Origin of the sequence: Agromyces intestinalis (assembly GCF_008365295.1) — a bacterium.
GTDB lineage: Bacteria > Actinomycetota > Actinomycetes > Actinomycetales > Microbacteriaceae > Agromyces > Agromyces intestinalis.
The window spans coordinates 1,135,016-1,192,260 of sequence record NZ_CP043505.1 but is presented as its reverse complement, the minus strand read 5'-3'; the positions used below and the strand labels follow the sequence as shown (position 1 = coordinate 1,192,260).

Annotated in this window: 53 protein-coding genes and 1 pseudogene (2 of these 54 running past the window's edge); 40 read left to right on the top strand and 14 right to left on the bottom strand. The window is 69.7% G+C overall.

Annotated features, from left to right (window positions below; translation table 11 throughout):
• From FLP10_RS05595 to FLP10_RS05555, 9 genes are all read left to right on the top strand, one after another.
• On the top strand, positions 1-454 hold the 3' end of the coding sequence (locus FLP10_RS05595; RefSeq protein ID WP_149159976.1) for a cystathionine gamma-synthase. Its footprint begins 719 nt before the window's first position; the window shows 454 of its 1,173 coding nt (coding positions 720-1,173); its start codon lies off the left edge, out of view; its stop codon occupies positions 452-454.
• A gap of 111 nt (positions 455-565) precedes the next feature.
• Positions 566-1,891, top strand: coding sequence for an APC family permease (locus FLP10_RS05590; RefSeq protein WP_149162103.1), 1,326 nt, complete (start codon positions 566-568; stop codon positions 1,889-1,891).
• Positions 1,888-2,820: a cyclase family protein gene (locus FLP10_RS05585; protein ID WP_149159975.1), complete on the top strand. Its 933-nt coding sequence runs from the start codon at positions 1,888-1,890 to the stop codon at positions 2,818-2,820. The genes FLP10_RS05590 and FLP10_RS05585 overlap by 4 nt, the downstream gene beginning before the upstream one ends.
• Positions 2,821-2,908: 88 nt before the next feature.
• Entirely contained in the window at positions 2,909-3,739 is an 831-nt protein-coding gene (locus FLP10_RS05580; RefSeq protein WP_149159974.1) for an aldo/keto reductase, read from the top strand.
• Positions 3,736-5,214, top strand: coding sequence for an MFS transporter (locus FLP10_RS05575; protein ID WP_246150210.1), 1,479 nt, complete (start codon positions 3,736-3,738; stop codon positions 5,212-5,214). The genes FLP10_RS05580 and FLP10_RS05575 overlap by 4 nt, the downstream gene beginning before the upstream one ends.
• A 162-nt stretch (positions 5,215-5,376) precedes the next feature.
• On the top strand, positions 5,377-6,372 hold the full coding sequence (locus tag FLP10_RS05570) for a LacI family DNA-binding transcriptional regulator (protein WP_149159973.1): 996 nt from the start codon (positions 5,377-5,379) through the stop codon (positions 6,370-6,372).
• A gap of 171 nt (positions 6,373-6,543) precedes the next feature.
• Entirely contained in the window at positions 6,544-8,064 is a 1,521-nt protein-coding gene (gene mmsA / locus FLP10_RS05565; protein WP_149162101.1) for a multiple monosaccharide ABC transporter ATP-binding protein, read from the top strand.
• Positions 8,061-9,419, top strand: a complete 1,359-nt coding sequence (gene mmsB / locus FLP10_RS05560; protein WP_149159972.1) for a multiple monosaccharide ABC transporter permease — start codon at positions 8,061-8,063, stop codon at positions 9,417-9,419. The genes mmsA (FLP10_RS05565) and mmsB (FLP10_RS05560) overlap by 4 nt, the downstream gene beginning before the upstream one ends.
• A 66-nt stretch (positions 9,420-9,485) precedes the next feature.
• The gene (locus FLP10_RS05555; RefSeq protein ID WP_149159971.1) at positions 9,486-10,604 is read left to right on the top strand and encodes a substrate-binding domain-containing protein; all 1,119 of its coding nucleotides are present in this window, start codon (positions 9,486-9,488) and stop codon (positions 10,602-10,604) included.
• Between the two features lie 108 nt (positions 10,605-10,712).
• On the opposite strand, the gene FLP10_RS05550 is transcribed toward FLP10_RS05555, so the two are convergent.
• Complete coding sequence (locus tag FLP10_RS05550; RefSeq protein WP_149159970.1) at positions 10,713-11,252, bottom strand: hypothetical protein; 540 nt, start codon at positions 11,250-11,252, stop codon at positions 10,713-10,715.
• 96 nt (positions 11,253-11,348) lie between these two features.
• Here FLP10_RS05550 and FLP10_RS05545 point away from each other — a divergent pair, with 96 nt between their 5' ends.
• The 8 genes from FLP10_RS05545 (at position 11,349) to FLP10_RS05510 (ending at position 21,964) form a co-directional block, all read left to right on the top strand.
• Positions 11,349-12,365: a LacI family DNA-binding transcriptional regulator gene (locus FLP10_RS05545; RefSeq protein ID WP_149159969.1), complete on the top strand. Its 1,017-nt coding sequence runs from the start codon at positions 11,349-11,351 to the stop codon at positions 12,363-12,365.
• A gap of 157 nt (positions 12,366-12,522) precedes the next feature.
• Entirely contained in the window at positions 12,523-13,245 is a 723-nt protein-coding gene (locus FLP10_RS05540; protein ID WP_149159968.1) for an L-ribulose-5-phosphate 4-epimerase, read from the top strand.
• 87 nt (positions 13,246-13,332) lie between these two features.
• Positions 13,333-14,481, top strand: a complete 1,149-nt coding sequence (gene chvE, locus FLP10_RS05535; protein WP_281286467.1) for a multiple monosaccharide ABC transporter substrate-binding protein — start codon at positions 13,333-13,335, stop codon at positions 14,479-14,481.
• Between the two features lie 89 nt (positions 14,482-14,570).
• Positions 14,571-16,100, top strand: a complete 1,530-nt coding sequence (gene mmsA, locus FLP10_RS05530) for a multiple monosaccharide ABC transporter ATP-binding protein (RefSeq protein ID WP_149159967.1) — start codon at positions 14,571-14,573, stop codon at positions 16,098-16,100.
• 24 nt (positions 16,101-16,124) lie between these two features.
• On the top strand, positions 16,125-17,381 hold the full coding sequence (gene mmsB / locus FLP10_RS05525; protein ID WP_149159966.1) for a multiple monosaccharide ABC transporter permease: 1,257 nt from the start codon (positions 16,125-16,127) through the stop codon (positions 17,379-17,381).
• A gap of 170 nt (positions 17,382-17,551) precedes the next feature.
• Positions 17,552-19,183, top strand: a complete 1,632-nt coding sequence (locus FLP10_RS05520; RefSeq protein ID WP_149159965.1) for a xylulokinase — start codon at positions 17,552-17,554, stop codon at positions 19,181-19,183.
• Between the two features lie 175 nt (positions 19,184-19,358).
• Positions 19,359-20,882 carry an L-arabinose isomerase gene (araA, locus tag FLP10_RS05515; RefSeq protein ID WP_149159964.1) on the top strand — a complete coding sequence of 508 codons (1,524 nt, stop codon included), beginning with the start codon at positions 19,359-19,361 and terminating at the stop codon, positions 20,880-20,882.
• Between the two features lie 35 nt (positions 20,883-20,917).
• Positions 20,918-21,964: a LacI family DNA-binding transcriptional regulator gene (locus FLP10_RS05510; RefSeq protein ID WP_149159963.1), complete on the top strand. Its 1,047-nt coding sequence runs from the start codon at positions 20,918-20,920 to the stop codon at positions 21,962-21,964.
• 18 nt (positions 21,965-21,982) lie between these two features.
• On the opposite strand, the pseudogene FLP10_RS05505 reads toward FLP10_RS05510, so the two are convergent.
• A pseudogene (locus tag FLP10_RS05505) lies at positions 21,983-22,358 on the bottom strand (glyoxalase superfamily protein).
• Positions 22,359-22,668: 310 nt separating this feature from the next.
• On the opposite strand from FLP10_RS05505, the gene FLP10_RS05500 reads away from it, so the two are divergent.
• The 10 genes from FLP10_RS05500 to FLP10_RS05455 all read left to right on the top strand — a co-directional run bounded on the left by FLP10_RS05500 (position 22,669) and on the right by FLP10_RS05455 (position 33,865).
• A complete protein-coding gene (locus tag FLP10_RS05500; RefSeq protein ID WP_210418482.1) occupies positions 22,669-23,664 on the top strand; it encodes an ABC transporter substrate-binding protein in 996 nt (331 codons plus the stop codon).
• Between the two features lie 152 nt (positions 23,665-23,816).
• Positions 23,817-25,466, top strand: coding sequence for a sugar ABC transporter ATP-binding protein (locus FLP10_RS05495; RefSeq protein WP_149159962.1), 1,650 nt, complete (start codon positions 23,817-23,819; stop codon positions 25,464-25,466).
• Positions 25,463-26,509: an ABC transporter permease gene (locus FLP10_RS05490; RefSeq protein ID WP_149159961.1), complete on the top strand. Its 1,047-nt coding sequence runs from the start codon at positions 25,463-25,465 to the stop codon at positions 26,507-26,509. The genes FLP10_RS05495 and FLP10_RS05490 overlap by 4 nt, the downstream gene beginning before the upstream one ends.
• Complete coding sequence (gene yjfF, locus FLP10_RS05485; RefSeq protein ID WP_149159960.1) at positions 26,506-27,588, top strand: galactofuranose ABC transporter, permease protein YjfF; 1,083 nt, start codon at positions 26,506-26,508, stop codon at positions 27,586-27,588. Before FLP10_RS05490 ends, yjfF begins: the two co-directional genes overlap by 4 nt.
• A gap of 99 nt (positions 27,589-27,687) precedes the next feature.
• Positions 27,688-28,794 carry a LacI family DNA-binding transcriptional regulator gene (locus FLP10_RS05480; protein WP_149159959.1) on the top strand — a complete coding sequence of 369 codons (1,107 nt, stop codon included), beginning with the start codon at positions 27,688-27,690 and terminating at the stop codon, positions 28,792-28,794.
• Positions 28,795-28,840: 46 nt separating this feature from the next.
• The gene (locus FLP10_RS05475) at positions 28,841-29,416 is read left to right on the top strand and encodes an HhH-GPD-type base excision DNA repair protein (protein WP_149159958.1); all 576 of its coding nucleotides are present in this window, start codon (positions 28,841-28,843) and stop codon (positions 29,414-29,416) included.
• Positions 29,417-29,537: 121 nt separating this feature from the next.
• On the top strand, positions 29,538-30,962 hold the full coding sequence (locus tag FLP10_RS05470) for a sensor histidine kinase (protein ID WP_149159957.1): 1,425 nt from the start codon (positions 29,538-29,540) through the stop codon (positions 30,960-30,962).
• Complete coding sequence (locus FLP10_RS05465; RefSeq protein ID WP_149159956.1) at positions 30,959-31,630, top strand: response regulator; 672 nt, start codon at positions 30,959-30,961, stop codon at positions 31,628-31,630. Before FLP10_RS05470 ends, FLP10_RS05465 begins: the two co-directional genes overlap by 4 nt.
• Before the next feature lie 241 nt (positions 31,631-31,871).
• Positions 31,872-33,260, top strand: coding sequence for an acyltransferase family protein (locus FLP10_RS05460; RefSeq protein ID WP_149159955.1), 1,389 nt, complete (start codon positions 31,872-31,874; stop codon positions 33,258-33,260).
• The gene (locus tag FLP10_RS05455; protein ID WP_149159954.1) at positions 33,257-33,865 is read left to right on the top strand and encodes a hypothetical protein; all 609 of its coding nucleotides are present in this window, start codon (positions 33,257-33,259) and stop codon (positions 33,863-33,865) included. The genes FLP10_RS05460 and FLP10_RS05455 overlap by 4 nt, the downstream gene beginning before the upstream one ends.
• On the opposite strand, the gene FLP10_RS05450 is transcribed toward FLP10_RS05455, so the two are convergent.
• The gene (locus FLP10_RS05450; protein WP_149159953.1) at positions 33,849-34,343 is read right to left on the bottom strand and encodes a hypothetical protein; all 495 of its coding nucleotides are present in this window, start codon (positions 34,341-34,343) and stop codon (positions 33,849-33,851) included. The two genes, FLP10_RS05455 and FLP10_RS05450, sit on opposite strands and share 17 nt — an antisense overlap.
• Before the next feature lie 30 nt (positions 34,344-34,373).
• Positions 34,374-35,195, bottom strand: a complete 822-nt coding sequence (locus FLP10_RS05445) for an alpha/beta fold hydrolase (protein ID WP_168209111.1) — start codon at positions 35,193-35,195, stop codon at positions 34,374-34,376.
• A 453-nt stretch (positions 35,196-35,648) separates the two neighbouring features.
• On the opposite strand from FLP10_RS05445, the gene nrdH reads away from it, so the two are divergent.
• The 5 genes from nrdH (at position 35,649) to FLP10_RS05420 (ending at position 40,608) form a co-directional block, all read left to right on the top strand.
• Positions 35,649-35,882, top strand: a complete 234-nt coding sequence (nrdH, locus tag FLP10_RS05440) for a glutaredoxin-like protein NrdH (protein ID WP_149159951.1) — start codon at positions 35,649-35,651, stop codon at positions 35,880-35,882.
• 91 nt (positions 35,883-35,973) lie between these two features.
• Complete coding sequence (gene nrdI, locus FLP10_RS05435) at positions 35,974-36,396, top strand: class Ib ribonucleoside-diphosphate reductase assembly flavoprotein NrdI (protein WP_149162098.1); 423 nt, start codon at positions 35,974-35,976, stop codon at positions 36,394-36,396.
• Between the two features lie 26 nt (positions 36,397-36,422).
• Positions 36,423-38,528, top strand: a complete 2,106-nt coding sequence (gene nrdE, locus FLP10_RS05430; RefSeq protein ID WP_149162097.1) for a class 1b ribonucleoside-diphosphate reductase subunit alpha — start codon at positions 36,423-36,425, stop codon at positions 38,526-38,528.
• 55 nt (positions 38,529-38,583) lie between these two features.
• Complete coding sequence (gene nrdF, locus FLP10_RS05425) at positions 38,584-39,606, top strand: class 1b ribonucleoside-diphosphate reductase subunit beta (protein WP_149159950.1); 1,023 nt, start codon at positions 38,584-38,586, stop codon at positions 39,604-39,606.
• A gap of 423 nt (positions 39,607-40,029) precedes the next feature.
• Entirely contained in the window at positions 40,030-40,608 is a 579-nt protein-coding gene (locus FLP10_RS05420; protein ID WP_246150209.1) for a DapH/DapD/GlmU-related protein, read from the top strand.
• A 178-nt stretch (positions 40,609-40,786) separates the two neighbouring features.
• Here the strand turns inward: FLP10_RS05420 and FLP10_RS05415 are convergent, their stop codons facing one another.
• The 6 genes from FLP10_RS05415 to FLP10_RS05390 form a co-directional block, all read right to left on the bottom strand.
• Complete coding sequence (locus FLP10_RS05415) at positions 40,787-41,368, bottom strand: dihydrofolate reductase family protein (protein WP_149159949.1); 582 nt, start codon at positions 41,366-41,368, stop codon at positions 40,787-40,789.
• A gap of 155 nt (positions 41,369-41,523) precedes the next feature.
• Positions 41,524-41,907: a RidA family protein gene (locus FLP10_RS05410; protein ID WP_149159948.1), complete on the bottom strand. Its 384-nt coding sequence runs from the start codon at positions 41,905-41,907 to the stop codon at positions 41,524-41,526.
• Between the two features lie 125 nt (positions 41,908-42,032).
• Positions 42,033-42,617, bottom strand: coding sequence for a GTP-binding protein (locus FLP10_RS05405; RefSeq protein ID WP_149159947.1), 585 nt, complete (start codon positions 42,615-42,617; stop codon positions 42,033-42,035).
• Between the two features lie 16 nt (positions 42,618-42,633).
• A complete protein-coding gene (locus tag FLP10_RS05400) occupies positions 42,634-42,987 on the bottom strand; it encodes a DUF742 domain-containing protein (RefSeq protein WP_212392677.1) in 354 nt (117 codons plus the stop codon).
• 25 nt (positions 42,988-43,012) lie between these two features.
• Entirely contained in the window at positions 43,013-43,420 is a 408-nt protein-coding gene (locus FLP10_RS05395; protein ID WP_210418481.1) for a roadblock/LC7 domain-containing protein, read from the bottom strand.
• The gene (locus tag FLP10_RS05390; protein WP_168209110.1) at positions 43,417-45,801 is read right to left on the bottom strand and encodes a sensor histidine kinase; all 2,385 of its coding nucleotides are present in this window, start codon (positions 45,799-45,801) and stop codon (positions 43,417-43,419) included. The genes FLP10_RS05395 and FLP10_RS05390 overlap by 4 nt, the downstream gene beginning before the upstream one ends.
• Positions 45,802-46,185: 384 nt before the next feature.
• On the opposite strand from FLP10_RS05390, the gene FLP10_RS05385 reads away from it, so the two are divergent.
• Complete coding sequence (locus FLP10_RS05385) at positions 46,186-46,542, top strand: hypothetical protein (protein WP_149159943.1); 357 nt, start codon at positions 46,186-46,188, stop codon at positions 46,540-46,542.
• Positions 46,543-46,604: 62 nt separating this feature from the next.
• Here FLP10_RS05385 and FLP10_RS05380 read toward each other — a convergent pair whose 3' ends face one another.
• The 4 genes from FLP10_RS05380 to FLP10_RS05365 all read right to left on the bottom strand — a co-directional run bounded on the left by FLP10_RS05380 (position 46,605) and on the right by FLP10_RS05365 (position 50,411).
• Positions 46,605-47,276: a response regulator gene (locus FLP10_RS05380; protein WP_149159942.1), complete on the bottom strand. Its 672-nt coding sequence runs from the start codon at positions 47,274-47,276 to the stop codon at positions 46,605-46,607.
• Positions 47,273-48,595, bottom strand: a complete 1,323-nt coding sequence (locus tag FLP10_RS05375) for a sensor histidine kinase (protein ID WP_149159941.1) — start codon at positions 48,593-48,595, stop codon at positions 47,273-47,275. The genes FLP10_RS05380 and FLP10_RS05375 overlap by 4 nt, the downstream gene beginning before the upstream one ends.
• Positions 48,596-48,663: 68 nt before the next feature.
• On the bottom strand, positions 48,664-49,488 hold the full coding sequence (locus FLP10_RS05370) for an ABC transporter permease subunit (RefSeq protein ID WP_149159940.1): 825 nt from the start codon (positions 49,486-49,488) through the stop codon (positions 48,664-48,666).
• Positions 49,485-50,411 carry an ABC transporter ATP-binding protein gene (locus tag FLP10_RS05365; protein WP_149159939.1) on the bottom strand — a complete coding sequence of 309 codons (927 nt, stop codon included), beginning with the start codon at positions 50,409-50,411 and terminating at the stop codon, positions 49,485-49,487. The genes FLP10_RS05370 and FLP10_RS05365 overlap by 4 nt, the downstream gene beginning before the upstream one ends.
• Positions 50,412-50,673: 262 nt before the next feature.
• On the opposite strand from FLP10_RS05365, the gene FLP10_RS05360 reads away from it, so the two are divergent.
• The 7 genes from FLP10_RS05360 to FLP10_RS05330 all read left to right on the top strand — a co-directional run.
• Positions 50,674-51,495, top strand: coding sequence for an alpha/beta fold hydrolase (locus FLP10_RS05360; protein ID WP_149159938.1), 822 nt, complete (start codon positions 50,674-50,676; stop codon positions 51,493-51,495).
• Positions 51,495-51,959: a RidA family protein gene (locus FLP10_RS05355; protein ID WP_149159937.1), complete on the top strand. Its 465-nt coding sequence runs from the start codon at positions 51,495-51,497 to the stop codon at positions 51,957-51,959. The genes FLP10_RS05360 and FLP10_RS05355 overlap by 1 nt, the downstream gene beginning before the upstream one ends.
• A gap of 28 nt (positions 51,960-51,987) precedes the next feature.
• Positions 51,988-52,707 (top strand): alpha/beta fold hydrolase, encoded by a 720-nt coding sequence (locus FLP10_RS05350; RefSeq protein ID WP_149159936.1) that lies wholly within the window; start codon positions 51,988-51,990, stop codon positions 52,705-52,707.
• 44 nt (positions 52,708-52,751) lie between these two features.
• Entirely contained in the window at positions 52,752-54,059 is a 1,308-nt protein-coding gene (locus tag FLP10_RS05345; protein ID WP_149159935.1) for a sensor histidine kinase, read from the top strand.
• On the top strand, positions 54,056-54,721 hold the full coding sequence (locus FLP10_RS05340; protein WP_149159934.1) for a response regulator: 666 nt from the start codon (positions 54,056-54,058) through the stop codon (positions 54,719-54,721). The genes FLP10_RS05345 and FLP10_RS05340 overlap by 4 nt, the downstream gene beginning before the upstream one ends.
• Positions 54,722-54,855: 134 nt before the next feature.
• A complete protein-coding gene (locus FLP10_RS05335; RefSeq protein WP_149159933.1) occupies positions 54,856-55,617 on the top strand; it encodes an ABC transporter ATP-binding protein in 762 nt (253 codons plus the stop codon).
• A 1-nt stretch (position 55,618) separates the two neighbouring features.
• Positions 55,619-57,245, top strand: the 5' portion of a protein-coding gene (locus tag FLP10_RS05330; RefSeq protein WP_149159932.1) for an ABC transporter permease. The gene runs 290 nt beyond the window's last position; the window shows 1,627 of its 1,917 coding nt (coding positions 1-1,627); the start codon lies at positions 55,619-55,621; its stop codon lies beyond the right edge, outside the window.

The following is a 57,245-nucleotide window of genomic DNA, read 5'->3' as shown; positions in this document are numbered from 1 at the left end:
CGCGGTCTCGGGGCCGTTCGACGCGTTCCTCACCTCGCGCGGGATCAAGACGCTCGGCATCCGGATGCAGCGGCACTCGTCGAACGCGCACGCCATCGCCGAGCGGCTCGTGGGGCACCCCGGCGTCGCGCGCGTGCTGTACCCCGGCCTGCCCACGCACCCGGGACACGAGCTGGCCGCCCGCCAGATGTCGGGCTTCGGCGGCATGATCTCGATCGAGCTCGCGGGCGGGGCGGCGGCCGCCCGCCGGTTCGCCGAGTCGACACGCGTGTTCCAGCTCGCGGAGTCGCTGGGCGGCGTCGAGTCGCTCGTCAACTACCCGTCGGAGATGACCCACGCGTCGGTGCGCGGCACCGAGGCCGAGGTGCCCGAGTCGATCGTGCGGCTCTCGGTCGGCATCGAGGACGTCGACGATCTGCTCGCCGACATCGACCAGGCGCTCGCCGCGCTGTAGCGCGCAGCGCTCGATGGGTGGCCGACGCGCTTGGCAGGATCTCACCGAAGGTGGGCGGCGCTGCCAGCACCGCGTGTCGGCGGGATGCCCCAGACTGAACCCGTGACCACGATGACGGATGCCCCGAGCACTGCGGCGACGCCGAATCACGGCACGCTCGGGCTGGGCCAGGGCACCGCCCTCTACGTCGCGAGCGTGCTCGGCACCGGCATTCTGGCGCTGCCCGGCCTCGCCGCTGCGGCGGCCGGTCCGGCTTCGGTCCTCGCCGTCGCGGCCGTGCTGGTGCTGTCGATCCCGCTCGCGGGCACGTTCGCGGCGCTCGCGTCGCGGTTCCCCGACCCCGGCGGGGTGGCGAGCTACGCGCGTCGAGTGTTCGGCGACACCGTTGCGCGTATGACGGGGTACTGGTTCTTCTTCGGCGTCTGCGTCGGCGCTCCGGTCGTGACGCTGCTCTGCGGCGAGTACGTGGTGGCCGCGCTCGGCGTCGATCGGTCGGCGGTGCCGTTCATCGCCGCGGCGATCTTCGTGCCGCCGTACGTGATCAGCTGGTTCGGCGTGCGGGTCGCCGGCTGGGTGCAGCTCGTGCTCACCGGCCTGCTGCTCGCCGTCGTCGTCAGCGTGGTGGCGCTCACCTTCCCGCACGTCGAGGCCGGGTCGTTCGCTCCCTTCCTGCCGAACGGCTGGGCCGGTGTGGGCACGGCGATCAGCCTCTTCGTGTGGGCGTTCGCCGGGTGGGAGGTCGGCACCCACATCGCCGGCGAATTCACGAACCCGCGCCGCGTCATCCCGCTCGCCACAGCCATCGCCATCGTCGTCGTGGGCCTCGGCTACCTTGCGCTGCAGATCGTGACGGTCGGCGTGCTGGGCGATCGTGCGGGCGCCGGCGTCGTGCCGCTCATCGATCTGGTCGACGTCGTGCTGCCGGGCATCGGCCCGGCGATCGTCGCGGCGATCGCGGTCATCGTCACCACCGGCGTGATGAACGCCTACCTGCCCGCCTTCGGCAACCTCGGTGCCGCCCTCGGCCGCGACGGCGACCTGCCCCGCTTCTTCGCCAAGGGGGCGGCAGGCGGCGAGGTGCCGCGCCGGGCGCTCGTGCTCTCGGGCTCGGTGACCCTGGTGTACTTCGTGCTCATGGTCGCCAACGGCGGTGAGCTGTCGACGTTCATCCTCATCCACACCAGCAATATGGTGGCCATCTACTTCGTCGGCATGCTCGCGGCGACCCTGCTGCTGCGGCGCTGGAGCGTCGGCTGGTGGCTGGCCGTCGTCGCGACCGTGCTCACCGCGGGCCTGCTGGTGCTCGCCGGCGCGAACCTGCTCGTGCCTGCCGTGCTGGCCATCGCCGCCATCGCCGTCACCGTCGTCCGGCGCATCCGTCGCGCACGCCGCATTCGTCCCGTCCGCCGCCGCATCCAGAATCCGGACACCACATGACCGAGTACCGCGCCGTCTTCGATGCCGACATCGCCTTCCTCAACGGGGGCGGGCTGCGCACCGAGGGCTTCCGCCTCGACCTGCCCGCCGCCGACCTCGACGCCGACGAGATCGGCCGGCTCCTCGTGCGCCACCTCGGGCTCGCGATGGTCGGGCGCGTCGATCTCCGGAACCTCGAGGTCGTCGAAGAGGCGCACAAGGGCTCACGCGGCATCGCGCCGGCGCCCGAGCAGGGCGGGAGCGGGCCGGATGCCTCGAGCCCGCGCCGGCTCGTCGACCTCAGTCATCCGATCCGCGCGGGGCTCGTGACGTATCCGGGCATCCCGGCGCCGACGATCACGCCGCACCTCACCCGCGAGGCGTCGCGTGCGGTGTACGCACCGGGCACCGAGTTCGAGATCGACCTCATCACGATGGCCGGGAACACCGGCACCTATCTCGACAGCCCGTTCCACCGGTACGCCGACGGCGGCGACCTCGCCTCGCTGTCGCTCGACACGCTCGTCGGGTTGCGCGCCGAGGTCTTCAGGCTGACGGATGCCGCGGAGCGCGGAATCCCGGCCGAGGCCTTCGCCGACCGGGTCGACGACCTGAGCGGTGCCGCCGTGCTGCTGCACACCGGATGGGATGCGCGCTTCGGCCGACCCGAGTACGGCGTCGGGTCGCCGTTCCTCACCGAGGCCGGGGCGCGGTACCTGGCGGAGGCCGGGGTCGTGCTCGTCGGCATCGACGCGCTCAACATCGACGACACCGAGTCGGGCGGCGAGCGGCCGGCGCACTCGATCCTGCTCGGGGCGGGCGTGCACGTGGTCGAACACCTCACCGGACTCGCGGGGGTGCCGCCGCGCGGGGCCCGGTTCACCGCCGTGCCGCCGCGCGTCGAGGGCTTCGGCACCTTCCCGGTGCGTGCGTTCGCCGAATTGCCCTGAGTCGTTCCGCTGGTCGGGAAACGGGTGCACGTTCGTCGCGCGGCGGGCCGTGGTGGCGAGCGGAACCGGTGTGCGTGAGGATGGAGGAATGATCGCTCCCGAGTACGCCCTGCGAGACGGCAACCGCATCCCGGCTCTCGGGCTCGGCACCTACGGGTTGAACGACGAGGCGGGCGTCGACGCGGTGCTCGCCGCCATCGACGACGGATACCGTCTGCTCGACACGGCGTACAACTACGGAAACGAGCAGGTCATCGGCGATGCGGTCGCTCGCACCGACGTCGACCGCAGCGACCTCATCATCACGACCAAGCTGCCCGGCCGCCATCACGGCTACGACGAGACGCTGCAGAGCTTCGAGGAGTCGCGGCGCCGGCTCGGCGTCGAGTGGATCGACCTGTACCTCATCCACTGGCCGAATCCGAGCGTGGACAAGTACGTCGAGTCGTGGCGCGCGATGATCTCGCTTCGCGAGAAGGGGCTCGCACGCTCGATCGGGGTCTCGAACTTCACCGAGCAGATGCTCACCCGCCTGGGTGACGAGACCGGCCTGCTGCCGGTCGTCAACCAGGTCGAACTGCACCCCTACTTCCCGCAGGGCGAGTTGCGCGCCTTCCACGACGAGCACGGCATCCGCACCGAGAGCTGGAGCCCGCTCGGCAAGCGCAGCGCGCTGCTCGAGGAGCCCGTGATCACCGAGCTCGCCGCGCGCCACGGCGTCACGCCCGCCCAGCTGGTGCTGCGCTGGCACGTCGAGCTCGAGACGATTCCGATCCCGAAGTCCGCCGACGCGGTCCGGCGTCGGTCGAACCTCGACGTGTTCGGCTTCGAGCTCGCGCCTGAAGAGGTCGAGGCGATCTCCGCGCTCGAACGCGGCCGGCTGTGGGGCGCCGACCCGAACACGCACGAGGAGATGTGACGGCGCACGACGAGCAGGCGACGGATGCCGCGGGGCACGAGACATCCGATCGCCCTGCCGTGCTCGACGCATCGCACCCGGTGATCGAGCGCGCCGCCGCGCGCGCCCGCGGTCCGCTCTCGCCGCCGTTCACGTGGCTGTCGATCGGCATGTTCGCGCTGATCTTCATCGCCGCGTTCGAAGCGATGGCCGTGACGACGATCATGCCGATCGTCGCGCGCGACCTCGGTGGTGAGGCGCTGTTCGCCCTCGCGTTCGCCGTTCCGATGGCGGCCGGCATTCCCGGCATGGTGATCGCCGGCAACTGGACCGACCGTGCCGGCCCGCTGCCGTCTCTCGTCACGGCGGCGGCGCTGTTCGTCGTGGGGCTGGTCATCGCCGGCACCGCGACCGACATGGGCGTGTTCATCGTCGGTCGGTTCGTGCACGGACTGAGCGGGGCGGCGGTGATCGTGCCGCTCTACGTGATCGTCGCGAGGGTCTACCCCGAACGCCTGCGCGCCCGCGTCTTCGCCGGGTTCGCGGCGGCGTGGGTCATCCCGTCGATCGTCGGGCCCGCGCTCGCGGGGCTCGTGGTCGAGGCGTTCACCTGGCACTGGGTGTTCCTCGGCGTCATCGTGCTCGTGCTGCCCGCGGCAGCCATGGTGCTGCCGCCTCTGCTGCGCGTGCGGGAGCAGGTACGCGGCGATCGGTCGGTGCGGTGGAGCCTCGGGCGGGTCGGATGGTCCGTGCTCGCGGCTGCGGCAGCGCTCGGCGTCTCGGTGGCGAAGGAGCTCGGGCCACCGTGGCAGTGGGTGCTCGCTGCGGTCGCGATCGCGGTCGTCGCGGTCGCGATCCGCCCGCTGATGCCGCGCGGCACGCTGCGTGCGGTGCGGGGCATGCCGGCGACGATCCTGCAGAAGCTCGTGGTCGCCGGAGCGTTCTTCGGCGCCGAGATCTACCTGCCCTACCTGTTCATGGAACGGTACGACTTCAGTCCGAGTCTCGCGGGCGCGGTGCTGACGGGTGCCGGCATCTCGTGGGCGTTCGCGTCGTGGCTGCAGGGGCGGCTCGGCGAGCGGGTGTCGAACACGCAGGCGATCGTCATCGCCGCGATCGCCCTGGCGGTCGCGCTGGCGACGGTGTTCGCCGTCGCCCTGTTCACGCTGCACCCGGCGATCGCGTTCGCCGGATGGACGCTCGCGGGAGCGGCGATGGGCTTCATGTACCCGAGGTTCAACGTCGAAGTGCTGTCGCTGTCCAAGCGCACCGAGCAGGGCTTCAACTCGGCTGCGCTCACGATCGCCGAGTCGATCGGCGCCGCGACGGCCCTCGCCGTGACGGCGCTCGTGACCAGCGCGGTGGGCCAGGGAGTGTTCGAGGCCGACTTCGCCGTGACGCTCGCGATCGCGCTCATCGCGGTGGTGCTCGCGCCGCGGGTGCGGCCGCCGGGCTCGGGCGAATCCGTGCGGGGCGGCCGCGAGCCCGGTATGTGACTCGTCACACGGGTTGCCGCAGCGCGTTCCCGCCCCGAGGTGCCACCGCATCCGACCCCGTCGGGATGCGGCTCGCGGTGTGTGTGCATAATGGAGTGCCATCGCATGTGAACGTGAACATGCAGCGAACCGGTCGCGAAGCCGGCCACGGACGGAGGGCGCATGCCGAGCATGCGAGATGTGGCGCGGCTCGCCAACGTGTCGCATCAGACGGTCTCTCGCGTCATCAACGAGCACCCGAGCCTGCGACCCGAGACCCGCCAGCGCGTCCTCGACGCGATGGAGGCGCTGCAGTACCGGCCGAATCGCGCCGCGCGCGCCCTGGTCACGAGTCGTTCCCGCACGATCGGCGTGCTGCTCGGCACTCGCGGCGAGTACGGGCCGTCGTCGTCGGTCGCCGCGATCGAGGAGGCGGCTCGCGAGGCCGGATACCTCGTCAACACCGCGAACCTCGCCGACGGTTCGCCCGAAGCGCTCGTCGAAGCCGTCGACCACCTGCTCGAGCAGGCGATCGAGGGGCTCGTCGTCATCGCGCCGCAGGTGCGGGTGTTCGACGTGCTCAGCGACCTCAGGGTCGGCCTGCCCTTCGTCAGCCTGCAGTCCGAGCCCGGCGAACTGCGCACCGAGACCTCGACGCATCAGATGCATGGCGCCCGACTCGCGACCGAGCATCTGATCACGCTCGGACACCGCGAGATCGTGCACGTCGCCGGCGCCCAGGACTGGATCGAGGCCGACAGCCGGATGCGCGGGTTCCTCGACGCGATCTCCGACGCCGACCTGCGCACCCATCCGCCGGTGCTCGGCGACTGGACCGCCGAGTTCGGGTACTACGCGGGCCGCGAACTGGCGAGGCGACGTGATTTCACGGCGGTGTTCGCGGCGAACGACGTGATGGCGATCGGGCTCATGCACGGCTTCCGAGACGCCGGGCTCGACGTGCCGCGCGCGGTCAGCGTGGTCGGCTTCGACGACATCCCGCTCGCTCCGCACGTCTGGCCGCCGCTCACCACGGTGCACCAGGATTTCCAAGCGCTCGGCCGCAGGGCGGTCGCGCTGCTGCTCGACGAGATGCACGGCACCTCGGAGGCGTCGGAGCACGAGGTCGCGCACCGGCTCGTGGTGCGCGCGTCCGCTGCGCCGCCGCTCGCAACTTAGCCGCCGTCGTGCCGACTTGACACGTGTCGTGCTGAGATGCATGATGGCACGCGCGATGTGAACGTTAACACGAACATCGCAGCCGCACTCCGGCAGCACCGCCCAATCACCACCGCCTGCACGATCATCGACAGCGAGGTCACTGTGAACGACACGCCCGCGATTCTCGAGATGCGCTCCATCACCAAGGAGTTCCCCGGGGTCAAGGCACTCTCCGACGTCTCGATCACCGTGCGCGCCGGAGAGGTCCACGCCATCTGCGGCGAGAACGGCGCGGGCAAGTCGACGCTCATGAAGGTGCTCTCGGGCGTCTACCCGCACGGCACCTACACCGGTGAGATCTGGTTCCAGGGCGACATCGTCGAGTTCAAGGACATCCGCGCCTCCGAGCGCGCCGGCATCGCGATCATCCACCAGGAGCTCGCGCTCATCCCCGAGCTGTCGATCACCGAGAACATCTTCCTCGGCAACGAGATCGAGCGCGCCGGCCGCATCGACTGGGTCGAGGCCAAGCGCGAGGCGATCCAACTGCTCGCGCGCGTCGGCCTGCGCGAGAACCCCGACACGAAGATCAAGCACCTCGGCGTCGGCAAGCAGCAGCTCGTCGAGATCGCCAAGGCGCTCGCGAAGAACGTGAAGCTGCTCATCCTCGACGAGCCGACCGCGGCCCTCAACGAAGACGACTCGCAGCATCTGCTCGACCTGATCCTCGGCCTGAAGGCCAAGGGCATCACGTCGATCATGATCAGCCACAAGCTCAACGAGATCGAGCAGATCGCCGACTCGATCACCATCATCCGCGACGGCCAGACCATCGAGACCCTCGACGTCGCCGCCGGCGGGGTCGATGAAGACCGCATCATCCGCGGCATGGTCGGCCGTTCGCTCGAGAGCCGCTTCCCCGACCGGACGCCGAAGATCGGCGAGGTGTTCTTCGAGGTCAAGGACTGGACGGTCCAGCACCCGCAGGTACCCGAACGGCTCGTCGCGAAGGGCTCGAACCTCACCGTCCGGCGCGGCGAGATCGTCGGCCTCGCGGGGCTGATGGGTGCCGGGCGCACGGAGCTGGCGATGAGCCTCTTCGGTCGCTCGTACGGCACCTACCTGTCGGGCACGATCGTCAAGGACGGCCAGGAGATCGTGCTGAAGGACGTCGAGTCGGCCATCGACCACGGCCTTGCGTACGTGAGCGAGGACCGCAAGGTGCTCGGCCTCAACCTGCTCGACTCGATCAAGCGCTCGATCGTCTCGGCGAAGCTGTCGAAGATCGCCAAGCGCGGCGTCATCGACAATTCGCGGGAGCACGGCATCGCCGAGGACTACCGCAAGCGCCTGCGCATCAAGACCCCGACCGTCGAGGCCGGCGTCTCGAAGCTGTCCGGCGGCAACCAGCAGAAGGTCGTGCTGGCCAAGTGGATGTTCACCGACCCCGACCTGCTGATCCTCGACGAGCCCACCCGCGGCATCGATGTGGGCGCGAAATACGAGATCTACACGATCATCCAGCAGCTGGCCGCACAGGGGAAGGGCGTCATCCTCATCTCCAGCGAGCTGCCCGAGCTGCTCGGCATCGCCGACCGCATCTACACGGTGTTCGAAGGCCAGATCACCGATGACATCCCCGCATCCGAAGCGACCCCGGAGAACCTCATGCGCAGCATGACCTCCGCGAAGAAGAAGGCGAACGCATGACCAGCCCCAGCGCCCCCACCGAGAAGAAGAGCGGCGGCCTCTCCGACATCCGCAAGATGTTCGGCGGCGGCCAGTCGAGTGCTCGTCAGTTCGGCATCCTCGGCAGCCTCATCGTCATCATCGTGCTGTTCCAGGTGCTGACGTACATCTACAAGGGCCAGGGCCTGACGCTCTCGTCGACGAACCTGATCAACGTCGTCAATCAGTACTCCTACATCCTGATCCTCGCGATCGGCATGGTGATGGTCATCATCATGGGGCACATCGACCTGTCGGTCGGTTCGGTGGCCGCGTTCACGGGCATCGTGGTGGCCAAGGCGATGAACGAGTGGAGCGTGCCGTGGCCGCTCGCGATCGTGCTCGGCCTCGTCGTCGGCGCGCTGATCGGCGCCTGGCAGGGCTTCTGGGTCGCCTATGTCGGGGTACCGGCGTTCATCGTGACGCTGGCCGGCATGCTCATCTTCCGTGGCGGCAACCAGTGGATCGGCCAGTCGACCACGACGCCCGTGCCGCAGGAGTTCACCTTCATCGGTGCCGGTTACCTGCCCGAGCTGCCCATCCCGCTGCCGTTCAACGTGCTCACCATGCTGCTCGGCGTCCTGGGCGCAGGCTGGATCATCTGGAACGAACTCCGCGTGCGTGCGCAGCAGAAGCGCACCGGCGGCGACATGGCTCCCGCTTGGGTGAGCGTCCTCAAGGTCGTGCTGCTCGCCGGCGTGATCCTGTGGGCCGCGTGGCTGTTCGCGACCGGCCGCCCCGGCACGAGCTTCCCGATCTCGGGCATCATCCTCGTCGTGCTCGTCATCATCTACTCGTTCGTGACGAACAACACCGTCTTCGGCCGTCACATCTACGCGGTCGGCGGCAACCGCCTCGCCGCGTCGCTGTCGGGCGTGAAGGACCGCCGGGTCGACTTCTTCGTGATGATGAACATGTCGGTGCTGGCCGCGCTGGCCGGCATGATCTTCGTCGCCCGTTCGACCGCGTCGGGCCCGCAGGACGGCAACGGCTGGGAGCTCGACGCCATCGCCGCCGTCTTCATCGGTGGCGCGGCGGTCTCGGGTGGTATCGGCACCGTGATCGGCTCGATCATCGGTGGCCTCGTGATGGCGTTCCTGAACAACGGCCTGCAGCTGCTCGGCGTCGGCGCCGACCTGGTGTCGATCATCAAGGGCCTCGTGCTGCTCATCGCGGTCGCGGTCGACGTGCTGAGCAAGCGCGGCGGCCGGGCCTCCATCCTCGGCATCTGGTCGGCGCGCCGCGCGGCGCGCGCAGAGGCCCCAGTACCTCCCGCCGTCGTGCCGTCGGCCGGGACCAACGAGACGAGCCAGCCGGCCGACCTCACGCGGCAGTGATTCGCGTGACGCGTTCGGGCCGGAGCATCCGGCCTCATCTCACAACCAAGAGAAAGTGACTGATCAATGAAGAGAATCGCTTTGGCAGCGACCGCTGTCGCGGCGGCCGCGGCCCTCGCGCTGACCGGCTGCTCCTCGGAGCGCGGTGGCACCGACGGCGGCGACGCGACCGAGGCCGCGGGCTTCGCAGCCGACGCCACGATCGGCGTGGCCCTGCCCGACAAGACCTCGGAGAACTGGGTGCTCGCGGGCGGCCTGTTCGAGGACGGCCTGAAGGCGGCCGGCTTCACCCCCGACGTGCAGTACGCACCCGCGTCGAACACCGTCGCCGAGCAGCAGAACCAGATCTCGGCCATGGTCACCAACGGCGCCAAGGTCATCGTCATCGGCGCGAAGGACGGCAAGCAGCTCGGCACGCAGCTCCAGCAGGCTGCCGACGCCGGCGTCACGATCATCGCCTACGACCGCCTGATCGAGAACACGCCGAACGTCGACTTCTACGTCGCGTTCGACAACTTCAAGGTCGGCCAGCTTCAGGGCGAGGCGCTCCTGCAGGGCCTCGAGCAGCGCTCGGGCCACGCCGCTCCGTGGAACATCGAGCTGTTCTCGGGCTCGCCCGACGACGCGAACTCGGCGGTCTTCTTCAACGGCGCCATGGACGTGCTGCAGCCGAAGATCGACGACGGCACGCTGGTCGTGGTGTCGGGCCAGACCGACATCCAGCAGACCGCGACCCAGGGTTGGAAGGCCGAGAACGCCCAGAGCCGCATGGACTCGCTGCTCGCCGCGAACTACGGCGACAAGAACATCGACGGCGTCCTCTCGCCGAACGACACCCTCGCTCGCGCGATCATCACGTCGGCTAAGCAGGCCGGCAAGGACATCGCGACGATCACGGTGACCGGTCAGGACTCCGAGGTCGAGTCGGTCAAGTCGATCATGGCCGGTGAGCAGTTCTCGACCATCAACAAGGACACCACGCTCCTGGTCGAGCAGACCATCAGGATGATCCAGCAGCTCCAGGCGGGCGAAGAGGTCGACGTCAACGACACCGAGCAGTACGACAACGGTGTGAAGGTCGTCCCTGCGTACCTGCTCGCTCCGGTCATCGTGACCAAGGAGAACGCGGCCGAGGCGTACGCCAACAACCCGAACCTCCTCGAGATCGTCAACGCCGCGCAGTAAGCAGCAGCGCGATCGCGACGGCGGCCCCCGCTCCGGTTCGGAGCGGGGGCCGCTTCGGCGTGGGGCGGGCGGGCCGGATGCTTCGGGCCGGATGCTTCGGGCCAGGCGTCAGTTCGCGGCGCGGCGCGGGGGAGTGAGGCTGCGCCCGCCGAGGAATTCGACCAGTTCGACGGCGGTGGCCTCGAGTACGCTGCCGCGGCCGAATTCCCAGCCGGCGTCGGTGGCGCGCAGCGCGTGTTCGCGGATGACGGCTCGGATCTCGGTCGGCGCCGCGGTGGCGAGGTAGAGCGATACCGCACCGCTCGTGAGCGGGGCGAGCCGCGCCGGCTCGCCGACCTCGCGCGCGAGGTCGAGGTACAGCAGCACGGCTCGGGCCAGGAAGCGCACCGGTACCTTGCGTCCGTTCCTGGCGTCCGCGGCCAGCGCGCGCAGCCGGTCGGGCAGCTCCGCGCCGGCGGTATCGGGTGCGCCGCGAGCGCGCAGCCGATCGACGTCGCCGATCGCGACACCGGGCTCGGGCAGCCGATCGGCGATGAGCGCCGCCTGTTCGAGCACTTCGGCGTACTCGATGCGACGGTCGGAGTGCACTCCGGACTCGTCGACGCGCTCCTTCCAGGAGAGCGGCAGGAAGCGCATGTAGTCGCTCATCCCCCCATTATGGATGTGACCGTCATGAATGTGACCGTCACATTCGGGGCATACTGGTGCTGACGATGTGATCGAGCACGTCCGGAGCGAGGAACGGTGTCCGAGGAAGCCACGCGGGGCCGTGCCCCCAGCATCCGCGATGTCGCGCGCCTCGCGGGGGTCTCGCATCAGACCGTGAGCCGGGTGCTCAACCACCACCCGAGCATCCGCCCGGCGACGAAGCAGCGCGTGCTCGATGTGATGGCCGAACTGCAATACACGCCCAACCGCGCCGCGCGCGCCCTGTCGACCAGCCGGTCGCGTACCATCGGCATCCTCTCGTCCGCCACCACGCAGTACGGCCCGGCGTCGGCGATCGCCGCGATCGACGCGGCCGCCCGCAATGCGGGCTACTGGGTCAGCACGGCGAGCATCGAATCGCCCGACTCCGACTCGATCTCGGCGGCGCTCGCGCACCTCGCCGCGCAGGGCGTCGAGGGGCTCGTCGTCATCGCCCCGCAGGCGCGCGTGTTCCGCACGCTCGCACGCATGCGGATCGAGGTGCCCTACGTCGCGCTGCAGACCAGCGGCGACCCCGACCGCGCCATCTCGGTCGACCAGATCGAGGGCGCGCGGCTGGCCACCAGGCACCTGATCGAACTCGGGCACCGGCACATCTACCACCTCGCCGGTCCGCAGGACTGGATGGAGGCCGAGGCGCGGATGCGCGGATTCCTCGACGAGATGGGCGCGCACGACGTGCCGATGACGGCGCCCATCCTCGGCGACTGGTCGGCGGCGTTCGGGTACCACGCGGGGCGTGAGCTGCTGACGGTTCGCGACTTCACGGCGGTGTTCGCGTCGAACGACCAGATGGCGCTCGGCGTCATGCACGCCGCGCGCGAGGCCGGTCTCGACATTCCACGCGACCTGTCGATCGTCGGGTTCGACGACATCCCCGACGCGGCGCACTTCTGGCCGCCGCTGACCACCGTGCGGCAGGACTTCGCCGAACTCGGCCGCCGCTGCGTCGCCGTGCTGCTGGGCGACCTCGACCCGAATCTCGAGGGCGTCGCGGCGACCATCTCGCCCGAGCTCATCGTGCGCTCGAGCACGTCGTTCCCCGCGTTCTGAACGGCGGAGGGCGCGCGGCTCGGCGCGCCGCGAGGCATCCGCGCGTTACCAAGCCGTGACCCGACCGGATTGACAGACCCTGCGATCGTCCGGTTACGATAGCGGTCTGAATGTGACCGGTCACATTGAACCGCCATCCGTGACGAAGGAGTCCCCATTGCTCGCCGCCCCTGACGCCGCCCGCCTCGAGGTCGCGATCGCGCGCACCCGCGCCGATGTCGCGAAGCTGCACGCCGAGCTCGTGCGGTACGGGCTCGTCGTCTGGACGGGCGGCAACGTGTCGGGCCGGGTGCCGGGTGCGGACCTGTTCGTGATCAAGCCGTCGGGTGTCTCGTACGACGAGCTCGCGCCCGACAACATGATCCTCTGCGACCTCGACGGCAACGTCGTGCCGGGCACGCCCGGCGCCGAGCGCTCGCCGTCGAGCGACACCGCCGCCCACGCGTACGTCTACCGCAACATGCCCGAGGTCGGCGGGGTCGTGCACACCCACTCGACGTACGCGACCGCCTGGGCCGCGCGCGGCGAGGAGATCCCCTGCGTGATCACGGCCATGGCCGACGAGTTCGGCGGGCCGATCCCCATCGGGCCGTTCGCGATCATCGGCGACGACTCGATCGGCCGGGGCATCGTCGAGACCCTCCGCGGGCATCGCTCGCGCGCAGTGCTGATGCAGAACCACGGTCCGTTCACGATCGGCGTCTCGGCGAAGGACGCGGTCAAGGCCGCCGTCATGGTCGAGGACGTCGCCCGCACGGTGCACCTCGCCCGCTCGCAGGGCGAGCTCATCCCCATTCCGCAGGAGTCGATCGACCGACTCTACGACCGGTACCAGAACGTGTACGGACAGGCGAGCGACGCACGTCGCGACACCCCTTGAGACTTGCCGACCCCGCCCGGGGGACGCGAGGGATGCGATCGGCATGGACGCGGCCGCATCCGACTTGTCACCGAGACAACGACGTCCATGACTGACACAGTGAAAGGACACATCGTGAAGATCACGAAGAAGGTGCTCCTCGCCACGATCGCCGCGGGCTCGATGCTCGCTCTGGCTGCCTGCTCGGGCACCAGCGGCGGCGGCGAGGGCGAGGGTGACGGGGGCCTGATCGGCGTCGCCATGCCCACCAAGTCGTCGGAGCGTTGGATCCAGGACGGCGACGCCGTCAAGGAGCAGCTCGAGGCGCAGGGCTTCAAGGTCGACCTGCAGTACGCCGAGGACGACATCCCCACCCAGGTCTCGCAGATCGAGAACATGATCACCAAGGGTGCCGAGGCGCTGATCATCGCTTCGATCGACGGCACCACGCTCAGCGAGGTGCTGCAGCAGGCGGCCGACAACGACATCCCGGTCATCGCGTACGACCGCCTCATCCGCGACTCCGAGAATGTCGACTTCTACGCGTCGTTCGACAACTACATCGTCGGCGTGCAGCAGGCGACCTCCCTGCTCTACGGCCTCGGCCTCACCGACCTCGAGGGCGAGCCCGCCGCCGACGCGTCGTCCGGGCCCTTCAACATCGAGCTGTTCGCCGGTTCGCCCGACGACAACAACGCCACGTTCTTCTGGAACGGCGCGATCGACACCCTGCAGCCGTACATCGATGAGGGCACCCTGGTCGTGAAGTCGGGTCAGACCGACTTCGAGCAGGCCGCCATCCTCCGCTGGGACGGCGAGGTCGCGCAGGAGCGCATGGAGAACCTGCTCACCTCGACGTACTCCGACGGCTCGCAGGTCAACGCGGTGCTCTCGCCCTACGACGGCCTGTCGCGCGGCATCATCTCGGCCCTCACCGACGCCGGGTACACGGTCGGCGACGGCTGGCCGATCATCTCGGGCCAGGACGCCGAGCTCGACTCGGTCAAGGCGATCAAGGCGGGCGAGCAGTTCTCGACCATCTTCAAGGACACCCGCAAGCTCGCCGAGGTGGCCGTGAACATGGCGACCGCGCTGCTGAACGGCGAAGAGCCCGAGGTCAACAACACGACCGACTACGACAACGGCGTGAAGATCGTCCCCTCGTACCTGCTCGAGTCGCAGATCGTCGTCAAGGACAACATCACCGAGGTCCTGGTCGACAGCGGCTACTGGACCGAAGCGGAGATCGGCGGCTGAACCCGCTGAACCCGTGACCGCCCGGTGGGGGGAGCACTAGGCTTCCCCCACCGGACGGTCCTTCACTCGGCAACGAAGCAGGAGCAAGGATGACTGACAACATTCTCGAGATGCACGGCATCACCAAGACCTTCCCCGGGGTCAAGGCGCTGTCGAACGTGAACCTCGGGGTCGCCCGCGGCGAAGTGCACGCGATCTGCGGCGAGAACGGCGCCGGGAAGTCGACGCTCATGAAGGTGCTTTCGGGGGTCTACCCGCACGGCACCTACGACGGCGACATCGTGTTCGAGGGTGAGACGGTCGAGTTCAAGGGCCTCACCGACTCCGAGGCCGTGGGCATCGTCATCATCCACCAGGAGCTCGCCCTCAGCCCCTACCTCTCGATCGCCGAGAACATCTTCCTCAACAACGAGCAGAAGGGCCGCAACGGCCTGATCGACTGGAACCACACGAACTTCGAGGCCGCCAAGCTGCTGAAGCGAGTCGGCCTGCGCGAGAACCCGACGACCCGCATCATGAACATCGGCGTCGGCAAGCAGCAGCTCGTCGAGATCGCGAAGGCGCTCTCGAAAAAGGTGAAGCTGCTCATCCTCGACGAGCCGACCGCAGCCCTCAACGACGAGGACTCCGATCACCTGCTCGACCTGATCCTCTCCCTGAAGGACGAGGGCATCACCTCGATCATCATCAGCCACAAGCTGAACGAGATCCGCAAGGTCGCCGACACGGTCACGGTGATCCGGGACGGCAAGACGATCGAGACGATCGCCAAGCAGGAGGTCACGGAAGACCGGATCATCAAGGACATGGTCGGTCGCGACCTCGAGCACCGGTATCCCGATCACACGCCCGAGATCGGCGAGGAACTGCTGCGCGTCGAGGACTGGACCGCCCACCACCCGCAGGATCCGTCGCGCGTCATCGTCGACCGGGTCAACCTGAACGTGCGCGCGGGCGAGATCGTCGGCATCGCCGGCCTCATGGGAGCCGGGCGCACCGAGTTCGCGATGAGCCTGTTCGGCCACTCGTACGGCTCGAAGATCTCGGGCCGGGTGTTCCTGCGCGGCACCGAGATCAAGACCCGCACCGTCGCCGAAGCGATCGAGCACGGCATCGCGTATGCGACGGAGGACCGCAAGACCTACGGCCTCAATCTCATCGAGGACATCAAGCGGAACATCTCGATGGCGTCGCTGAAGAAGCTCGAGAAGGCCGGCCTCGTGAACGACAACGAGGAGTACCAGGTCGCCGACGGGTTCCGGAAGTCGATGAACATCAAGGCGCCGAACGTGCTCGTGCCGACCGGCAAGCTGTCGGGAGGCAACCAGCAGAAGGTCGTGCTGTCGAAGTGGATCTACTCCGACCCCGACGTGCTGATCCTCGACGAGCCGACTCGCGGCATCGACGTGGGTGCCAAATACGAGATCTACACGATCATCAACCGGCTCGCCGCCGCGGGCAAGGGCATCATCGTCATCTCGAGCGAGCTGCCCGAACTGCTCGGCATCTGCGACCGCCTGTACGCCCTCTCCGAAGGGCGCGTCACGGGCGAGCTGCCTGTCGACGAGGCGACGCCCGAGTCGATGCTCAAGCTCATGACCATGGAAAAGCCCCGCTGACCTGCGGACCATCAGGAGAATCCGATGACCAACACCCCCACGCAGACTCCGACCGGCCCGACCGGGGAGTCGCAGGCCGTCGGCGGCAACATCAACCCCGCCGACAACAAGTTCACGAACTGGCTGTCGCACGTGCTCAGCGATCTGGGTAAGAACGGCATCTTCATCGCGCTCGTCGCGGTGGTCGTGCTGTTCGCCGTCCTCACCGACGGCATCTTGCTGCGGCCGCAGAACATCTCGAACCTGATCGTGCAGAACGGGTACGTGCTCGTGCTCGCCATCGGCATGGTCATGGTGATCATCGCCGGGCACATCGACCTGTCAGTCGGCTCGGTCGCCGCGTTCGTCGGTGCCTGCTCGGGCGTGTTCGCCGTGCACTGGGGGCTGCCCTGGTGGCTCGCGATCATCCTCTCGCTCGGAATCGGCGCACTGGTCGGGGTCTGGCAGGGCTTCTGGGTCGCCTTCGTCGGCATTCCGGCGTTCATCGTGACGTTGGCGGGCATGCTCATCTTCCGTGGGCTGGCGCTCGTGGTGCTCGGCAACGCGAACATCGGCTCCTTCCCGACCGAGTACCGCGCGCTCGGCAACGGCTTCCTCTCGAACGTGTTCGGCGAGTTCGAGGTCGACCCGCTGACGCTCGGCGTCGGTGCGATCGCGATCATCCTGCTCATCGTGCAGCAGGTGCGCACGCGTCGCGGCCGGCAGAAGTACGGCCAGGACGTCGAGCCCATGCTGTGGTTCGTCACCAAGCTCGTGCTCGTCTCGGCGGCGATCGGCTGGTTCGCGTACGCGCTGGCCCAGTACAAGGGCATCCCGGTAACGCTCATCGTGCTCGGCCTGCTGGTGCTGATCTACAGCGTGGTCATGAACCGCACGGTGTTCGGCCGTCACATCTACGCGATCGGCGGCAACCGGCACGCGGCCGAGCTGAGCGGCATCAAGACCCGCCGGGTCGACTTCCTGCTGTTCGTGAACATGGGCCTGCTTGCGGCGCTCGCCGGCCTGATCTTCACCGCGCGGCTCAACCTGGCCGGCCCGAAGGCGGGCGATGGGTTCGAGCTCGAGGCGATCTCGGCGGCGTTCATCGGCGGTGCGGCCGTGCAGGGCGGTGTGGGCACGATCGGCGGTGCCATCATCGGCGGCCTCATCATCGGCGTGCTGAACAACGGCATGTCGATCATGGGCATCGGCATCGAGTGGCAGCAGGCCGTGAAGGGCCTGGTGCTCCTGCTGGCCGTCGCATTCGACGTCTACAACAAGCGCCGCTCGGGCGGTCGCTGACCACCCGATCCACCCGAAGGGGCCCCGTCGTCGGCGGGGCCCCTTCGTCGTGCGGCGAACTCCTGGATTGCGTGCGGAGGACTGGCCGGCATCACGTTGCCAGCCGGCTTCGTTAGCGCTAACATCGCAGTGTTCGCGCTGACGAAGCCTGAGACGAGGGAGTCCCGACCGTGACCGACATCGACGTCGCCGAGTCGATCCGCGAGGGTCGCACCGCACTCGGCATCGAACTCGGGTCCACCCGTATCAAGGCGTGCCTCGTCGCGGCCGACGATCCGACGCGAGTGCTCGCCGTCGGCGGTCACGAGTGGGAGAACGAGTTCGTCGACCGCCGCTGGACCTACTCGCTCGAGGCGGTCTGGTCGGGCCTGCAGGCGGCGTACGCCGACCTCGTCGCCGACGCGCAGCGCCGGCACGGTGCGGCGCCGTCCACGTTCGGCGCCATCGGCGTCTCGGCGATGATGCACGGGTACCTCGCCTTCGATGCATCCGGTGACCTGCTCGTGCCGTTCCGCACCTGGCGCAACACCTCGACGGGGCCGGCCGCTGCCGAGCTCAGTGAGGCGTTCGGGCTGAACATCCCGCTGCGCTGGTCGATCGCGCACCTGCACCAGGCGGTGCTCGACGACGAGCCGCACGTCCGAGACATCCGCTTCGTCACGACGCTCGCCGGGTACGTGCATTGGAAGCTCACCGACCGGAAGGTGCTCGGCGTGGGGGATGCCTCGGGCATGTTCCCGATCGATGCGGCGACTCGATGCAGCTACGACGAGACGCTCATGGAGCGATACGACCTTCGCGTCGAGGGCACGGCGCTCACGGCGCCCCTCCACCGGTTGCTGCCCGAAATCCTCATCGCGGGTGAACCGGCCGGTGAACTCACCGCCGCGGGCGCCGCCCTGCTCGATCCGACCGGCACGCTGCAGCCCGGGATCCCGTTCTGCCCGCCCGAGGGCGACGCCGGCACCGGCATGGTCGCGACGAACGCGGTCGCCCCGCGCACCGGCAACGTCAGCGCGGGCACGAGCATCTTCGCGATGGTCGTGCTCGAACGCCCGCTCGCGAGCGCCCACGAGGAGGTCGATCTGGTCACCACCCCGGCGGGCGACCCGGTCGCGATGGTGCACTGCAACAACGGGGCATCCGAGCTCGCAGCCTGGGTGGGGCTCTTCGAACGGTTCGCAGCGGTCACCGGCTCGCCGGTCGCCCGGGACGCCGACGCGGTCTTCGGCGCACTGTTCGCCGAGGCACTCGAGGGCGAGGCCGACGCCGGCGGCCTCATCGCCTACAACCACCTCGCCGGCGAGCCGATCGCCGGGCTCGACGAGGGCCGCCCGCTCGTCGTGCGCACGCCCGACAGCCGGCTCACGCTCGCGAACTTCATGCGCGCACAGCTCTACGGCGTGTACGGCACGCTCGCGCTCGGCATGCGCGTGCTCGCCGACGAGGGCGTCGCGATCGACCGGATGTTCGCGCACGGCGGCATCTTCCGCACCGCGGGGGTCGCGCAGCGGTTCCTCGCGGGCGCGCTCGACGCGCCGGTCGCGGTCGGCGAGACCGCATCCGAGGGTGGGGCGTGGGGCATCGCGGTGCTCGCGGCGTTCCTGCCGCACGCGATCGCGATCAATGCGGGCGAGTCGAGGGCGGCCGACCTGGGCGAGTACCTCGACCAGCGGGTCTTCGCCGGCGCCGCGATCGAGGTCGCCGAGCCCGATGCCGCGGATGTCGCCGGCTTCGCCGCCTACCTCGATCGCTACCGAGCCGGCCTCGCCGCCGAGGCGGCCGCGGTCGGAGCGCTGTGATCAGGATCACCGGGCAGAACCGCAGACCCGCCCCATGAGCCCGGGTGGGCGGGCATCGCTCAATCCGGCGCGCTTGCCGAGCAATCGCCCGCCCATCCGACACGACACACACGACACGACACACACGACACGACACAACACGACACGAACCATCACCGACGACAGGACGCGCACCATGACCCGCACTCCCCTCACCACCTCGCTCGACCAGTACGAGGTCTGGTTCCTCACCGGCAGCCAGCACCTCTACGGCCCCGAGACGCTCGCGCAGGTCGCCGAGCAGTCGCGCACCATCGCCGAGACCCTCGACCGCGCCGATGGAGTGCCCGTGAAGGTCGTCTGGCTGCCCGTGCTCACCGACTCGGCCGCGATCAAGAAGGTCGTGCTCGAGGCGAACGCGGCCCCCAACGTCATCGGCCTGATCGCGTGGATGCACACCTTCAGCCCTGCCAAGATGTGGATCGCCGGCCTCGACGCCCTGCAGAAGCCGCTCGCGCACCTGCACACCCAGGCGAACGTCGAACTGCCGTACGCGGACATCGACTTCGACTTCATGAACCTCAACCAGGCCGCGCACGGCGACCGCGAGTTCGGGTACATCCAGACCCGGCTCGGGGTTCCGCGCAAGACGATCGTCGGCCACGCGAGCGACCCGCGTGTGCAGACCGAGCTCGCCACCTGGCAGCGTGCCGCCGCCGGCCTCGCGGCATCCCGTGACCTCAAGCTCGCCCGCTTCGGCGACAACATGCGCTTCGTCGCCGTCACCGAGGGCGACAAGACCGAGGCCGAGTTGCGGTTCGGCGTGCAGGTGAACACCTGGGGCGTGAACGAGCTCGCCGACGCCGTGCACGCGGCATCCGACGCAGAGATCGACCAGCTCGTCGCGCTCTACGAGGACGAGTACGACGTGGCGCCCGAGCTGCGGCGCGGCGGCGAGCGGCACGAGTCGCTGCGCTACGGCGCGGCGATCGAGCTCGGCCTGCGCTCGTTCCTCGAGGAGGGCGGGTTCGGCGCGTTCACCACGAGCTTCGAAGACCTCGGCGCGCTCCGGCAGCTGCCCGGGCTCGCCGTGCAGCGCCTGCAGGCCGAGGGGTACGGCTTCGGTGCCGAGGGCGACTGGAAGACCGCGATCCTCGTGCGCATCGCGAACGTCATGGGCGCCGGCCTTCCCGGCGGCGCGTCGCTCATGGAGGACTACACCTACGACCTGACTCCCGGAGACGAACTGATCCTCGGTGCGCACATGCTCGAGGTCGCGCCGTCGCTGACCACCGCGAAGCCGAGCCTCGAGATCCATCCGCTCGGCATCGGCGGCAAGGAGGACCCGGTGCGCCTGGTCTTCACCGCCGACCCCGGCCCCGCGGTCGTCGTCGCGATGAGCGACCTGCGCGACCGGTTCCGCCTCACCGCGAACGTCGTCGAGAACGTCGCGCCGCGCGAGCCGCTGCCGAAGCTCCCCGTCGGCCGTGCGATCTGGAAGCCCGCGCCCGACTTCCAGACCAGCGCCGCCGCGTGGCTCACCGCGGGCGCCGCGCACCACACGGTCATGACGACGGCGGTGGGGGTCGACGTCTTCCGCGACTTCGCTGAGATGGCGAAGGTCGAACTGCTCGTCATCGACGATGACACCACCCAGCGGGGTTTCGAACGCGAGGTGCGGTGGAACCAGGCGTACTACCGGCTGGCGCAGGGGTTCTGAGCGCGGGAGAGGGCCAAGCGGGCGGCGGGTTGAGCATGAACGAAGCGGATGTCACGACTGACGCGGAGTCCGAGGCATCCGCCGCCCTGCCGACGCTGTTCGACGTCGCGCGCCTCGCCGGCGTCTCGCACATGACCGTGTCGCGGGTCGTGAACGCCCGACCCGGTGTCGCCGAGGCGACCCGCGTGCGCGTCGAGGCGGCGATCGCCGAACTGCGGTACACGCCGTCGCCGAGCGCGCGCATCATGGCCGGCAGTCGTAGCGGGGCGCTCGGGCTCATCCTCGCGGGCCGACCCGACTTCGGGCCGTCGAGCGCGGCCCTCGGATTCACCGAGGCGGCGCTCGACGCCGGGTATGCGGTCAGCCAGACCAGCATGCGGGAGGTCGGAGAGACCACCCTCGCCGACGCGGTGCGCCGGCTCGAGCAGCAGCGGGTCGAGGCGATCGTGCTCATCTCGGGCGAACGCGCCGGCGTCGAGGTGCTGCGCGGCATCAGCCCGCAGTTGCCCGTCATCGCCGTCGCCTCCGCCGACGAGCCCGGGGTGCATCGCGTCTCGCTCGATCAGTACGCGGGCGCGGTGCTCGCGACCGATCATCTCGTCGCGCTCGGGCACCGCGAGATCCGGCATCTGGCCGGACCGGATGATTCGATGGATGCCGCGGAGCGGCGCCGCGCGTGGGCCGACACCCTGCGCGCGCATGGGCTCGCGGTGCGCGACCCGCTCGTCGGCGACTGGACCTCGGCGTCGGGCTATGCGGCGGGCGCGGTGCTCGCGGCAGACGCCGATGCGACCGCCGTGTTCGCGGGCAACGACCAGATGTCGCTCGGGCTCCTGCGCGCGTTTCGCGAGGCGGGCCGTCGGGTGCCCGACGACATGAGCGTGATCGGGTTCGACGACCTGCCCGAGGCGGCATACTTCGAGCCGCCGCTCACGACCGTGCGACAGGACTTCGACGGGCTCGGACGTGACGTGCTGGCGACGGTGCTCGACGTACTGCGTGACGAGCCCACCGCACCCGACCGCACCGCCCGCCGACCCGAACTCGTGGTGCGGGCGACCACCGCCGCATGGCGGGGCTGACGCCGCACCGCGTGCGGCTCAGGACCTCGAGGGGAGTTCCTGGAGGGTCCAGGCGTTGCCGTCCGGGTCGGTGAGGGAGACGAACCTGCCCCACGCCTGCTCGTCGACGCCCTGTGCGTCGACCCCGTTCGCACGGAGCTCGGCGAGGGCCGCATCGGCATCGTCGACCACCACCTGGATGACATCGAGCGAGCCGGGCGCGAGCGTCGCGCCGAGCCCCTCGCCGATCGCGATCGAGCACGCCGAGCCGGGGCGGCGTGAGTTGCACGAATCGCAGGTCATCGCTGACGCGGTGGTCGTGATCGGCGTTGAAGCCGAGCTTGTCGACGTAGAACGCCTTCGCGCGATCGACGTCTGACACCGGCACGTGGATGAGTTCGATCTTCCAGTCCATTCGATTCGTTCCCTTCGCCGAGTCGAGTCTTCCGAGACCCTCCGACACCGTCCGCACGGGCGACTCAGCTATCCCGGGCGGCCGCGCGAAGATGAGCGCTCACATTCAGTGACTCCGCTCGCACGCGGGCACAGCGACGAGCCCACACCACCTGGCATCCGTCGTAATCATTCTGTTATGCGATCCGGTCTTGTGAGCGCTCACAAGTGAGCGCTAACATCCGAGTGCGGCAGGTACCCAACCCGCCGTCCGGCGCACCAGGAACCGCAGCGACGCACACGCCCCGCCGGAACAATGAACAAGGAGGTTCATGATGAAGAAGCAGCTCATCGGCCTCGCGGCGGCAGGAGCCATGCTCCTCGCGCTCGCGGGATGCGCGAGCGACAGCGGCACCGACGGCGGCAACGCCTCAGGACCGAAGCCGATCGAGGAACTCGTCGTCGGATTCGCCCAGGTCGGCGCCGAGTCGGGTTGGCGCACCGCCAACACGAAGGACATCCAGGCGGCCTTCGAGGACGCGGGCATCGAACTGAAGTTCTCCGACGCGCAGCAGAAGCAGGAGAACCAGATCAAGGCGATCCGCTCGTACATCCAGCAGGGCGTCGACTACATCGCCTTCTCCCCGGTCGTCGAGACCGGTTGGGATGCGGTGCTCAACGAGGCCAAGGCCGCCGGCATCCCCGTCGTCCTGACCGACCGCGCCGTCGACTCGAAGGACACCTCGCTGTACGTGTCGTTCCTCGGCTCCGACTTCATCGAGGAAGGCAAGAAGGCCGGCCAGTGGGTGCTCGACGAGTACGCCGACGCCACCGAGCCGGTCAACATCGTGCAGCTCGAGGGCACGACCGGTGCCGCACCCGCGATCGACCGCGCCGAGGGCTTCGCCGACGTCATCGCCGAGAACGAGAACCTGAAGGTTATCGCCAGCCAGACCGGCGACTTCACGCGTGCCGGCGGCAAGCAGGTCATGGAGGCGATGCTGAAGGCGAACCCCGACATCGACCTCGTCTACGCGCACAACGACGACATGGGACTCGGTGCGATCGAGGCGATCGAGGCCGCGGGCCTCGTTCCCGGGCAGGACATCAAGATCGTCACGGTCGACGCCGTGCACGACGGCATGCAGGCGCTCGCCGACGGCAAGATCAACTTCATCGTCGAGTGCTCCCCGCTGCTCGGCAAGCAGCTGGTCGACATCATCACGACGCTGAACGACGGCGGAACGGTGGAGCCGCGGATCATCACCGAGGAGACCACGTTCACCCAGGAGCAGGCCATCGAGGCACTGCCCGACCGTCAGTACTGACGCCTGCCAGACTGCTCCGCAGAGCGGGCGGGTGCGCGACCCGAGGGCCGCGCACCCGCCCACCCCACGCAGTACCAGGCCGACGGTGCACGACCGCCGTAGCCGGCCGCCGCACCACCGCCCCACCCGCACCCTGCTCGATGGAGAGACACATGACCGACCCCGCACCCGTCGTCGAGATGCGCGGCATCTCGATCGAGTTCCCGGGCGTCAAGGCGCTCGACGGCGTCGACTTCCGGATGTTCCCCGGCGAGGTGCACTCGCTCATGGGCGAGAACGGCGCCGGCAAGTCGACCCTGATCAAGGCCCTCACCGGCGTCTACGGCGTGGACTCGGGCACGATCACGCTCGCCGGACAGGGCGTCTCGTTCTCCGGGCCCGCCCAGGCGCAGTCCGCCGGCATCTCGACCGTGTACCAAGAGGTCAACCTCTTGTCCAACCTCACCGTCGCCGAGAACATCATGCTCGGCCGCGAGCCCCGCCGGTTCGGCTCGATCGACTGGCGAGGCACGCGGCGGCAGGCCGCCGCCCAGCTCGAACGGCTCAACCTCGAGATCGACCCGACGTCGTTGCTCGGCGACCACTCGCTCGCCATCCAGCAGCTCGTCGCCATCGCTCGCGCGATGCTCGTCGACGCGAAGGTGCTCATCCTCGACGAACCGACCTCGTCGCTCGACGTCGACGAGGTCGCCGAGCTCTTCCGGGTCATCCGCGCCCTCAAGGAGCAGGGCGTCGCGATCCTCTTCGTCTCCCACTTCCTCGATCAGGTGTACGAGATCGCCGACCGCCTCACGGTGCTGCGCAACGGCAAGCTGGTCGGCGAGTACCAAACCTCGGAGATCCTGCGCATCGACCTCGTGCAGAAGATGATCGGCAAAGAGCTCGCGAGCCTCGAGGACCTCGAGCGCCGCACGCGCGCGGCCGAGGTCGACGACTCCGACGCGCACGTGTTCCTCCGCGCCGAGCAGATCGGGCGCAAGGGCGCGCTCCAGCCTGTCGACCTCCCCGTCGCCGAGGGCGAGGTGGTCGGACTCGCCGGCCTGCTCGGCTCCGGCCGGACCGAACTCGCACGGCTGCTCGGCGGTATCGACCGCGCGGACAGCGGCCGGCTCGCGCTCAGCGGTGCCGACGTCAAGCTGCGCACCCCGCGCCAGGCGATCAAGCGCCGCATCGCGTATTCGAGCGAGAACCGACGCGACGAGGGCGTCGTCGGCGACCTCACCGTGCGCGACAACATCGTGCTGGCCCTGCAGGCCGACCGGGGCTGGTTCCGTCCGATCCCGCGCAGGCGGCAGGACGAACTGACGCAGAGCTACATCCAGGCGCTCAACATCCGCCCGGGCAACGGCGAGGCGCTCGTGCGCAACCTGTCGGGCGGCAACCAGCAGAAGGTGCTGCTCGCCCGCTGGTTGGCGATCGCACCCAGGCTGCTCATCCTCGACGAGCCGACCCGCGGCATCGACATCGGAGCCAAGGCCGAGATTCAGAAGCTCGTCTTCAACCTCGCCGAGAACGGCATGGGCGTGGTCTACATCTCGGCCGAGCTCGAAGAGGTGCTGCGCCTCAGCCATCGCGTCGCGGTGCTGCGCGACCGGCAACTGGTCGCCGACCTCGTCAACGACGGGCTGACGGTCGACACGCTGATGGCCCTGATCGCCGAGGGGTCGGATGACGAGGATGCTCCGCTCGAACCGGGCTCCGAGGCATCCGCCGACACCGCTGCAGGCACCACCACCGATGCATCCGATGCATCCGACCCGTCCGCCGCTCCCATCACGACCCCCACCGGAGGCAACCGATGAGCGCCCTCTTCGCCCGCATGGTCGCGAGCCGGCTGTTCTGGCCGATCGTCATGCTGCTCGTGCTGTTCGCGGTCAACCTGATCGCGTTCCCCGGCTTCTTCTCGATCACGGTGCGCGACGGCCACCTGTTCGGCAGCCTGATCGACATCCTGCGCAACGGCGCACCGACGCTCATCATCGCGGTGGGCATGACGCTCGTGATCGCCACCCGCGGCATCGACCTGTCGGTGGGTGCGATCGCGGCCATCTCGGGCGCGGTGGCGTGCGCGATCATCCTCGGCTCGCCGAACCCCGGCAGCATCTCGACGGTTGCGGTGGCCATCGCGGTCGCGATCCTCATGTCGCTCGTGTTCGGCGTGTGGAACGGGTTCCTCGTGGCAGTGCTCGGCATCCAACCGATCATCGCGACGCTCATTCTCATGACGGCCGGCCGCGGCGTCGCGATGCTCATCACCGAGGGACAGATCCTCACCGTGAACTCACCGCCGTTCAAGGCGCTCGGATCGGGCTTCTGGCTCGGCCTGCCGGTCGCGACGATCATCGCCGCAGTGCTGTTCGCATTCGCCGCGCTCATCACCCGCCGCACGGCGCTCGGCATGCTCATCGAGTCCGTCGGCATCAACCCCGAGGCGTCCCGGCAAGCCGGCGTGCGCGCCCGCGGCCTGCTGTTCACCGTCTACACCTTCTGCGCGGTGTGCGCGGCGATCGCCGGCCTCATCCTGACCGCGAACACGGCTGCGGCCGACGCGAACAACACGGGCCTGTTCATCGAGCTCGACGCGATCCTCGCGGTCGTGATCGGAGGCACGTCGCTGGCCGGCGGACGCTATTCGCTCGCCGGTACGCTGGTCGGCGCGCTCGTCATCCAGACGCTCGTCACGACGGTCTACACGGTCGGCATCCCGCCGATCGCGACGATGGTGTTCAAGGCCGCGGTGGTCACCGTGGTCTGCCTCCTCCAGTCGCCCACCACGAACGCCGCGCTCGCGTCGTTCCGCCGAAGTCTGGCGATTCGCGCCGGGAAGGGAGCAGCCGCATCATGACCGCCCTCACCGACGCACCAGGCGGCGCCCGTCGCCCCGGCGGACGCGGCTCGGCCGACGGCCCCGCCCGAGGCCCAGGCTCGGCCGGCCGGTCCGCGAAGCACCGGCTCCAGAGCGTCCTCGGCGTGATCACCAGCCCCAAGTACGGGCCGGTCACCATCACCGCACTGCTGTTCGTCGCGGTGTTCGTGATCGGTGGCATCCGCTATCGCGGGTTCCTGTCGGGGCAGGTGTTCCTCAACCTGCTCGTCGACAACTCGTACCTCATCGTGCTCGCCGTCGGCATGACCTTCGTCATCCTCACCGGGGGCATCGACCTGTCGGTCGGCGCGGTCGTCGCGCTCAGCGGCATGATCGCGGCCAGCCTGCTGCAGGCGGGCTGGGGCCCCGAGACGGTGATTCCGCTCATCCTGATCTCGACCAGCTTGCTGGGCCTGCTCGTCGGGTTCATGATCCACGTGTTCAAGGTGCAACCGTTCATCGCGACACTGGCGGCGATGTTCCTGGCCCGTGGGCTCTGCTACGTGATCAGCCAGTCGTCGATCTCGATCACCGACCCGACGTTCGTGCAGCTCGCGGTCACCCGCATTCCGCTCGGCGGTCGCATGTCGATCACCCCGAGCGTGATCATCGCGGTGGTCGTGGTGCTCATCGCCCTGTGGGTGCTGCACCGAACCCGGTTCGGCCGCACGGTGTACGCACTCGGCGGCAGCGAGCAGTCGGGCATGCTGATGGGCCTGCCCGTCGCGCGCACCAAGGTGCTCGTCTACGTGGTGAGCGGGTTCTGCTCGGGCCTGGCCGGTGTGCTGTTCACGTTCTACACGCTGTCGGGCTACCCGCTCACCGCGATCGGCACCGAACTCGACGCGATCGCCGCGGTCGTCATCGGCGGCACGCTGCTCACCGGCGGCTACGGATTCGTGCTCGGATCCGTGCTCGGCGTACTCGTGCTCGGGGTGATCCAGACGATCATCACCTTCGAGGGCACCCTGAGCTCGTGGTGGACGAAGATCTTCATCGGCGTGCTGCTGCTCGTCTTCATCATCCTGCAGAAGGTGCTCACGGCGCGGCGACGATGAAGCGGCACGGCGCGAGGTGCCACGTGCCCGAGAATCGGCAGAAGGACAAGCGAGAGTGATCGGGCGCGGGACGCGCCGGGCGAGGAGCGGGCGGTACCGGTGACTGAAGCAGAGAAGGCTCGCGCTGCGACGATCTTCGACGTGGCGCGCCTCGCGGGGGTGTCGCACCAGACCGTCTCCCGTGTGCTCAACGACCTGCCGAACGTTCGCCCGGCCACCCGCGACCGCGTCGAGGCGGCGATCCGCCAGCTGCGGTACGTGCCGTCGCAGGCGGCTCGGGCGCTCGTCACCCGGCGCAGCCGCACCCTCGGGCTGATCATGACGGGCGCACCCGACTTCGGCCCGTCCGCGACCGCGCTGCACTTCAACGAGGCGGCTCGCGAGGCCAGGTACGCGGTGATCATGGCCAGCCTGCTCGAGACGGATGCCGCGTCCCTGCGTTCCGCGGCAGAGTTGCTGGTGCGCCAGAACGTCGAGGCCGTGGTGCTCATCGCCGCCCGTCGCTCCGCGGTCGACGCGGTGCAGGGCATCGAGCTCGGGGTTCCGCTCGTCGCGGTCGCCTCGCAGGGCGCGGCGATGACCCACCGGGTGTCGCTCGACCAGTTCGAGGGCGCTCGACGGGCGACGTCGCACCTCGTCGAGCTCGGGCACCGCGACATCCGCCACATCGCCGGTCCGGGCGACTCGCTCGACGCGGCCGAACGGATCCGCGGCTGGCGCGCCGTGCTCGGCGCGAACGGGCTGGTCGCGCGCGAGCCGCTGGTGGGCGACTGGTCGCCCGCGAGCGGGTACCGGCTCGGTCGCGAGCTCGCGACGGATGCCTCGTGCACAGCGGTGTTCGTCGCCAACGATCAGATGGCGCTCGGCGTGATCCACGCGCTCGCCGACGCGGGCCGTGCGGTGCCGGGCGACGTCAGCGTCGTCGGCTTCGACGACATCCCCGAGGCTGAGCACTTCGCACCGCCCCTGACGACCGTGCGCCAGGAGTTCGACCTGCTCGGCCGCGACGCGCTGGCCACGGTGCTCGGATTGCTCGGCGACGAGGAGGCCGCCGATCCGCCGCTGCGCGCGCCGGCCCTTGTGGAACGGGCCTCGACCGCTGCGCCCCGCTCGGCCACCGACCCTGCCGGCGCTCTGGTTCTGCCGGTGGCCTCGACGAAGGCGCCGCGTGGCGAACGCGACCCTGCAGGCGGTCCCTCGAGGTGAACGCGGTTCCTTCACCGCGCCGGGCGGCGGTGGGAGGATGGGCCGTATGGCACTGCACATCACCGGAGACCCCGCGGCCGACGACCTGCTGAGCGGCGACGCGTTCGCGTTGCTGGTCGGCATGCTGCTCGATCAGCAGGTCGCGATGGAGACCGCGTTCGCCGGACCGGCGAAGATCCGCGAGCGTCTCGGCGCGGTCGACCCCGCCACGATCGCGGCGACCGACCTCGACCGGCTCGTCGAGGTGTTCCGTCAGACCCCAGCCGTGCACCGGTACCCCGGTTCGATGGCCGAGCGGGTGCAGGCGCTCGCCGCAGCCGTGCGCGACGACTGGGGCGGCGAGGCATCCGCCATCTGGACGCAGGGCGACCCGAGCGGCGCCGAGGTGCTGAAGCGGCTGAAGGCCCTGCCGGGCTTCGGCGACCAGAAGGCGCGCATCTTCCTCGCCCTGCTCGGCAAGCAGTGCGGGTTGGATGCCTCGGGCTGGCGCGAGGCCGCCGGCGCCTACGGCGAGGAGGGGTCGTTCCGCTCGGTTGCCGACATCACCAGCGCCGAGTCGCTCGCGAAGGTGCGCGCGACGAAGCAGGCGGCGAAGGCGGCGGCCAAGGCCGCGAAGGGCTGACGGATGCCGCGCCCGCGCGCCGACCGGATGCGTCCGCGAAGCTGGGCGATACGACGGTAGGGGTCGAGGATGGCTCCGCAGGGGGATGCACCGCCCGGACACGGCGGAGAGAGTGGGGGACATGATCGCCACCGCTGCGCCCGAGCCGCCGGAAGCACCCGAGCCGCCGGAAGCACCCGAGCCGCCGGAAGCACCCGAGCCGCCGGAACCGCCCGTGCCGCCGCTGCCGCCCGAGCCGTCCGCCGCTGAACCGTCGGTGCCTCGCGCTGCTGCCGCTCGCCCGTCTGCGCGTCGGCGGCTGATCGACAGCGACGCGTGGCCAGAGGCGATTCTCACCTGGTTCGTCGTCGGCGCCGCCGCCGTCGCGCTGTTCGCGGTCGCGGTGCCGCTCGACGCGACGATCTACGGCGTGCCGGTTGCGGCGGCGTTCGCGGTCGCGCTGCTGCAGACCGGAAGCCTGCCGCTCGCATTGCGGTGGCCGTGGGCGGCGGTCGGCGCGTTCCTGGTCGGGCAGGCGCTGTTCGGCGTGTTGGGCAGTGCCATCCCCGGTGCCCCATGGCCGGTCGGCGTGCCGCAGATGATCACGGCGACCCTGCTCGTGGGGCTCATCGCGTGGCAGGCACGCGATCTCGCGGCGGTCGTGCTGTGGGTGGGGGCGATCGTGGTGCCCCTCGGCGCCTCGTTCCTGCCCGACCGCGGGGCGACGCCCGACGGGGTGGTGGCGAACCTCGTCACGAGCGCGTCGGTGACCGCCGTCGTGCTGGGCCTCGGTCGGGCCGCCGCGATGACCCGGCGTCGGTTCGCCGCCGCGATCGACGAAGAGCGCCGCGCCGGCGCCGCCGAGCACGAGCGTCGGCTGGTCGCCGAGGAGCGCACGAGAATCGCCCGCGAACTGCACGACGTGGTCGCGCACCGGATGTCGATCATCCAGGTGCAGGCGACCAGCGCGCCGTATCGACTGCCCGATCTCGACCCGGTCGCCGCCGCCGAGTTCGCGGAACTCGCCGCGGCTGCGCGTGCGGCGATGGCCGAGATGCGCGAGCTGCTCACCGTGCTGCGCACCGCCGACGCCGTAGCCGAGACCTCGCCGCAGCCGGGTTTCGCCGAGCTGCCGGCCCTCATCGCGAGCGTCGAACGCGCGGGCCTGCCCGTGACGGCTCGCATCGAGGACCGCCTGCGCGGCGAACTCGTCGGCCAGATCGCCTATCGCATCGTGCAGGAAGCCCTGAGCAACGTGCTGCGGCACGCGCCGGGCGCGGCCGCCGCGGTCGAGGTTCGGCGCGAGCGCGGCGCGGTGATCGTCGACGTCGAGAACACCCCGGCGGCTCCCGCGCCCGCGCGCGCGGGCGACGGAGGCGACGACGGCCGCGGTCACGGTCTGCGCGGCATGCGCGAACGCGCGCGACTCGTCGCCGGGGCACTCGAGGCGGGTCCGACGGACGCGGGGGGATTCCGTGTGCACGCGGTGCTGCCGGCGGTGCACTCGATCGGCACGGCCGACGGGGCGGCCTCCGACCCGCCCGTCGACCGCGGGGAGGCCTCGTGACGATCACCGTGCTCGTCGCCGACGACCAGGCGATGGTGCGTGCCGGCTTCGCCGCCGTGCTCGACGCGCAGGAGGGCATCGAGGTCGTCGGCCAGGCCGTCGACGGCGCCGAGGCCGTGCGACTCGCGCACGAACTGCGCCCCGACGTGGTGGTGATGGACGTGCGGATGCCCGGTATGAACGGCATCGAGGCGACCACTGCGCTGCAGACGCCACCGCGCTCGAGCGACTACGTGCCGAAAGTGCTCATGCTCACCACGTTCGACATCGACGAGTACGTGCACGCGGCGCTGCGCGCCGGGGCGAGCGGGTTCCTGCTGAAGGACGCCCTGCCCGACGAGGTCGCGCGTGCGGTTCGGGTCGTCGCGGCCGGCGACGCCCTGCTCGCGCCGAGCGTCACGCGCCGGCTCATCGAGGACGTCGCCCGCCGTGCGCCCGCCCCCGTCGTGGACGAGCACCTGCTGGCGGGGCTCACCGCGCGCGAGCGCGAGGTGCTCGAGCTCGTCGCGCGCGGCCGCTCGAACCAGGAGATCGCGGCCGACCTGTTCATCGCCGAGCAGACCGTGAAGACGCACGTGTCCAAGATCCTGCAGAAGCTGGGCCTTCGCGATCGCGTGCACGCCGTGGTGTTCGCGTACGACACGGGGCTGGTGCGCCCCGCGCGCTGAGCGCGGCGCTCGTCAATCCTGCCCTCGTTTGGACGCGTTTCGGCGGGTCTCCCCGCCGAAGCGCGCCGAAACCCGTCCAAACGGTGGACGAGTGGATTGGGGGGACTGGGGGACTGGGGGACGTGCGAACGGCACCTACCGCGGTAGGGGGTGTCGACCGCTCCCGGGCGTGATGCGCCTCGCGGAACCGCGTTCCTAACCTGCCCGGGCGGGCGGAGACGCCGCCCCGGAGGAGCGCGACATGACCCTGACCGCCAACCGACCCGCCGCCGCTGCGGCGCCGGCGCCCGCCCCCACGCCCGCTTCGGGGCGCGATGCGGCAATCGACCTGGTGCGCGCGGCGTGCCTCGTCGTCGTCTTCGTACTGCACGCCCTGATGGTCGGCGTGAGCATAGGCCCCGGCGGGCCCGTGCTGGAGAACGCGCTCGAGGGGTGGGTGTGGTTCGCGCCCGCCACGTGGGTGGTGCAGGTGATGCCGCTCTTCTTCGTGATCGGCGGCTACGCCGCGTGGACGTCGTGGCAGCGCACCCGCGCTCGCGGCGGCACGGCGACCGAATTCGTGCGCGGCCGGATCGCACGGCTGGTGCGCCCGGCGATCGCGCTCGTCGCGGTGGTGGGTGCGGCCCTCGCCGCCCTCGCGCTCGCGGGCGTCGACCCCGACGTCATCGCGACGGCATCGTTCCGGATCGGGCAGCCCCTCTGGTTCCTGGCGGTCTACCTCGCCTGCACGGCGCTCGTCCCGGCGATGGTGCGGCTGCACGAACGGATGCCCCGCGTCGCGCTCGCCGGCCTCGCGGTCGCGGTCGTCGCCGTCGACGTGCTTCGCGCGTCGACGGGCGTGGAAGCGGTCGGCTACGCGAACCTGCTCGTCGTGTGGCTGCTCATGCAGCAACTCGGCTTCCACCTCGCCGACGGAGCCGTCGACCGGGTCGCGGCGCGGTCGCGGCGGTGGACCGCGGCGTCGGCGCTGGGAATCCTGGCCCTGCTGACCCTCGTCGGGCCGTACTCGCCCGACCTGTTCGCGAACCTGAATCCGCCGACGCTCGTCCTCGTGGTACTCGGGGTCGTGCAGCTCATGCTGTTCTCGCTGGTGCGCGAGTCGTTGCGGCGCTGGGCGGCCCGGCCCGTTCCCTCGCGGCTCGTCGCCCGGTTCGGGGAATGGGGGATGACGCTCTACCTGTGGCATCTGCCGGCGTTCGTGGGTCTCGCCGCGATCCTGCTCGTGCTGCACGGCATGGTCGGGTTCGGCCTGCCCGAGCCGCTGACCGCGGCGTGGTGGCAGACCCGGCCCCTCTGGCTGGTCGCCGCGGCAGTCGTGACGGCCGGCCTCGTGCGCGTGTTCGCGCGATTCGAGCGGGGAAGCGGGGTGCGGCGCCCGTCATGGACGCCTCACCTGCCCGCCGGGGCGGCGGTGGTCGCCGGCATCCTGGGCGTCGGGATGGCGCTCGTCGTCGGGTTCGCGCCGGCGCCGGCGATCGCCGCCCTCACTCTGCTCGGCGTCGCCCTCGTCGGATCTGCGGAGCGGGCGGGTCGGCCCGGGACTGCCATCATGGACGGATGCGCCCTGGCTCCCGTCGGCGGCCGGCCCCGCCGGTCGGCGCCGCCCGTTCGCGTCGAGCGCGGTTCGTGACCGCCGCCGCCGTGGTCGCCGTCGTCGCGCCCGCGCTCGCCGGATGCGTCGTCGGGTTCGGCGGCGATCCTCCCACGGCGACGACGTCGACGGATGCCCCGCCCGATCCCGGCGCGCCGACCACGCTCACCGCCCTGGAGGCGGGAGCCGAGCTGGACTGGGATCTGACGGCCCCGGTCCGGGCCGCCGCGATCGGCGCGGACGACGGCATGACGGTGGTGCCGCTCGATCGGTCGATCGACGTGGCGATCACCCTGCCGACCGGGGTCTGGCACTCGACCGCCGACGAGCTGACGATCGAGGTGGCGGCCGGCCGGCTCACCCGCCTGAACCTGTTCGCGACCGAGTCGGGCGGCGAGGCATCCGAAGCTCGGCTGCTCGCCGATGCGCCCGTGCTCGGTCTCGACGAGGCTCGCATCGAGACCTGGGCGGAGGACGAGCTGCCCGCAGCTCTGGCGCCCGAACGTGCCGGCGGGCAGCGCGACCGCACGGGGTTCAACGGCGCATCCGGCGAGGTGACGACCTCGGTGCAGGTCAGCCTCGAGCCGGGGCCCGGGGGCGACGACGCGATCCGCTTCTGGTACCTGCTCAGCCCGCCCGGCTGAGCTCGTCGCGCTCCGCCTTGCGTCGGCGGATCGCGCCGATGCCGAACATCCACACGACGAGGGTCGGCACGATGCCCAGCAGCACCGCCATCGACGTATCGCGGACGAACACGTGGACCTCTGCGCCGGCCACGAGGGGTGCATCCGGTCGGGTCGGATCGATCCGCACCTCGACGGTTCCGCCGGTGACGTACTGTTCGGGGCATGCGAGCCAGGCGACGCCGGCGTTCTCGCGGTGCGGGATCCCGCCGGTCGTGTAGTCCAGGGTGAGCACGCACGTGTCGATCGCGCGCGAGCCGCCGCCGACGTACTGCGCGACGATGGTCGCGGTGGTGCGTTCGGTGTAGCCGAACGCCATGGCGAGCCCGCCCACCACGGTGAGCAGGGAGATCAGCGCGGTGACCGACATCGCGACGATCCAGGCGGCGACCTGGCCGCCGCCGACCGGCTTCGGCGGGTTGCGGCGTTCGCGGGGCATCCGTCGAGTGTATTCGCGCTGCGCGCCGCGCTACCTCGGCCCATCGACGAGGAACCCGGCGATCGCGAGCGCGAGCACTCGCGGCTCCCAGCGGTGATCGGATGCCTCGATCGCGCGCTGCTCGGCGTGCGGCAGGTTCGCGACCATCGAATCGGCCGCGTCGCGCATGAACGGGAACGCCTCGGATCCGACGAGCGCGAGCACCGGCTGCGCGATGCCGGCCCAGAGCGCGCTGCGCGCGGCGGACTGGGTCCACGCGAGCACTTCGAGGTCGGGCACGAGGCTCGGCCCGATCGTGCGGGCGCGTTCCCACTCGGGGCTCTGCCGCAGGTTCTCGAACCACTCGGGCGGCATACCCGACATGAACTGAGCGATGCCCGCCTCGCTGCCGCCCTCGTCGAGCGCGGTGCGCAGCGCGGCGAGATCCTCGGCGGCGTTCGTGCCGAGTTCGTCGTCGAGCGGCACCTCGAATACGACGATCCGCGAGACCGGCAGTCCCGCGGCGGCGGCCGCGAGCGCGATCGCCCCACCCGACGAGTTGCCGAAGAGCGCGACCGCGTCGTCGGCGCCCTCGGTCAGCTCGCCGATGACGGCGCGCAGGTCGTCGAGGGTCTGCGCGAGCGTGATGGGCGGATCGGCGGGGCTGTCGCCGCGGCCGCGGCGGTCGTATTCGACGACCTCGAAGCCGTGCGAGGCGAGCTGCCGGGCGAGCTCGGCTGTCTGCGAGCCGGGCGCGCGGTACTGCATCGCGCCGCCGATGAGCACCACCGGCGGCCCTGCGCCCTCGCGATCGAATGCGATGCGCGTTCCGTCGGCGCTGGTCGCGAAATTCGTCGTCGCTGCCTCGGTCATCGTCGCCCCCGATCGTGCCCGCTCGCGTTCCAGCGTAGGGCGAACGGATGCCTCGCGGCAGCCCTCGGCGACACGTGACGGGCGCCCGCGGTGATGTCGGTGGGTGGTGGCAGCATGGGCTGCACAACACCAGATGTAGGGGTTCGGCCCACCCGGCGGCCCAGATGTCGTGCACGCGACACGCCGGGGCATCCGTCCACAGCAAATCCGTCCGAGCGGCGGACCCGCTGTGGATAACCCGGGGGCCGAGCGCATGAATCCGCCGATCACCGGGGCATCCGTCTGGGGATGAACGGTGGAGAACTCGGTGGAAAACTACAGGAATGTAACTACAGCATCTTGGGGTCGTTCCATCCGCCGAACACAAGATGTAGTATTGAAGAGCGGCAAACGTCGCAGCACCACCGGGGGATTTCGGCTCCTCCAGGAGCCATGAGAACGACGAGGGGAACCATGACGGTCACGGTCTACACCAAGCCTTCCTGTGTGCAGTGCAACGCCACGTATCGGGCCCTCGACAGCAAGGGCATCGAATACGAGGTCATCGACCTCACGGTCGAAGAGACCGCGCTCGCGCAGGTCAAAGAGCTCGGGTACCAGCAGGCCCCGGTGGTCATCACCGATGAAGATCACTGGTCGGGCTTCCGCCCCGACAAGATCGCCGAGCTGGCCTCGCGCCTGGCGTAGGGCCCGCGGGGGCGACCGACGGGGGTCTCGATACGCGTCGCTCCGCGGCGCTACTCGACCACCGGGTCGTCCGAACCAAGCGGTGATGACAATGACGGATCTCGTCTACTTCTCGAGCGTCTCGGAGAACACGCAGCGGTTCATCGAGAAGCTCGGGCGGCCTGCGCTGCGCATCCCGCTCTACGCGAAGGATGAGCCGCTCGTCGTGCACGAGCCCTACGTGCTGCTCCTGCCGACCTACGGCGGCGGCGACGGGCACGGTGCCGTGCCCAAGCAGGTCATCCGCTTCCTGAACGACCCGAACAACCGGGCGCTCATCCGCGGCGTGATCAGCGCCGGCAACACCAACTTCGGCAGCGCCTACGGCCTGGCCGGCGACATCGTCGCCGCCAAGACGGGCGTGCCCCACCTGTACAGATTCGAACTCTTCGGAACACCAGACGACGTACGCGCCGTCGATGAAGGATTGGACGCATTTTGGTTACGACAAGCGCAACCGACGGCCTCGCGGTGATCGACGCGCCGCGCACGTCGAGTGGCATGGACTACCACTCGCTGAACGCGATGCTGAACCTCTACGACGCCGACGGCAAGATCCAGTTCGAGAAAGACAAAGAGGCGGCGCGCGAGTACTTCCTCCAGCACGTCAACCAGAACACGGTCTTCTTCCACTCGCTGAAGGAGCGCCTCGACTACCTCGTCGAGAAGCAGTACTACGAGCCCGAGGTGCTCGCGCAGTACTCGTTCGAGTTCATCCAGCAGCTCAACGACCTGGCGTACTCGAAGAAGTTCCGCTTCGAGACGTTCCTCGGCGCGTTCAAGTACTACACGAGCTACACGCTGAAGACGTTCGACGGCAAGCGATACCTCGAGCGCTTCGAAGACCGCGTCGTCATGACCGCGCTCGGCCTCGCGCAGGGCGACGAGCAACTGGCGACCGACCTGGTGGAAGAGATCATCGCCGGGCGCTTCCAGCCCGCGACCCCGACGTTCCTCAACACGGGCAAGGCGCAGCGCGGCGAGCTCGTCTCGTGCTTCCTGCTGCGCATCGAAGACAACATGGAGTCGATCGCGCGCGGCATCAACTCCGCCCTGCAGCTCTCCAAGCGCGGCGGCGGCGTGGCGCTGCTGCTCTCGAACATCCGCGAGTCGGGCGCGCCCATCAAGCAGATCGAGAACCAGTCGAGCGGCATCATCCCCGTGATGAAGCTGCTGGAAGACTCGTTCAGCTACGCGAACCAACTCGGTGCGCGTCAGGGCGCCGGCGCGGTGTACCTCTCGGCGCACCACCCCGACATCCTGCGCTTCCTCGACACCAAGCGCGAGAACGCCGACGAGAAGATCCGCATCAAGACCCTCTCGCTCGGCGTGGTCATCCCCGACATCACGTTCGAGCTCGCGAAGAACAACGAGGACATGTACCTCTTCAGCCCGTACGACGTCGAGCGCGTCTACGGCAAGCCGTTCGGCGACGTGCCGATCAGCGAGCACTACCGCGAGATGGTCGACGACCCGCGCATCAAGAAGACGAAGATCAACGCGCGCGAGTTCTTCCAGACCCTCGCCGAGATCCAGTTCGAGTCGGGCTACCCGTACATCGTGTTCGAAGACACGGTGAACAAGGCGAACCCGATCAAGGGCCGCATCAACATGTCGAACCTGTGCAGTGAGATCCTGCAGGTCAACACGCCGACGACCTACAACGAGGATCTGTCGTACGCGCAGATCGGCAAGGACATCAGCTGCAACCTCGGTTCGCTGAACATCGCGCTCACGATGGACTCGCCCGACTTCGGCCGCACCGTCGAGACCGCGATCCGCGGCCTCACCTCGGTGTCGAACCAGAGCCACATCGCGTCGGTGCGTTCGATCGAGGACGGCAACGACAAGTCGCACGCCATCGGTCTCGGCCAGATGAACCTGCACGGCTACCTCGCCCGCGAGCGCATCTTCTACGGCAGCGACGAGGGCGTCGACTTCACGAACATCTACTTCTACACGGTGCTGTTCCACGCGCTGCGCGCGTCGAACAAGATCGCGATCGAGCGCGGCGAGACCTTCGAAGGCTTCGAGGACTCGAAGTACGCGTCGGGCGAGTTCTTCCGCAAGTACACCGACCAGGAGTGGGTGCCGGCGACCGAGCGCGTGGCGCAGCTGTTCGAGGCATCCGGGGTGCACATCCCGACGCAGGAGGACTGGCGCGAGCTCGAGGCATCCGTCAAGGAGCACGGCATCTACAACCAGAACCTGCAGGCCGTGCCGCCCACCGGATCGATCTCGTACATCAACAACTCGACCGCGTCGATCCACCCGATCGCGTCGAAGATCGAGATCCGCAAGGAAGGCAAGCTCGGCCGCGTCTACTACCCGGCGGCGTTCATGACGAACGACAACCTCGAGTACTACCAGGACGCCTACGAGATCGGCTACGAGAAGGTCATCGACACCTACGCAGCGGCGACGCAGCACGTCGACCAGGGCCTCTCGCTCACGCTCTTCTTCAAGGACACGGCGACGACGCGCGACATCAACAAGGCCCAGATCTACGCGTGGAAGAAGGGCATCAAGACCATCTACTACATCCGCCTGCGGCAGATGGCGCTCGAGGGCACGGAACTCGATATGTGCGTCAGCTGCACGCTCTAGTCGCTGGTCGAGTAGCGAAGCGTATCGAGACCTCGGAAGCAAAGGACACAGACGGATGACTCTCACGGATCCCGTGAACTCGGCCACGAACGACCCCGCGCACGCGGGCGGCAAACTGAAGCTGGTCGACCACGTCAATGCGATCAACTGGAACCGCATCCAGGACGATAAAGACCTCGAGGTCTGGAACCGCCTGGTCGGCAACTTCTGGCTGCCCGAGAAGGTGCCGCTGTCGAACGACGTGCAGTCGTGGAACACGCTGACGCCCGAGGAGCAGACGCTCACGATGCGGGTGTTCACGGGCCTCACCCTGCTCGACACCATCCAGGGCACGGTCGGCGCGGTCTCGCTCATCCCCGACTCGCTGACCCCGCACGAAGAGGCCGTCTACACGAACATCGCGTTCATGGAGTCGGTGCACGCGAAGAGCTACTCGTCGATCTTCTCGACGCTGTGCTCGACGAAGGAGATCGACGACGCGTTCCGCTGGAGCGTCGAGAACGAGAACCTGCAGCGCAAGGCCGAGATCGTCATGGAGTACTACCGCGGCGACGAGCCCCTGAAGCGCAAGGTCGCCTCGACGCTGCTCGAGTCGTTCCTGTTCTACTCGGGCTTCTACCTGCCCATGTACTGGTCGTCGCGAGCCAAGCTGACCAACACGGCCGACCTCATCCGCCTCATCATCCGCGACGAGGCCGTGCACGGGTACTACATCGGCTACAAGTTCCAGAAGGGGCTCGAGCTCGTCGACCAGGCCAAGCGCGACGAACTGAAGGACTACACCTTCTCGCTGCTGTACGAGCTCTACGACAACGAGGTGCAGTACACGCAAGACCTCTACGACGGCGTCGGCCTGACCGAGGACGTCAAGAAGTTCCTGCACTACAACGCCAACAAGGCCCTCATGAACCTCGGCTACGAGCCGATGTTCCCGAAGACCGTCACCGACGTGAACCCCGCGATCCTTTCGGCGCTGTCGCCGAACGCCGATGAGAACCACGACTTCTTCTCGGGGTCGGGCTCGTCGTATGTGATCGGCAAGGCGGTCAACACCGAGGATGAGGACTGGGACTTCTAGGCGGCGGCCGCTACGTCACGACGCGGAAACGCAGGTGCGTCGCGTGTGAGAACCCATCGAAGTCGACCCAATCCACGGTTGACCCAGGTTGGGAACGCGGGGGTGAAGGCAACCGAGGCTGGCGCGGGAGGCCCAATTGCCGGGGCCAGTGACCTCATCATGCTGGCGTCCGATACCCGGCGCGCAGGAGCACCTCGTCTGAGCGATCCCCTGGCCCTTTTCGGGTAGAGGGTCGACGCTGTGACAGTGATCGCTGTGGAGGGGGTCCACGCCCGCGACGAGGCGTGAGAGTCGCTGTGGTCATGACCCGACGGCAATAATGATGCGAGCAGGCCAAAGGAGCGTTCAGCTCGTTGCCCGCATCGCAGTCAAGTCACGGGAAGGCAACACGCCAACCGAATGCGTCTGGGGCAGAATCGTCGAGTGACCGCCGATCGTTTCATGCCGATCCACGACCCGGAGTTGCTGGCGCGAGGTGAGCGCGTCCTCGGCCCGGAGTTCCGTGCGATGAGCGAGCGGGTGCTGCAGGTGACCGAGCTGACATCCCGTCTGAACGTGCTCGCTTTCGATGACGAACCCGGCAAATCGGCGCTGTTCGAACAGATCCTTGGCCGTCCGCTGCCATCCCGAGTCACGATCTACCCGCCGTTCTTCACCGACCATGGGCTGCGGATCGACCTCGCTGAGAGGGTATTCATAAACCAGAACTGCACCTTGCTCGACTATGCCGGCATCCGGCTGGGCGCCGGCACCATGGTGGGCCCGAAAGTCACATTCATCACCCTCGGTCATCCTGTCGATCCGGACGAGCGGCGACAGTACCTGACCGGCGCACCGATCGACGTCGGTGAGAACGTCTGGATCGGAGCGGGCGCAACCATCCTCCCCGGTGTCACGATCGGGCGAGATGCGGTGATCGCCGCCGGCGCGGTCGTCGCAGATGATGTTCCGGCCGCTGTGCTCGTCGCCGGGCCGAAAGCGACGGTTATCCGCAGTTGGTAGCCCGCCAGTGCTGGCCTTGTGTATAGCGTCGCTCGACGCTGCCGAAGGCGGGGGCTTTGCCGCTGTGCTGGTTCGGGAATTCGAGCAGTGCCTGCTCCGCGATGTCGGCAGTGCCCTCTGGATTCTGAGTGCCGTTGCCACGCCAAGGACGAGGACTGGGACTTCTCGGCGGCGGCCGCTACGTCACGACGCGGAAACGCAGGTGCGTCGCGGCATCCGTCTCGATCGCCTGAACTCGTTCGAGCCGGACGTGCCGGTCGAGCCACGACGCCTCGAAGAGCGGCGTGCCGCTGCCGAAGAGCACCGGCACGATGTGCAGTGAGATCTCGTCGACGAGTCCGGCTCGCAGGTACTGCCGCGCGATGTCGGCGCCGCCCATGATGCCGACGTCCTGTTCGCCCGCGGTCCGGCGGGCGGCGTCGAGGGCGGTACGGATGTCACCGACGAACGTGTAGACGCCGCCCTCGGGCACCGTGTCGGGGGTGCTGTGGCTCACGACCTGCACCGGGATCCGCGCGGGCCCGGTCGGACCGTCGGCCGCCCACCACTTGATCGAGTTGTCGTAGGTGCGGCGCCCGCAGACGACCGCGCCGAGGCGTGCGCCGGCCTGCTCGAGCAGTTCGCGATCGCGATCACCGCCCGCGAACGCCCAGTCATGGAGTGCCTCCCCGCCGATGCCCATGCCCTCGTCGGGGGTCATGCCGCTCGCTGCGATGAATCCGTCGAGCGACACGCTGATATCGAAGACGACCGTGCTCATGATGTGCCCCTCTCGGATCGGTGCTTCTGCTCATACGTCGAACGGCGCAGGCTCGGATCGACTTCGTCCGCCGCGCTGCGGCGATGTCGTCTCGGACCCATGGCGGACCGCATTGAGTAGGGCATCGCTCGTCACCGCGCGGAGCCCGCCGTCGACTATCCGATCGCGGCGACGCATTCGATCTCGATGCGGGCGCCCAGAGGGAGCCCGGCGACCGCGACGGTCGTGCGCGCCGGGAACGGCTCGGTGAAGACCTCCGCGTACACTGCGTTCATGGCGTGGAAGTCGTCCATGGACGTCAGATAGACGTTGACCTTCACGACATCCGTCAGGTCTCCTCCGGCGGCCTGCAGCACGTGCTCGAGATTGCGGAACACCCGGCGGGTCTGCTCTGCGACACCGCCCTCGACGAGGAGCCCCGTCGCCGGGTCGATCGGGGTCTGCCCGGAGAGGAACAGTTCGTCGCCCCCTCGGGCGGCATGCGAGTACGGGCCGATCGCGGCGGGGGCGGACGGTGCGGAGACGGTCGTTCGGGGCATGGTTCGATCCTCCCACCACCGGCGCATGTCGCGGTCGGGCAGGTTGTCGCCGTGGGCAGACGGCATGCTGCGAACCGTCGACGGGCGTGGCATCCGCGCGTGATCGCCGATGTCACCAGTTCGCCCTACGCGCTCCTGGGGGGCGTGGTGCCGATGTGCGACAGGACATGCTCGACGAGGCTGATCAGCGTCGCCTTGGTCGATTCCCGGTCGCGGGCGTCGCACGCGACGATAGGCACCTCGGGCCGAAGCGAAAGCGCCTCGCGAATCTGCTCGGCCGTGTAGTTCTGGTCGGCTCCGAACACGTTGTGGGCGACGATGAACGGGGTATTGCGAGACTCGAAGTAGTCGATCGCGGCGAACGAGTCGGCCAGGCGGCGCGTGTCGATCAGCACCACGGCGCCGATCGCACCCTGGGTCAGGTCGTCCCACATGAACCAGAAGCGGTCCTGACCGGGAGTGCCGAACAGGTAGAGGATCAGGTCCGAGTCCAGCGAGATTCGACCGAAGTCCATCGCGACCGTGGTCGTGGTCTTGTCGGGCACCGCGGAGAGGTCGTCGACGCCGAGGCTCGCCGACGTCATCACCGCTTCGGTGGTGAGCGGGTCGATCTCGGAAACCGAGCCGACGAGGGTCGTCTTGCCCACGCCGAATCCTCCGGCGATGACGATCTTCGCCGAAATGGTCGCCTGGCTGGTGTCGGTGCTCACGAGCTCTGCTTTCTCCTCACAGTTTGCGCAGCCCGCTGAGCACGCGCTCCAGGAGCGTCGCGTCAGGGGCGGAATCGGATTCTGTCTGCACGTGCACGCTCACGACGCCACGATCGACGAGGTCGCCGATGAGGATCCGAGCCACCCCGAGCGGGATTCGCACGAGCGCCGCGACCTCGGCGACCGAACGGCTCTGGCGGCACAGATCGACGATCGATCGCTCCTCGGGCGAGAGACCTGAGTCATCGAGCACCGGGAGGTGCGTGCGGACGAGCGCTTCCAGCGGGTAGTCACGCGTGGGCGCGGTGCGCCCGCGGGTCAGGGCGTAGGGTCTGACCAGTTGCGAAGGACCGGGGTCGGGGGCACTCACGATCGTTCCTCAGACAACGGTGCGGTCAGGCACCGGACCGGGCCGCGGTCCGGATCTCGGGCGTCAGCGCGGTCGCGACGCGGGCGATCAGAAGCTGCATCTGGTAGCCCACCTGGCCCAGATCGCACTGCGGCGCGGCCAACGCCGCAAGGCTCGACCCCTCGCCGACTGACATCACCACGAGGTATCCGCCGTCCATCTCGACGACCATCTGATGGACCTGGCCCGCCCCGAGCGCGCGCGCGGCACCCTGCGTGAGGCTGGTCAGCCCCGAGGTGATCGCGGCGAGCTGGTCGGCCCGGTCGGGGGGAAAGCCGGCGGAACGCGCCATCGGGAGTCCGTCGGCCGACACCAGGATGGCGTGGGCGACGTCGGGTGTGCGCTGAGTCAGGCTGTCGACCAGCCAATCGAGGTTCGCCGGAGCGGTCGTCACTCGTCTTCCCATCTCTCGAATCGGAACGAATCGGTCGCCGCGTCGCCCCGCGCACGGCTCACCCCGCGTTGGAAGCTCGACAGAGCGCCGCTCCGGCGCTCGTCGACCGTGGTGGTCCGGGGCTGCGGACTCGGCTGCCGTGCCGCCGGGGCTGCGCCCGGCACGAGGTTCTGACCGGGCACGCGCTTGGGAAGCCCGCCGGCGGTCACGAGTTCGGGCTCGCGTGGGCGCTGAGCGACCTCGGCCGCGCGCTTCCAGCCGTCGTCGCCCGGGGAGGACCAGCTCGGCGAAGGCTCGGACACGGCGGTGGTCGGGTCGTCCTGGCTGCTCGCCTCTCGGCCGGAAGTGACCAGCGGCATCCGACGGTTGAACCACTCGGACTGGAGTGCGGCGAAGATCGGCGTCTCCTCGAACTCCTCGAACATGGAACCAGGCTGTGGGGGCGCGATCTCCGCGGGAGCCGCATCGGCTGCCGCGAGCGCGGGGGCAGCGGCTTGCGCGGCAGCCGCGGCATCCGTGGTCGGCGACGAGACGACCGGAATCGGCTTGGTTCCGTGCACCGCCAGAGCGGTGAGCGGAACCTCGACGCGAGCGACGACTCCGTTCGGCACGCCCGTTCGAAGTGAGACCGACATGCGGTGGCGATCCGCCAGGCGGGCGGTCACGACCAGGCCCATCATGCGGGCGACATCCGCGTCGAGCCCGCCGGTGGTCTGCAGCTTGGTGTTGGCCGCAACCAGCTCGTCGGGCGTCATCCCGATGCCGAGATCCTGGATCTCGATGACCAGCGGCGCGTCCACCGTGCGCGGCAGCGTGCGGACCGCGACCGGAGAGTCGGGCGGCGAGAAGTTCGCCGCGTTCTCGATCAGCTCGGCGAGCAGGTGGACCAGGTCGCCGGCGACGGCGCCGCGCAGCTCGGCCAACTCGGACGAGTCGACCTCGACGCGGGCGAACTGCTCGATCTCGGACGAAGCGGCACGCAGGACATCGAGCACCCGCACGTTGCCGCGTGCCGACTGACCGGTGTCACCGCCGGCCAGGACCAGCAGGCTCTCGTCGTTGCGCCGCATGCGGGTGGCCAGATTGTCGAGCTGGAACAGGTTCGCGAGCTGGTCCGGATCCTGTTCGCTCGCCTCGAGCTCGTCGATCAGTCGCAACTGACGCTCCACCAGGTTCTGGCTGCGGCGTGAGAGGTTGACGAACATCCGGTTGACGTTCGCGCGCATCTGCGCCTGCTCACCGGCCAGTCGCACTGCCTCGGCGTGGATCTCGTCGAAGGCTTCGGCCACCTCGCCGATCTCGTCGTGCCGACCGACGGGGATCGGCTCGACCGAGGTGTCGACCGCGCCGTCGCCGCTTTCGATCCGCCGGACGCGCTCGGGCAGGGTCTCGTGGGCGATCTTCAGCGCAGCCTGACGGAGAGCGACCAGTGGCGTCAGGATCGACCGGGACGCGAGCACGGTGAGCGCGAACGCGACGAGCAGCACCAGCAGGACGACCCCCGCGGTCAGGAGTGCGGTCAGCTGGGCCGACTGCCGGAGGTCGCTGACGTCGGCCGCGAGGTCGTCGGCGGCCTGGACGATCACCGCCTCCATCTCACCGACGAAGTCGGAGTACAGCTTCAGCCACTCTTCGACGGTCACATCGACACCCGCAACCCCGCCGGCCAGGAGCATCTGATCCATCACGTGCAGCGGAGTCGTCTGGGTTCCGCGGCCACGGTCGGTGAGGGCCGCGAACTGCTCGGCCGCCACCGGAGAGCTCCCCGCGATGAATTCCTGGCTCGCGCGATCCCACACCCCCTGGTCGCCGGCCAGTTGGATCAGCCCTTGCGCGTCGAGCTGACCGGTCGTGAGTGCCTCGGCGACCACCACGCGCAGCGATCCCAGGACCTCGGAGGCCGTGCGGACCTCGGCGAGCGCGTCGGCCTGCCGATAGATCGACGGATCCTCGAGTGCCGGAAGCCGTGCGCCGAGGCCGAGCAACGTGTTGATCATCTCGGTGTACGTCCCGGCCGCACCGTCCCGGGTCCTCGGCTCGCCGATGTCGGTCCGGACGGCGTCGAGGTGAGACAGCAGGCCGCCGACCCAATCCAGGTCATCGTGGAGTGTTTGATCCTGGGAGTCGTCGACCGCTGCGGCGCTGTCGCGCCAACTCTCGATCGCTCGATCAGTGGCGACCCTGATGCCCTCGCGAGCAGAACCCGAGATCCCGGTGTTCGCGGAATCGCGCTCCACGGTCAGACGGATCGCGAGGCGGAAGCTGTCGGGAAGGATGTTCGCGAGACTCTCGGCGCGCGATGCTGCTTGGCTCTCGGCGACGGCGGCCTCCACACGAAGTGCACCCAGCGCGAGGGCAGCGACCATGGGGATGAGCAGCACGCCGATCAGGCGCGGTCGGATTCCCCTCCACCAGGTGCGTTGAGCGGTGGGTCCGCTCGACGGCTCGGCCATATGTCCCTCCCGGCGATGACCCGTGACCGTGGAGCGATCGGCACCTCGGGAGCGATGCAGCGGTCTCGCCTGTTTGCCGTCAGTCGAACATCGGGGGAGATGCCTTCGGCAAGGCCGCGTTGCGACTCTGGTCCTGACGGTTGAATGGGATGATAGCTCACTTCGGCCGACGGCCCATTCCGTGTTGCGGCGTCAGTGCGCGCCCCAACGGAAGAAGATGCACGCCAGGTTGCTCGTCCACAGGCTGGTGGCTGTCGCTTCTCCGGGCTTCCTCCTCGCTTCGGTCGCCTCGGTGCGGCTAGGGTGCAGGGCATGGTCGCCACGGCATCGAAGAATCCGAGCGCACAGGTTTCAGGATGGGTCGGAGCCGCGATCGCACTCGGGATCGCGGCGGTCGCGCTCGTGTGGATCTGGGGCATGGCGTTGCCGGTCACACCCCCCGGCACGGTGTGCGCGGCGATCTACCCTCCTACGGCAGGATGCGCGGGCGACGCGCGCCTCGCGCCGGCGGCCGTGTGGACGGTGCTGCTCGCCGGGGCCGTCGCGGCCGCGTTCTTCCTGAGCCGGCGGGGTTGGTGGGGCGTGCTGGTCGGCGCCGTCATCGCGGGCGGGGTCGGTGTCGCCGGGTACTTCGCCACCTGGAGCATGAACGTCTTCCTGGTCGTGTAGGCCGAGCGCGCCGGGCCGCCTGCTGAGCAGGGACGGCACCGGCGTCCGCGCCCGAGCACATGTCAGGTGCCGGCGACGCCCGTTTCGTAGGCGAGCACGACGGCCTGCACGCGGTCGCGCAGCCCGAGCTTGCCGAGCACCCTCGCGACGTGCGTCTTCACGGTCGCCTCCGAGAGCACGAAGTGCTGCGCGATCTCGGCGTTGCTGAGGCCCTTGCCGAGCGCGGCGAAGATCTCGGACTCGCGCTGCGTGAGTGCGGCGAGGCGGTCATCGGCGTGCGCGGCCGCGCTCGCGTCGGGCAGCCGTTCCGCGAACAGTTCCAGCATCCGCCGCGTCACGCGGGGCGCGATCGCCGCATCGCCCGCCGCGACCGCGCGCACGGCTCCGATGAGCTCGCCGGGCTTCGCATCCTTCAACAGGAACCCGCTCGCACCCGATCGCAACGCCGCGAACGCGTACTCGTCGAGATCGAAGGTCGTGAGGATGATGACGCGCGAAGCCGGCGCTTCCTCGACGATTCGGCGGGTCGCTTCGATACCGGATGCCCCGGGCATGCGCACGTCCATGAGCACGACGTCGGGTCGGAGGCGCTTCGCCATCGCCACGCCGGCGGCACCATCACCGGCCTCGCCGACCACCTCGATGTCGTCCTCGGCGTCGAGCACGATGCGGAAGCCGAGTCGCAGCATCACCTGGTCGTCGACGAGCAGCACCCTGATGGCCGCATCGGTCACGGGATCTCCTTCGGATCGAGGTCGAGACGCAGGGTGGCGTGCACGCGCCAGCCGCTGCCTTCGGGGCCGGCGGTGACGCTGCCCCCGTGCACCGCGGCACGCTCCCGCATGCCGATGATGCCGCGTCCGGTGCCGACCCCCGCGGGGCGGGTGACGCGGGCCGGCGGGCCTGCGTCGATGACGTTCACGTCGAGCCAGTCGCCGCCGCCGTGCCGACGCTCGTCACGCCGGCTCACCTCGACCATGACCGCCGAGGTGTCCGGCGCGTAGCGGAGCGCGTTGGTCAGTGCCTCCTGCACGATGCGATCGGCCGCGTCGCGTGCGGGCACGGCCCCCGTCGGCACGTCGCCGCGCAGGACGAGTCGCACCGGCAGCCCCGCGGCCCGGAACCGGGCGATCAGGTCGTCGAGGCCGACGGCGCGCTCGGGAGCGAACGGAACCTCGGCATCCGGATCGCGGAGCACGCCGAGCACCCGTCTCATGTCGTCGAGTGCCGAACGGCCGGTCTCGGTGAGGGCGTCGAGCGCGACCTCGGCCAGGGGCGGGTCGTTCGCCGCCGCGCGGACGCCCTCGGCCAGCGCCACCATGACGGTCAGCGAATGGGCGACCACGTCGTGCATCTCGCGTGCGATCCGCGCCCGCTCCGCCGCTGCCGCGAGCTGCGACTGACGTTCGCGGTCGCGGGCGAGCGCGTTGGCGCGGTCGATGAGGTTGGCGATGTGCTCGCGTCGGCTGCGAACGCCCGTGCCGATGCCGAGTGCGATCAGCTGACCGAGCACGAGCACGGTGCTGAACGGGGCGGGGGACGTGGAGGCATCCAGCTCGACCGGCCGCGACGACCCGCCGGGAGTCTCGTCGAGGAACAAGGCCGCCGCACTGATCAGGGTGAGCGCCTGCAGTCCGAGCGTCACCCAGGCGACCGAGGGCCGGCGTGAGGACGCGACGGCGTAGATGGTGAACGCGGCCGCGAGTTCGAGGCCGCCCGAGTCGCCCGTGGTCGCGATCGCGACGACGCCGAGCACCGTGATCGCGCCGGCGATCAGCACCGGCTCCCGTCGCCGCCGAAGCAGCAGGGCGAACGCGGCCAGCGCGATGCCGAACAGCACCCACCCGCTCCACTCGGGCGCCTCCGCGTGCCCGAGGGCGATGAGCACGGCGTTGACCGACGACGGGATGAGGAAGAGCGTTGCGACCACGACGTCCATGACGGCCGGATGCCGGACGAGGTAGGTGCGGATCGGATCGAGCCTGCGGGCATCGAACTCGGTGAACGGCCCGGCCGCGCTCGCCTCGGTCGGAGGGCGCCGGAACGCCCGCATCCGCGCGCGCGACGGCCCCGCCGGAACCCGAACGGATTCCGGCGAGGCCGAGGCGCGGACGTCGTCGATCAGTCGTCCCGCCGGTTGAAGACCCAGAACGCGGTCACGAGCGACAGCGCCGCATAGCCCGCGAGCACGGCGAGACCGGCCCAGGGATCGAGCGAACTGCCGAACCCGCCGCTGCCGCCGACCGTCATGATCTGCTGACCCGCGACGCTCGGAAGATACCCGTGGATCTGCCCGAGCCAGTCGAGGTTCACGATCGCCTGCACGATCTGCACGAGGATCGGCAGCGCGAAGAACACGCCGACCACGACGCAGATGGCGCCCGCAGTGTGCTTCACGATCGCACCGATGCCCACCGAGAACAGCGTCACCAGCGTCAGGTAGAGCACCCCGCCGACGATCGCGCGGACCTGCTCGCCGTCCGCGAGGTCGATCGCGGTGCCCCCGGTCGCGAGGATCGGTTGCGAGGCGAGAAACGCGGCGCCGACCGAGACGGCGGCCAGCACCAGGGTCGTGAGCCCGGCGACGATCGCCTTGGCGGCGAGCACGGACGGGCGCCGCGGCACCGTCGAGAGCGTCGCGCGGATCGACCCGTTCGCATACTCGCCGGTCACCAGCAGCACCCCCAGCACCCCCAGGGTGAGCTGGGCGAGGGTGACGCCCGCGGTGAGGATGGTGGCCGACGGGATCGGCTGTTCGCTGGTGTCGGCGATGCCCTTGATGCCCCACGACAGGAACGTTGCGAGGCCGACCATGACGCCGAACGTCACGGCAGCAATCCACACCGTCGAGCGCACCGTGCGCAGCTTGAGCCACTCCGAACGGGCGATGCCCGGGAAGGTGAGACGGATCCTCGGCTCGGCGGCGGGAACCTCGAGGGCGCTCATCGGGGAACCTCCTGTCCGTTGCGGACATGACTGCGGTACTCGACGGCGTTCTCGGTGAGGGCCATGTAGGCATCCTCCAGCGTCGAGGCGAGTGGCGTCAGTTCGGTGAGGACGATGCCGGCCCCTGCTGCAGCCGCCGCGATCGTCTCGGGCTCGATTCCGGTGACCTCGAGCGTATCGGAGGTCTCGCTCGCGATCGTGACGCCCGCGCGGGTCAGCAGACGCATGAGTTCGGCGGCCCGAGGCGTCCGTACCCGCACCGTCGCCGTCGCGTTGCCGACGATCTCGGCGACGGAGGCGTCGGCGAGGATGCGTCCCCTGCCGATGACGATCACCTGATCGGCGGTTACGGCGACCTCGCTCATGAGGTGGCTCGAGAGGAAGACCGTGCGCCCCTCGGCCGCGTAGTGCCGGGCGAGTCGGCGAACCCAGCGCACGCCCTCCGGGTCGAGCCCGTTGACGGGCTCGTCGAGGATCAGCACCCGGGGATCGCCGAGCAGCGCGCCCGCGATGCCGAGCCGCTGCCCCATGCCGAGGGAGAATCCGCCGACGCGCTTCGCCGCGACTCGCTCGAGGCCCGTGAGCTCGATGACCTCGAGCACCCGGCGCTTCGGGATGCCGTGCGTCGCCGCGAGCGCCAGCAGGTGATGGTAGGCGGTGCGCCCGGGGTGGACCGCTTTCGCGTCCAGGAGGGCGCCGGCCTGCGCGAGCGGCGCCGCCCCGTCGGCGAATCGGCGGCCGTCGATCGTCACGGTGCCCGACGTGGGCCGGGTCAGGCCGAGGATCATGCGCATCGTCGTGGACTTGCCGGCCCCGTTCGGTCCGAGGAAACCCGTGACGGCGCCTGGTCGCACGGTGAACGTGAGGTCGTCGACGGCGAGACGATCGCCGTACCTCTTGGTGAGGCCTCGTGCCTCGATCATGGGATGTTCCCTTCGTCTGGGTAGGTCTCAACGGTAGGAACGCGAGGCCCCGCGTGTCGGCCCCCGGCTGGGGTATCTGTGCACGGGCTCGTACGCCTCGCGGATGAGGGCATCGCCTCATCCTTGCGAGGTACACGACTCCGGGAAGATACCTCTGCCGGGGGCCGATGGGGCATCCCGGGCGTTCATAGTGTCGAGCCGACTCGAGCAGCACCCGCACGTCACGCCGCGATCGGCGACACACCAGAATCAGGAATCGCATATGCCGCACCTCACCACGTCCGACGGAACCGAGATCTTCTACACGACGCAGGGCTCCGGCCGGCCGGTCCTGTTCAGCCACGGCTGGCCGCTCAGCTCGGACGCCTGGCAGGTCGAACTGAAGCTCATCGCCGACGCCGGATACCAGGCGATCGCCCACGACCGTCGCGGCCACGGCAGGTCGTCGAAGACGTACACGGGCAACGACATGGACACCTACGCCCGCGACCTCGCGGAGCTCGTCGAGGCACTGGACCTGCGCGACCTGACCGTGATCGGCCATTCCACGGGCGGCGGCGAGGTGGTGCGCTATGCGGCGCAGCACGGCGCGGGCCGCGTGGCGAAGGTCGTCACGATCGGTGCGGTTCCGCCGATCATGGTGCGCTCCGACGCCAACCCCGACGGACTGCCGATCGACGTGTTCGACGGTATCCGGGCCGGGGTCCTCGCCGACGCCTCGCAGTACTACCAGGACCTCGCCGAGCCGTTCTTCGGCGCGAACCGGGCGGGCGCCACGGTGTCGCAGGGCGCGAAGGACGACTTCTGGCGCCAGGGGATGCTGGTGAACCTCGCGGCCGCCTACGACTGCATCGCGGCGTTCTCGGAGACCGACTTCACCGAAGATCTCACGGCGCTGGATGTCCCGATCCTCATCGCGCACGGCGATGACGACCAGATCGTGCCCATCGGGGCGGCCGCGCTCAGGTCGATCGAGCTCGTCCGAGACGGCACGCTGAAGGTCTACCCCGGAGCGCCGCACGGCATCCACGGTGACTTCCGAGCAGCGCTCGTCGCCGACATCCTCGACTTCATCGCCCGCTGATGGCGCAGATCGAAGCCCGCCTGGCAGAGCTGGGCATCGCGCTCCCGCATCGCTCACCGGCTCCAGCGGGCACGTATGCGCCCGCGGTCGTCTCCGGCGGCCTCGTCTTCACCGCGGGCCAACTGCCGCTCGTCGACGGCAAGCTCCCCGTCTCGGGCAAGGTCGGCGCGGCGGTGTCCGCGGACGAGGCCCACGCCGCCGCGAGGATCGCGGCGCTCAACGCCCTCTCGGCGATCGCGGAGGTGCTCGGAAGCTTGGATCGGGTGACGCGAATCGTCAAGGTCGTGGGGTTCGTCGCCTCCGATCCGACCTTCACCGCGCAACCCGCGGTGCTGAACGGGGCGTCCGAAGTACTCGGCTCCATTTTCGGCCACGCGGGCGTGCACGCACGCAGTGCGGTCGGCGTCGCCGTTCTGCCGCTCGACTCGCCCGTCGAAGTCGAGCTCATCGTTGCCTTCTCGTAAACCCACCACCTGCTCAGGAGAACCGAACATGTCAGATGCAATCACCGTCGTCCTCGTCCACGGGGCATTCGCCGAGTCCGCCAGCTGGTCGGGGGTCATCGCCCGACTGAGCGACCGGGGCATCCCCGCCGTCGCGACCCCCAACCCGCTCCGCAGTGTCACCACCGACGCCGAGAACGTCAGGCGGGCGGTGGCGGGCATCGACGGGCCGGTGCTGCTCGTCGGCCACTCCTACGGCGGCGCCGTCATCACCGAAGCGGCCGTCGACGATCCCGCGGTCGTCGGGCTCGTCTACGTCGCCGCGTTCGCTCCCGATCACGGCGAGAACGCGCTGCAACTGACCGGGCAGTTCCCGGGCAGCACGCTCGGCGACACGATTCGGGCCTACCCCCTCGGCGACGGCACGAACGACCTGGTCGTCGACCGAGACCTCTTCCCGGGCCAGTTCGCCGCAGACGTCGACCCCGCGGAGGCGGCGATCCAGGCACGTACGCAGCGGCCGATCCGCGACTTCGCGCTCGGCGAGCCCCAGCCGGCTGACGTGCCCGCCTGGAAGTCGCTGCCCTCGTGGTTCATCTTCGGAGACGCCGACAAGAACATCCCCGTCGAGGGGCTTCGCTTCATGGCGCAGCGCGCCGGCGGCCTCGAGATCAGGGAGGTGCCCGGGGTATCCCACTCGGTCATGGTGTCGCAGCCCGACGCGGTCGCCGCACTCATCGGCGACGCGCTGGCGCACCTGGCCCGGTAGGGCGCGGCCCGGCGCGGCGGAAGCACCCGTCTAGAGTGTGGGCCATGTCTCCCGTCGGCCTTCCTCGAACAGCGCGCGTCGGGAGCGACTGGAGCGCGGGCATCCTGGCGGCGGTCTGCTGGCTCGTCATCGCCGGGGTGCTCGTCGCCCTCCCGGCGATCGCCCCGACCGAGCCGGCGGCCATCGCCGCGCCGCCGGGCAGCGCACCGTGGTGGGCGACCCTGGCGGCGGTCACCGCCCAGTCGATCGCGCTCCCGTGGGCGCGTCGGATGCCGGTCGTCGTGCTGACGCTCGTCGCCGGGATCGCGTTCGTGCTCGCATGGGCGGTGCCCCCTGCCTATCTGAGCCTCGCCACGCTCGCCTATCTCATCGCCGTCTACCTGGTCTTCAGCACCCGTTCGCTGCGATCCCTGTGGCGCGTGCTCGCACTCGCCGCCGGCATCATGGTGGTGGCCAACGTCGTCGCCGAGATTCGGAGCGACGAGCTCGACCCCGCCGTCGCGATCGGGTTGGCCATCGTGCAGACCGCCGTTGCGACCGGTCTGCCGCTGCTCCTCGCGCTCGTGGTGTTCAGCCGACGCGAGGCACGCGAGGCCCACTCGGGCGAGCTGCGCGCCCTGGCGCGTGAGCGCGATGCCCTCGTGCAGGCCTCGGTGGCGCGCGAGCGCGCGGCGATGGCACGCGAGCTGCACGACATCGCTGCGCACCACCTGTCGGGCATCGCGCTCATGGCGTCGGCCATCCACCGGCAGATCGACCGCCGGCCCGCCGAGGCGAAGGAGTCGGTGCTGCAGGTCCGTGACCAGAGCATCGCGGTCCTCGCGGATCTGCGCCGCGTCGTCGGCCTCCTGCGCGGCGACGACGCCGCCGAGCTGTCGCTGGAGTCGCTGGCGACGGTTGCCGAACTGGTGGCGACGGCTCAGCCGGATGGAACGGCGACCGAGTTCGTGACCGTCGGGGACGCACCCGAACTCGGCGCCGGTGTCGGGCCGCTCGCCCAGCTCACCGCGTACCGGATGGTGCAGGAGTCGCTGGCGAACGCCGCGCTGCACGCCCCCGGTGCCGGCCGCCGCGTGACGATCGACGACAGCGACTCGACGGCGGTCACGATCACCGTCACTCATGCGCCCGCCGCGCCGTCGGCGCCCGGCACCGCGCCGTCGGCGATCGGCACCGGCGGCGGGTTCGGCCTGATCGGCATGCGCGAGCGCGCCGAACTCGTCGGCGGCGAGCTGAGCTACGGGCGTACGGCCGACGGCGGCTGGCAGGTGCGATTGCGGCTCGCGCGGGACCGCGCGGCCGGCACGGCCGCCCCGGATGACTCGGGCCGGACGCCGGGAGTGCCCCGATGATCCGGGTGGTGATCGCCGACGACCAGCCGTTGGTGCGCACGGGCCTGTCGGTGCTGCTCGGTGCCGAGGACGACATCGAGGTCGTCGGTGTCGCGGCCGACGGCATCGAGGCGGTGTCGCTCGCCCGGTCGCTGCGGCCCGACGTGGTGTGTCTCGACATCCGCATGCCGGGGCGGGACGGGATCAGCGCCGCCCGGGAGCTGTGCGGCCCCGAGGTCGCCGACCCGCTGCCGGTGCTCGTGCTGACCACGTTCGACCTCGACGACTACGTCTTCGGCGCGCTCGAGGCCGGGGCATCCGGGTTCCTGCTCAAGGACGCCGACCCCGACACGATCGTCTCGGCCGTGCGGTCGGTCGCCGAGGGCCGGGGAACGCTGGACGACGCGCTGACCCATCGCGTGCTGCGCGAGTTCGCGACCAGGCGACGCACGATGCCGGTCACGGCGCAGCGCGCCGCCGACGTGCTCACCGCACGGGAGACCGAGATCCTGCTGCTGCTCGCGCAGGGCATGTCGAACGAGGAGATCGCCGGCGAACTGGTGCTCGAGATCTCGACGGTGAAGTCGCACCTGGCGCGGATGCTTCCGAAGCTCGGCGTGCGCTCGCGTCTGCAGGCCGTGGTGTGGGCGTATCAGAACCGGGTGGTCGAGGTTCCCGACTGAGCTGATGGGCCGGACTTGCATCGAAGGATGCAAGTCGGGGATCTGCATCGTCGGTGGCTCGAACCGGATCTCGCCGGTTCCTATCGTCGTGGGTGACGGTGCAGCGCCGTCGTTCCTCGACGCAAGGAGTCCCGATGCACGCACCGACACCGACCGCGCCGCCGCGTGCGGCGACCGCGGTTCACCTGATGCAGGTCGACAAGGCATTCCCCGACGGCGCGGGGGTCATCCACGCCCTGCGTTCGGTGTCGCTGACGATCGCCCTGGGTTCGTTCGTCGCCGTCATGGGCCCGTCGGGATCGGGCAAGTCGACGTTCCTGAACTGCGCGGCCGGACTGGACGTGCCCACCGGCGGGCGGGTCGTCATCGGCGACACCGACCTGACGGGACTCTCGGCCGACGACCTCACCCGGTTCCGCCGCGACCGCATCGGCTTCGTATTCCAGTCGTACAACCTCATCGCGCATCTGACCGTCGCCGAGAACGTCGGCCTGCCGCTCATCCTGGGCGGACGCCGACCCGACCCGGCGTGGCAGCACCACCTGCTGTCGGCGGTCGGGTTGAGCGGCATGGAAGATCGGCTCCCGGGCGAGCTCTCGGGCGGCCAGGCGCAGCGCGCGGCGATCGCCCGGGCGTTGATCACACGGCCCGAGGTGGTGTTCGCCGACGAGCCGACCGGCGCACTCGACTCGAACACGGCGGCTCACGTGCTCGAGGTGCTGCGCTCCACCGCGAAACATCTCGGCCAGACCCTCGTGGTCGTCACCCACGACGCACGGGTCGCGGCGGCGGCGGACCACGTGCTGTTCCTCGCCGACGGGCAGTTCGTCGGCCATCTCGACACGCCCACGACCGAGCAGATCTCTGCTCGCATGATCGAGCTCGGGGGGCGCTGACATGCTGAAGTCCGCCCTCTCCGCAGCGCGTTTCCATCGCACGAGTCTCATCGGCAGCGCGCTCATCGTGCTGCTCGCCTCGGCGTTGCTGACCACCACCGGTGTCGTGTTGGAGTCGGGGCTGCGCGCCTCAGCCTCCGGCCCGCTCGCCGAGGGTTCGCTGCTGAGCACCATCGCGGGTTCGTTCGCAGGCACGACGATCCTGATCGTCGTGCTGGTGATCGGCTCGACGTTCGCCGCCGCGCTGCGTCAGCGCCGCCGCGAGTTCGCCCTGCTGCGCGCGGTCGGCGCGACCCGCGGCCAGGTGCGTCGGCGCATCACGATCGAGGTGCTCGGCGTGTTCGCCGTCGCGGCACCGCTCGGCGCCCTGCCGGGATTGGCCGCCGCGTCGCTGCTCACTCCGCTGCTGTCGGAATCCGGCATCGTCTCGGCCGGGTTCGCGATGACGATCTCGGGCTGGCCGGTGCTCGCGATGCTGCTGGTGCTCGTGCCCACCGGCGTCCTGGCCGCTCGGGTCGCCGCACGCGAGACGCTGCGCACGAGCCCCGTCGCCGCGGTCGCCGGGAGCGCGGTCGAGGCGCCGACGGTCGGAAGCGGTCGCAGGATCGCGGCCGTTGCGGTCGCGGTCGCGGGCGTGCTCGTCGCCCTGACGCCGTTCTTCGTGCCGGGCACGATCGGCAGCGCGACCGGTGCCGTCTCCGCGTTCCTGCTGATCACCGCCGTTGCGCTCGCCGGGCCGCTGATCCTGGCCTCTGCGGCACGTCGCGCCCTGGAGGCATCCCGCGTTCCTCGAGTGGCCCACGCGCTGCGAGGCGCCGGCGGCACGCTCGCGCTGCTCAACGCGCGCGGATTCTCGCGCCGCCTCACGACGGCCGTCGTGCCGCTCGCCCTGCTGCTCGCCCTGGGGACGGTGCAGACCGGGGTGAACCTCACGACGACCGACGCGGCCGCAGCTCAGCTGCGCGCGGGACTGGATGCCGACCTGGTCGTCACCGCTCAGCACACCTTGACGGCCGAGGACGTGCAGGCCGTCATGAACCTGCCCGAGGTCGTCGAGGCGGCCCCCACCGGTACACTCCTCGCCGAAACCAAGGTCGACGACGGAGACGAGGAGCTGCCGTTCCTCGGGTCCGTGTCGTGGGAGCCCGCCGCGCTGCGTTCGGTGCCGACGACCGGCGGCATCGTCGACCCCGCGGTGAGCGCAGGGTCGCTGGCCGACCTCGGAACGGGTGCCGTGGCCGTCAGCGCCGAGACGGTGCTCGGGTCGGGGAAGGGCGTCGGCGACCGCATCCGGGTGCGATACGCCGACGGTGCCGACGAGACGCTCACGATCGCGGCGATCTTCACTCGCGGACTGGGGTTCGGCGACTACCTCGTCGCCGAGAGCGCCCGCTCGGCGCACGGCGCGCCGCATGATGCGGTGTACCTGCGGCTCGCGCCCGGCACGGCCGACGAGGTGCGCGACCTGGTCGCGGCTCTCGGCCTGGAGTCCACGGGGGTGGCCGAGTACGCCGAGGCCGTGGCGGCCGGGGGCGCCGCCCAGCAGGGGCTGTCGACCACACTGCTCCTCACCTTGCTCGCGTTCATCGCGATCGCGGCGGCGAACACGCTCACCACGATGACGGCAG

What these genes read in the sequence shown, in the direction of transcription:
- FLP10_RS05490 (WP_149159961.1), top strand. Translation starts at nt 25,463, where the DNA reads ATGAGCGCCCTCTTCGCCCGCATGGTCGCGAGCCGGCTGTTCTGGCCG.
- FLP10_RS05415 (WP_149159949.1), bottom strand. Translation starts at nt 41,368, where the DNA reads ATGAGCACGGTCGTCTTCGATATCAGCGTGTCGCTCGACGGATTCATC.
- FLP10_RS05340 (WP_149159934.1), top strand. Translation starts at nt 54,056, where the DNA reads ATGATCCGGGTGGTGATCGCCGACGACCAGCCGTTGGTGCGCACGGGC.
- FLP10_RS05370 (WP_149159940.1), bottom strand. Translation starts at nt 49,488, where the DNA reads ATGAGCGCCCTCGAGGTTCCCGCCGCCGAGCCGAGGATCCGTCTCACC.
- nrdH (WP_149159951.1), top strand. Translation starts at nt 35,649, where the DNA reads ATGACGGTCACGGTCTACACCAAGCCTTCCTGTGTGCAGTGCAACGCC.
- FLP10_RS05570 (WP_149159973.1), top strand. Translation starts at nt 5,377, where the DNA reads ATGCCGAGCATGCGAGATGTGGCGCGGCTCGCCAACGTGTCGCATCAG.
- nrdE (WP_149162097.1), top strand. Translation starts at nt 36,423, where the DNA reads ATGGACTACCACTCGCTGAACGCGATGCTGAACCTCTACGACGCCGAC.
- FLP10_RS05500 (WP_210418482.1), top strand. Translation starts at nt 22,669, where the DNA reads ATGATGAAGAAGCAGCTCATCGGCCTCGCGGCGGCAGGAGCCATGCTC.
- FLP10_RS05385 (WP_149159943.1), top strand. Translation starts at nt 46,186, where the DNA reads ATGGTCGCCACGGCATCGAAGAATCCGAGCGCACAGGTTTCAGGATGG.
- FLP10_RS05360 (WP_149159938.1), top strand. Translation starts at nt 50,674, where the DNA reads ATGCCGCACCTCACCACGTCCGACGGAACCGAGATCTTCTACACGACG.
- FLP10_RS05510 (WP_149159963.1), top strand. Translation starts at nt 20,918, where the DNA reads ATGAACGAAGCGGATGTCACGACTGACGCGGAGTCCGAGGCATCCGCC.
- FLP10_RS05580 (WP_149159974.1), top strand. Translation starts at nt 2,909, where the DNA reads ATGATCGCTCCCGAGTACGCCCTGCGAGACGGCAACCGCATCCCGGCT.
- FLP10_RS05375 (WP_149159941.1), bottom strand. Translation starts at nt 48,595, where the DNA reads ATGCGGGCGTTCCGGCGCCCTCCGACCGAGGCGAGCGCGGCCGGGCCG.
- FLP10_RS05460 (WP_149159955.1), top strand. Translation starts at nt 31,872, where the DNA reads ATGACCCTGACCGCCAACCGACCCGCCGCCGCTGCGGCGCCGGCGCCC.
- FLP10_RS05365 (WP_149159939.1), bottom strand. Translation starts at nt 50,411, where the DNA reads ATGATCGAGGCACGAGGCCTCACCAAGAGGTACGGCGATCGTCTCGCC.
- nrdF (WP_149159950.1), top strand. Translation starts at nt 38,584, where the DNA reads ATGACTCTCACGGATCCCGTGAACTCGGCCACGAACGACCCCGCGCAC.
- FLP10_RS05410 (WP_149159948.1), bottom strand. Translation starts at nt 41,907, where the DNA reads ATGCCCCGAACGACCGTCTCCGCACCGTCCGCCCCCGCCGCGATCGGC.
- mmsA (WP_149159967.1), top strand. Translation starts at nt 14,571, where the DNA reads ATGACTGACAACATTCTCGAGATGCACGGCATCACCAAGACCTTCCCC.
- yjfF (WP_149159960.1), top strand. Translation starts at nt 26,506, where the DNA reads ATGACCGCCCTCACCGACGCACCAGGCGGCGCCCGTCGCCCCGGCGGA.
- FLP10_RS05350 (WP_149159936.1), top strand. Translation starts at nt 51,988, where the DNA reads ATGTCAGATGCAATCACCGTCGTCCTCGTCCACGGGGCATTCGCCGAG.
- chvE (WP_281286467.1), top strand. Translation starts at nt 13,333, where the DNA reads ATGACTGACACAGTGAAAGGACACATCGTGAAGATCACGAAGAAGGTG.
- mmsB (WP_149159966.1), top strand. Translation starts at nt 16,125, where the DNA reads ATGACCAACACCCCCACGCAGACTCCGACCGGCCCGACCGGGGAGTCG.
- FLP10_RS05590 (WP_149162103.1), top strand. Translation starts at nt 566, where the DNA reads ATGACGGATGCCCCGAGCACTGCGGCGACGCCGAATCACGGCACGCTC.
- FLP10_RS05495 (WP_149159962.1), top strand. Translation starts at nt 23,817, where the DNA reads ATGACCGACCCCGCACCCGTCGTCGAGATGCGCGGCATCTCGATCGAG.
- mmsA (WP_149162101.1), top strand. Translation starts at nt 6,544, where the DNA reads ATGCGCTCCATCACCAAGGAGTTCCCCGGGGTCAAGGCACTCTCCGAC.
- FLP10_RS05355 (WP_149159937.1), top strand. Translation starts at nt 51,495, where the DNA reads ATGGCGCAGATCGAAGCCCGCCTGGCAGAGCTGGGCATCGCGCTCCCG.
- FLP10_RS05445 (WP_168209111.1), bottom strand. Translation starts at nt 35,195, where the DNA reads ATGACCGAGGCAGCGACGACGAATTTCGCGACCAGCGCCGACGGAACG.
- FLP10_RS05475 (WP_149159958.1), top strand. Translation starts at nt 28,841, where the DNA reads ATGGCACTGCACATCACCGGAGACCCCGCGGCCGACGACCTGCTGAGC.
- mmsB (WP_149159972.1), top strand. Translation starts at nt 8,061, where the DNA reads ATGACCAGCCCCAGCGCCCCCACCGAGAAGAAGAGCGGCGGCCTCTCC.
- nrdI (WP_149162098.1), top strand. Translation starts at nt 35,974, where the DNA reads ATGACGGATCTCGTCTACTTCTCGAGCGTCTCGGAGAACACGCAGCGG.
- FLP10_RS05550 (WP_149159970.1), bottom strand. Translation starts at nt 11,252, where the DNA reads ATGAGCGACTACATGCGCTTCCTGCCGCTCTCCTGGAAGGAGCGCGTC.
- FLP10_RS05450 (WP_149159953.1), bottom strand. Translation starts at nt 34,343, where the DNA reads ATGCCCCGCGAACGCCGCAACCCGCCGAAGCCGGTCGGCGGCGGCCAG.
- araA (WP_149159964.1), top strand. Translation starts at nt 19,359, where the DNA reads ATGACCCGCACTCCCCTCACCACCTCGCTCGACCAGTACGAGGTCTGG.
- FLP10_RS05470 (WP_149159957.1), top strand. Translation starts at nt 29,538, where the DNA reads ATGATCGCCACCGCTGCGCCCGAGCCGCCGGAAGCACCCGAGCCGCCG.
- FLP10_RS05335 (WP_149159933.1), top strand. Translation starts at nt 54,856, where the DNA reads ATGCACGCACCGACACCGACCGCGCCGCCGCGTGCGGCGACCGCGGTT.
- FLP10_RS05345 (WP_149159935.1), top strand. Translation starts at nt 52,752, where the DNA reads ATGTCTCCCGTCGGCCTTCCTCGAACAGCGCGCGTCGGGAGCGACTGG.
- FLP10_RS05585 (WP_149159975.1), top strand. Translation starts at nt 1,888, where the DNA reads ATGACCGAGTACCGCGCCGTCTTCGATGCCGACATCGCCTTCCTCAAC.
- FLP10_RS05555 (WP_149159971.1), top strand. Translation starts at nt 9,486, where the DNA reads ATGAAGAGAATCGCTTTGGCAGCGACCGCTGTCGCGGCGGCCGCGGCC.